The following is a 55,210-nucleotide window of genomic DNA, read 5'->3' as shown; positions in this document are numbered from 1 at the left end:
TGACCACGCCGGCGATCGCGTCGGAGCCATATTGCGCCGAGGCGCCGTCGCGCAGCACTTCGATCCGCCTGATCGCCAGCGACGGGATGCCGGCCAGGTCGGGCGCCTGCGCGCCGCGCGTGCCGAGCAGGGCGGAGCGATGATAGCGTTTACCGTTGATCAGCACGAGCGTCTGGTCGGCCGAAAGACCGCGCAGCGACGCGGGGCGCACGAACGCCTGGCCATCGGCGGCGGGCAGGCGCTGAACGTTGAAGGATGGCAGCAACTGCGCCAGCGTGTCGGACAGATCGCCCGAGACGCTCGACTGCACCGCCGCGGCCGACAGCACATCGACCGGCGCCATCGTATCGAACTGAGTCCGCGACCGGTCGCGCGTGCCCGTCACGACGATATCCCCGCCCGGCTCCGGCGCATCGACCGCCGTTTCCGACAGGGACACTGGCCCGGATTGAGCTTGCGTCTGGGCAAAAGCAGGCGCGCAGGCGTATTGCAGCGCGATGATCGCGCTACCGGTCGTGAACTTCATGAAACCCTCCCGCCTGGCCGGACGGATGGCCAGGTCGAGGCGGCTGTTAGGCACTCTATTGTTCAGTGCCGTGACGTTTGGGGTTCAGATTTGTTACATCATACGAACATTTGAGAGCGGCCGGACCGTATCGCCCTCCACACCATGAAGAAGTTCGGGTCAGCGGCGATGGGCTTTGCGGTCAGAGCGCCGGCAGCGCCTTGCGCAGGGTCTGCAACGCCTGCGTGTCCTGACCATGCTGGCGGCCGAGGCGGATATAGGTTTCCAGCATCAGTCGTGTCTGCGCGCCGACCTTTGAGAAGTGATAGTGCAGGTACGGCTCCAGTGGCAGCGGGAGCAGACGCTCGGCCAGCGGCAGGAGCAGCCGCCAGATCCAGGGCCGGAGCAGCGGACGGAACCGGCCGGTTCGCGCGCCGGTCGCCTGTTGCGCGACCGCCAGCGCTTCGCGCACGGCGGCCAGGCCCATGCGCAGGGCTTCGCTGGCGGGCAGCGAGGCTAGGCGCCATTGGTTGACCTCCAGCGCGGCGATCAGCGGCTGCATCAGCGCGGTCGCCCCGGCTGCCACGGTCGCGACGTTCGCCACGGCGCTGGCGGACATACCGCCTGCCTTCAGCGCCTCGACCACATCGCGCACGCGCTGCGGCGATCCGGAAAACGGCGTCCGGGCGAACGGCGGCAGATAATAGGCGATGCCGTCCGGGCCCTCCGTGCCCGGGAGCGGCGACTGATAGCTGATGAGAGTGATAAGGCCCCGGACCACCTGTTCCGGTGCGCCGACGCGTCCGCGCACATAGTCGGCGTCCTCCAGGTCCGGCTGGAGGCACACCAATGTGGCCGTCCCGACCGCCGCGAGCAACTGTGCGGCGAGCTCGCCGCGGAGGGCATCGGAAGACATGGTGAGCCACACCTGATCCCAGCGCGCGCGTGCCACCTCGGCGGTGTCAGTGACGACCTGCAGCCCGCTCCACTCCTGGCGCTGCGTGGCGCGGCGGCCGAGCTGGTGCAATTTGAAGCCGGCTGAGACCGCGTCAGCGTATTGTGCCTTGACGAAGAAATGCACCTCATGCCCCGCACGGTGCAGGTGCCAACCGTAAACCGCCCCGACCGCGCCCGCTCCGACCACGAGTATCTTCATGTTCATCTCCTTCAGGAGCGGGTATTCGGCAGACGCTGTATCCGAGATCGGGCGCCTGGTGGCAGATGTGACGCAAGTTGGTCGTACCGGAAGCGATGCGCCATCCAGGGATTACGGAGTGAACCAGTTCTACGCGGGATATCAAGATGACTCTGCGCGGCCCATGCCGGGCTACCGTGAATCGATCGCCCGAAGGCAAAATCACTCTAAGTCATTTGAGAAATGGTGCTGCCGGTGAGGATTGAACTCACGACCTCAGCCTTACCAAGGATGCGCTCTACCACTGAGCTACGGCAGCAATCCGCTCTTGCGAGCGGAGCGCGCCTAAGAGACGAGGGCGGCAGGATTGTCAAGGCGAAGGCGTCGATATGAGCGATAAGGACGAAAAGGCCGCCCGATTGGCGGCGGCGCTGCGCGAAAATCTGAAGCGGCGCAAGGCGCAGGCGCGGGGTACGGAGGTCCCGGCGCCGCGTGAGGAGAAGAGCGAGCCCGACGCCTGACCGGGCTTGACGCCTGATTCAACCCGCGCGCGACGCGTGGCAGGGTGGCGCCGGACAGAATGCCATCCGGTTTCGCGTCCGCGCTCTTTCTCATGTTGAATAAGTTTTGGCGTTCCGACCCCTGTTCCGGGCGAAGCCACCCCTGTTCCGGGCGAAGCCACCCCTGTTCCGCGCTGTTCCCACCCCTGTTCTTCATAACAGCGGTGGCGGGGGACAAGTCGTTGAACAAGCGTCGAAAATAGCTGGTGAAAATCCAACTTAACAGGGGTCGTTTCTTTTTTCTTCGAATAACAGCGGAAAATAGCCGTGCGACTCGGGCCGAACAGGTCGCGACCGGCCTAACCGATCGGTGCGCATTTCTCCTCGAGCCACTCCAGTTCGTCGCCGTTCATCTGAGGCCCTAGGATCTCGAGCACCCTTGCGTGATAGCTGTTGAGCCAGCCGCGCTCGGCTGAGGTCAGCATCTCGGGTACGATCAGCGAGCGTTCGATCGGGCAGAAGGTCAATGTCTCGAACCCGAGCATCGGCGCATCGCCGCCGGCGATCTCGCGCTCCTCGACCAGGATGAGATTCTCGATCCGGATGCCGTACTCGCCGGCCTTGTAGAAACCCGGCTCGTTCGAGATGATCATGCCGGCGCGCAAAGGCTCGCTCGGGCCGCCGCCGGGATAATTGGGCTGGGCGATCCGCTGCGGGCCTTCATGCACCGACAGATAGGCGCCCACGCCATGGCCAGTGCCATGCGCATAATCGAGCCCCGCCTCCCAGAGTGGCCGCCGCGCGAAACCATCGAGTTGGCCGCCATTGGTGCCGGGCGGGAAGATCGCGGTGGCAAGGCCGATATGGCCCTTGAGCACACGAGTGAAGCGGTCGCGCATTTCCTCGCCCAATTCCGGGCTCAACTGGCCGATCGGCAGCACGCGCGTCACATCGGTGGTGCCGTCGGCATATTGCCCGCCCGAATCGACCAGATAGAGCTGGCCGGGCTCAAGCGGGACGTTCGAGTCGGGGGTCGAATGATAATGCGGGCTCGCGCCATGCGCGCCGGTCGCGGAAATGGTGTCGAACGACGTGTCCTTGAGCACGCCGGTCGCTTCGCGGAATTCCTGCAGCCTGGCGACGCAGCTCAGCTCGGTCAGGCCGCCCTTGGGCGCCTCCGCCTCGACCCAGCGCAGGAAGCGCGCCAGCGCCGCGCCGTCGCGCGCCGAGGCCGCACGGTGGCCGGCAATCTCGACCGGATTCTTCATCGCCTTGGCCAGCACCACCGGGTCGCGCAGCGCCAGCACTTTCGCCCCGCCCTGTTCGAGCCGGTCGAAGATCGCCGCGACCGCGCGTTCCGGATCGGCGGCGATACGCTTGCCGGCATAGCTGCCAAGCGCCGCCGGGAAGGCCGATCGCTCCTTCACGCGAATCGCGTTGCCGAGATGCTGGCGCACCGTCTCGTCGATCTTGTCCGACGCAACGAACAGGTCGGCGGTGCCGTCGGCATCGACGATCGCATAAGCGAGCGCGACCGGGGTATGCGCGACGTCCTGGCCGCGCACATTGAGCGTCCAGGCGATCGAATCGAGTGCGGTCAGTACCACCGCGTCGGCCTTACGCTCGGCCAGCCAGTCGGCGATCTCCGCGCGCTTGGTGGCGGATGACGCGCCGGCCTGTGCCTCATTCTGCACCGCCAGCCGCGCGTCCGACGGCGCGGGGCGGTCGGGCCACACGGCGTCGATCGGATTGGTATCGACCGCGACCAGCTCCGCACCGCGCGCGGCGAGCGCCTTCTTCGCCTCGGCGACCCAGGCGCTGGTGTGCAGCCAGGGATCATAGCCGATCCGCCCGCCCTTGGCGGCATGTTCGCCGAGCCAGCCGGCGACGCTGGTCGCGGGCACCGATACGAACTGCCAATGATCGCCATCGACTTGCTGGCGGACCTGCAGCGTGTAGCGTCCGTCCGTGAAGATCGCCGCCTGTTCGGGCAGGACGACGGCGCTGCCCGCCGACCCCTGGAACCCGGTCAGCCAGGCGAGCCGCTGCGCATAGGCGCCGACATATTCGGACATGTGCTCGTCGGTCAGCGGCACGACGAAGCCGTCGAGGCGGTCGCGCTTCAATTGTTCGCGAAGGGCGGAAAGGCGGTCGGCGTAGCTGGACATGGGGGAGATCCGGGACGAAGCGTTGGTGATCGACCATCCTTAAACCGCTCGACGCGGCTTGGCGACTGCTGCTGCCGTACCGGGCTTTCGGCTCAGCCGCCGCCACACCCGCCGCATCCGCCGCCGCCACAGCCGCCCCCGCTGCTGCTGCCATCACCGCCGCCGCCTGACCCGCTATCGCTGCCCGACTGGCTGCGCATGGTGTGGAAGTCCGACCAGCTCGACCCGATCAGCACGGTCGTCCCAAACAGAGCGACCGCGAGGTCGGTTTCCTGCGGCATGGGTGCGCGGCGCAGGCGATCGGCCTGGTTGCGCATGCGGCTCAGGACCGCACGACCGCCCTGCGTCAGCCGGTCGATGCTGACCCAGCGGATCACCGCAAGGACCAGGGTGATCACCAGCAGGATCGACAGATAGCCGACCGGCTTGTCACGCATTGTGCCCACTTCCCATTTGGTGGCGCCAAAGGCGAGCAGCATCAGATAGGGTAGGGTCTGCCAGAAGCGCATCTGCAGCATGGTCGCCGGGTCCATCAGCAACCCGCCGTCGATCAGCTTGCGCTCGACCGGTGCGGCATGTCTGTCGATGGTTATGGCAATCGTCGGCCAGCGGAGGGGGGTGGGAAGCGCGAGCACCGCGCGTTCGAGCGCATTCGGTCCGCTTGGGAAGCCGCCGATCGCAAAGCCATGCTTGTCCGGCACGCTGAGCAGCCCCTTGTGCAGCAACCGGGTGACGACCGTGTCCGCCAGGCGCAGCTTGCCGCCGGCGAGCAGGGCGAGCTGATCCGGATCGTTGATCATGCCGTCGCGCCCTTCGGGCTTCAGCCAGCGCGGGATGATCCGCCCGGCGGCGACCACCAGGAAAAGCAGGATGATATAGAGGAGCAGGAATTCGCGTCCGGGCAGGTCGAAAGGTCCGAGCGACATCACGTCTTCTCCTTCACGTCAGGGACAGCCACAAGATCGAAAGCGCCAGCAGGGCGAGCGCGCCGACGGCGAAGAGCGTCGGCCGGCGCGGCAGGATGAAGGCCTCGGCCGGATCGACGCGGCGCATTTGCGGGTCGCGAAAGAAGCGGCGGCGCGCATCGGGCCAGATGTCGGCCGGCGGCGCCTGGCCGAACCAGCGTTCATAGGCGGCGAGCGTCGCGGCATATTGGTCGAAGAAGCGGTGCTGCTCATCCGCGCCGCCGGCGGTCGGGCCATGATGGAGTGGCCGCCCGATGACGGTCGGGCAGAAGCGCTCCCAATAATCGCGCGTGTAGGTGAGGTGCAGGTGCCATGCCTGGTCGACCGCATCGGATGGGGTCACATCATGGTCCGCGACCGTCGCAAGAAAGACGAAGCGGCGATACTCTTCGATCACCCGCTTGGTGAAATCGGCGCGCCAGCCATTTTCGCGCGCCAGGCGCTGCTCGAAGGAGAGCGAAGCGGTTTCGGAGCCAATGATGTAATGGGAGAGCTTCGACCAGACGGGGTGGTCAAGAACCGCAACGGGCAGACACGGGGTCTCGCTCATCTATTATTCCTACTAACCCGATATGAGTTTTTTGTCAAGGAAAGGCCGCGATCCGGCCCGCGGAAAAAGGGCCCCATCTCGCGTGATCGACCGCGTCGGGCCAGTTCCGCCCTGGGCCTTGGGTGCGGCTCAGTACCAGCGTGATGTGCATGTCAGGCGCGAGGCGGCGGATTCGCGTCGAAGATCGCGATCCCGTCCGGAAGGGTGAGCCACGGGTGGCTTTCCTTCATCCAGACCGCTTGCTCCGGCAGTGGAAAGCCCGGATCGGCAAACGCGCCGGCGGCGACCCCAATCAGATGCGGCATCCGCGCCGGTTCCCAGAACAGATTCGAGCCGCACTGAGGACAGAAATGGAATGCGACCGTAGAGCCACTGGCGGACTGGCGTTCGAAGCTGTGCGTCGTCCCATGCTCGATCGTGATCTGGTCGCGCGCGTAGAAGACGGCGACGCTGAACAGGCTGCCGGTCCGGCGTTGGCACTGCACACAGTGGCACATTGAAATCTTTCGCGGCTCACCCGCGCAGGTCAGGTCGAGCTGACCGCAATGGCAGCTGGCAGTGCGGGAGATCATGCGTCCGATCCACTCATCGTGAAGCTCACGATCAACTTCTATGCCTTTGGTCGCGGGGGGCAACTCGGGCGGGCGCGATTCAACCGCGACAGGCTATGGCGCAATCCGCATCGCAGGCTTCGACAAGCCCGGCCACCACGCTAAAGGGCTGGAATGACAATCCCCACGCCCCCCGTCGCTCAGACCCGCTCCTACAGCTTCACCACCCACGGCGTCACCATCGACGACCCTTATGCCTGGCTCAAGGATCCGGGCTATCCCGAGGTCACCGACAAGGATGTGCTCGCCTATCTCGAGGCGGAGAACGCCTATTTCGAAAGCATGATGGCGCCGCACAAGGCGCTGACCGACCGGCTCTATGAAGAGATGAAGGGACGCATCAAGGAAGACGATGCATCGGTCCCGCAAAAGGATGGCGACTGGCTCTACTGGACGGCGTTCGAAACCGGCGGCCAGTATCGCAAATGGTGGCGCAAGCCGGTGACGGGTGGTGAGGATGTGCTGATCCTCGACGAGCCGGCACTGGCCGAGGGCAAGGAATATTTCCGGCTCGGCGCTTTCTCGGTCAGCGAGGACGGGCATTATCTCGCTTATGCGATCGACGATAATGGCTCGGAGCGGTTCGAGGTTCGGGTCAAGGACCTGACCACCGGCGATCATCTGCCCGACGTCATTCCCGGCATGTTGTCGGAAATCGTCTGGACGACCGATTCGACCGGCTTTCTCTACGGCCTCGCCAATGAACAATGGCGCACTGACAATGTCCGCTATCACCGGCTCGGCACGCCGATCGCTGACGATGTGGAGCTGTTCAAGGAAGCCGATGAGGGCTTTCGTGTCGGCGTGTCGGAGACCAGCTCGCGCAAATGGATCGTCCTCGCCAGCGGCGATCATGTGACGAGCGAAATCTGGCTGCTGCCTGCCAACGAACCGCTCGCCACGCCCTTGCTGGTGTCGGCGCGCAAAGTCGGCCGTGAATATGATGTCGATGAGCATGACGGCACGCTCTTCATCCACACCAACGACACCGACCCGAATTTCCGCCTGTGCACCGCCAGCATCGACGCGCCGGGCGACTGGAGCGAGCTGATCGGCCCGTCGCGGCATTTCTACATGACCGGTGTGGAGTGTTTCCGCGACTTCTTCATTGTCGACGGGCGCGAAGATGGCCTCGATCAGATCGAGATCCATCGCTATGACGGCGGCCTGCCGAAGCGGATCGCCTTTCCGGAGGCGAGCTATGACGCGGGCCTCGGCAACAATCCCGAATATGACATGCAGGTGCTGCGCGTCGGCTATGAATCGATGGTCACCCCGGGGACCGAGTACGACTATGACGTCGCAACCGGGACGCTGACCACGCTCAAGGTGCAGGAAATCCCGAGCGGCTATGACGCGGGCAAATACGCTACCGAGCGGCTCAAGATCGTCGCGCGCGACGGCACCGAAGTGCCGGTGTCGATCGTTTATCCCAAGGACTTTCCGCGCGACGGCTCGGCGCCGCTCTTCCTCTATGCTTACGGCGCATACGGCTATGCCATCCCGCCGGGCTTCTCGACCGGGCGGCTGTCGCTGCTCGATCGTGGCTTCGCCTATGCCATCGCGCATATCCGCGGCGGCGACGATCTCGGCCAGCAATGGTATCTTGACGGCAAGCTGGACAAGCGCGCCAACACCTTCAACGATTTTGTCGATGTCGCACAGGGGTTGATCGCGGATGGCTGGACCAGCGCCGGCAAGATCGCCATCGCCGGCCGCTCGGCCGGTGGCGAGCTGATGGGCGCAGTGGTCAATAGCGATCCCGGACTATGGGGCGCAGTGATTGCCGATGTGCCGTTCGTCGATGTGCTCAACACCATGCTCGACGCCGATCTGCCGCTGACCCCGGGCGAATGGCCCGAATGGGGCAACCCGATCGAGGACAAGGCGGCGTTCGACCTGATCCGCGGCTATTCACCCTATGACCAGGTCACGGCCCAGGATTATCCGCCGATGTTCATCTCGGGCGGCCTCAATGACCCGCGCGTGACTTATTGGGAACCGGCGAAATGGGCCGCGAAGCTGCGCGAGATGAAGACCGACGACAATGTCCTGCTGCTCAAGACCAATATGGGCGCCGGCCATGGCGGCAAGTCCGGCCGGTTCGACAGCCTGCGCGAAGCCGCCGAGGAGCATGCCTTTGTGCTGTGGCAGCTGGGGGTTGAAGCCTGATCCATGGCCTTCACGCTCACCATTACCGCCACGCCCGACGACATCGATGAGCTCGGTCACGTCAACAATGCGGTATGGGTGAAGTGGATTCAGGACATTGCCGTCGCGCACTGGACGACGATCGCCTCGGCCGAGCAGCAGGCGGCCTATATCTGGGTCGTGACCCGGCACGAGATCGATTACCGCGGCAATGTCGGCGCCGGGGAGACGGTGGCCGGCGAAACTTGGGTGCCGGAGCCGCCACGCGGTGCGCGCTTCGACCGGCATGTCCGCTTCACCGGGCCTGACGGCAAGGTGAAGGTCGAGGCGGTGTCGACCTGGGCGCTGCTCGACCGCGCGACCGGTCGGCTGCAGCGCGTCCGGCCGGAACTGGCCGCGCCGTTCCTTTCTTGATCCTCCCCGGCACGGGGAGGGGGACCGCGCGCTTCTTCAGCGCGTGGTGGAGGGGGTGTGTCAAACAGCGTTACGTTGCCGGCCCACCCCCTCCACCAGCTGCGCTGGTCCCCCTCCCCGTGCCGGGGAGGAGCTAAGTCAGCCGCTATTGCGCAACGCCGTCGCGATCGCGTTGATCGACAGCAATATGCCCTCGCCGATCCGCTCATCGGTCTCGCCCGCGCGGCGACGCTTGATCAGCTCGATCTGCAGCAGGTTGAGCGGCTCGATATAGGGCAGACGCAGGCGGATCGACTGGTCGAGCGCAGGATGCTTGGCGAGCAGCCGCGACTGGCCGGTGATCTCCAGCAGCCCGTCACGCGCCTTGTCCCAGCCCGACCGGATCGCACCGAACACGCCGTCGCGCAGCGTTTCGTCCTCGACCAGCGCGGCATAGCGTTCGGCAATGCGCATGTCGGACTTGGCCAGCACCATCTCCATATTGGCCAGGCTCGCGGCGAAGAATGGCCAGCCTTCGGCCATGTCCGCCAGCAGCGCCTTGTCGGGAAAGGCGGTGATGGCATGGCCGACGCCGTACCAACCGGGCAGCATGACTCGCGCCTGCGCCCAGCTGAACACCCACGGGATCGCGCGCAGATCCTCGATCGCGTCGGACTGTTTGCGGCTCGCCGGGCGGCTGCCGATCTTCAGGCCGGAAATCTCGACGATTGGCGTCATCTGGCGGAAAAAGGTGCGGAAGCCATCGGTGCCATAGACCAGGTCGCGATACGCCTTGAACGCCGTGCCCGAGATGGTGTCCATCGCCGCCCCGAACCGTGCCGTATCGGCGGGCGAGAGCTGTTCGGGCTCAAGGCTGGCGAGCAGCGTGGCCGAGGCCATCGCCTCGAGATTGGTCGCCGCGCTCTCGCGCGTGCCGTATTTGCCGGCGATCACTTCGCCTTGCTCGGTGATGCGGATGCGGCCCTGCACCGTACCGGGCGGCTGAGCGCGGATCGCGGCGAAGGACGACCCGCCGCCGCGCCCGACCGCGCCGCCGCGGCCGTGGAACAGCTGCATCGCCACGCCCGCCTGCTCGAACACCGGATTGAGCGCGGTCGACGCCTTGCTCAGGCTCCAGGTCGAGGTGAGATAGCCGCCGTCCTTGTTCGAATCCGAATAGCCGATCATCACTTCCTGATGACCACGCGCGCGCGCGATGGCGGCAATCTCGGGCAGGCCGAGCCAGTCGGTCATGATCCCCGGCGCCGCCTCCAGATCGCCGATCGTCTCGAACAGTGGCACTGCCATGATCGCGGCGGTCGGCGACGAGCCCGGGCGATAGAGGCCGAATTCCTTGAGCATCAAGTTGATCTCGAGCAGGTCGGACACCGACTGCGCCATCGAGACGATATAGTTGGTGATGCATCCCGGGCCGTATCTGCCATGCGCCTCGGCCGCGGCGCGGACGATGGCCAGCTCGCCGGTCGTTTCCTCCGAATAATCGGCAAAGCTGCTGGTCAGCGGACGCGCGTTGGACAATTCGGCGCGCAACAGCTTGACCCGTGCCGCTTCGTCGAGCGCGAGATAATCCGCCTCGACGCCGGCAACCTTGAGCAGCTCAGCGACGACGCGTTCGTGCACCGCACTGTTCTGGCGCAGGTCGAGCGTGGCGAGATGGAAGCCGAAGGTCTCGATCGCGCGGATCAGCCGGCCAAGCGCCCCGCCTGACGACAATGCGCCACCGCCGTCCGCCGCCAGCGCATGGGCGATCGCGACGAGATCCGCGCGGAACGCCCTGGGGTCGGGGTAGGCCTCGCCTTTGAGCAGCGATGGGCGCGGCGCTGGCTTGCCAGTCAGCGCCAGATGCGTCGCGGTCAGGCGCGCGTAAATACCCGACAGCGCACGGCGATATGGTTCGTCGGCGCGGCTCTGCGCACTATCGCCGCTTGCATCGGCCAGGCGCAGCACTTCGGCATCGGTGTCGGCGATATCGGTCGAGATCGACAATTCCGCGCCGAGTGCATTCACCGCGTCGAGATAATGGCCAAGCACCGCTTCGCTTGCCTTGGCCAAGGCGGCGCGCAGGCTGTCGGCGGTGACGAAGGGATTGCCGTCACGGTCGCCGCCGATCCAGCTGCCGGGACGCAGGAAGCTCGGCGTGCGTTCGCCCAGCGCCCGGTCCCATTTCTGGTAGAGCGCGGGCAGGGTCGGCAGGAAGACATCGCGCAGATAGCTGAGCGCGGTCTCGACCTCATCAGTGACGTAAAGCCGCTCGCGGCGCAGCACCCGGGTCTGCCACAGCAAGGCGATCTGGCGCAGGATCGCCTCATCGACCTGGTCGCCCTCGATCGTCGCGTCGATCCCGCGATCCTTCAGCGCCATCAGCTCGGCGATGCGGTTGCGATGGTCGATCATGCTCTTGCGCCGTACCTCGGTCGGGTGTGCGGTGAGCACAGGGACGACCAGTGCGCGGTCGAGCAGCGCCATCACTGCCTTATGGTCGATGCCTTCATCGGCAAGCCGCTTGAGCGCGGATTCCAGGTCCGCTCCCGCTTCCGCCGCAACACCCTGGCGATCCTCGGCGAGGTTGGCGAGCATCGAAAAGAGCATGAAGCCGCGCACGAAATCGAGCGTCTCGTCGAGGCTCAGCCGGTCAAGCCCGAGATCGGTTTCACCCGCCCCCTCGACCCCGCGATGCCGATCGACCGAGGCGGCGCGGATATACTCCGTGCGCAGGAACAGCTTTTCGCCGCCATAGGCGCGAATCACGTCGCCAAGCAGCTTGCCGAGGAAGCGGATATCGGGATTGTTGGTGATTGGAGGGAGTTCGGTCATGAGTTTTGTGCTGCGCTGCGGCAAGCCTCAGGTCAACCGTTTCGGCACCAAAATAACGCGAATTTCAGCGTTCGAGTAATTTTGCTGCGTCGCGCTCGGGTGTGGTCAGCGTTCCGTCGTGATTGACATCGGCCCGGTCGAAGCGGGCCAGTTGCGCGGTCTTGTATTCGTCGCGCGTGATCGTGCCGTCCTTGTTGGTATCGAGAGGTCTGGTCCGGGCAAGCCGTTCCGACGGGACCTCGCTCAGTTCGATCGTGCCATTCTTATCGCGATCGAGCCTGTCGAAACGTCGGTCCGCACCGGTGACAAGGTCGGTGCGCAGGACATTGACGGGCGGTTTGAACCCGGCGGCGTTCCTGTCCTCGTCCTCCTGCCTGGAACAGGCGGTCAGCAGCATCGGCGCCAGGGCGGACAGGACGATCATGTTGCGCATATGGGACAAGCTCCTGAGGCCCGCGAAACGGCGGAGCCGGTCAATCAGTTCCGGCTGCCATCGAAGCGCAGCATATTGCCAAACGGGTCAGTCAAGGTCGCCTCGTCGCTATCCACACCGGGCCGCGCAAAGCGCGCCTGTTTGGCACGCAACTCCTCGAACAGCGCGCGGGAGTTCTCGACCTTGATCCACGCCGCCGTTCCCGGCGTGCCGTCGCCATAATGCTCCGACAGATGCAGCACCATGCCGCCGCGCGAGACCTGCATATAGAGCGGCAGGTCGGCAGCGAAGCGATGCTCCCAATCGACCGTGCAGCCGAGAAAGTCGCGATAGAATTCGAGCGCCTTGTCCTTGTCATAGATACGCAGGATCGGGATCGCCCCCTGCAGGATTGGCGCGTCGCTCATGCCTCCAGCTCGACGTCCCAATAGAGCCAGTCATGCCAGGTATCGTGAAGATAATTGGGCGGAAAACGCCGGCCATGTTCCTGCATCTGCCAGCTGGTCGGACGGATCGCGGCGATGTGCAGCGGCATATTGGCCTGTTTTGGCGTGCGCCCGCCCTTTTTCAGGTTGCACGGCGCGCAGGCGGTCGCAACATTCTCCCAAGTTGTCCGCCCGCCCTGCGCACGCGGAATGATATGGTCGAACGTCAGGTCATGGCCGCTGCCGCAATATTGGCAGGCGAATTTGTCGCGCAGGAAGACGTTGAACCGTGTGAAGGCGGGAAAGGCGCTTGGCCGGACATAGGATTTGAGCGCGATGACCGAGGGCAGCTTGAGCCGCGCGGTCGGGCTGCGGACCTCGCGCTCATATTGCGCGACGATGTCGACCCGGTCGAGGAACACCGCCTTGATCGCGGTCTGCCATGGCCAGACCGAGAGCGGATAATAGCTGAGCGGCGTGTAATCGGCGTTCAGCACCAGCGCCGGGCAACTGTCGGGGTGCCGGATCAGATCGGGATGATACATACGCAACCCCCCTTGCTTCCTGAGGGCGCAATCGCCGATCAGGATGACGCCATGATGACAGTACGCAATGCAGCACGGGGCGCGACTCGTGGTCAAGGGCCGGTTTGATGCCAGGCGCGGTGATTACGCGTTTCGCGCCGAGCCCGACCGGAGCGTTGCATCTGGGCCACGCTTTTTCCGCGATCCAGGCGCATGACCGTGCGCGGAAGGAAGGCGGCACCTTCCTGCTCAGGATCGAGGATATCGACGGAACGCGCTCACGGCCGGAGCATGTGCAGGGTATTTTCGACGACCTCGCCATTCTCGGCCTGGCCTGGGATGGCCCGGTATTGTTTCAGTCGGCGCGGCTTGCGGCGTACGAACAGGCATTGTCGCGGTTGCGCGAGAGGGATCTGCTCTATCCCTGTTTCTGCACGCGCGCCGATATCGCGGCCAGTGGCGCCGCGCCGCACGGGGCCGCCGGCGCAATCTATCCCGGTACATGCCGCTCGCTCGACCCGGCGATCCGGCAGACGCGGCTGGCGACCGAGCCGCATGCCTGGCGGATCGACATGGCCCGGGCGGTCGCCGCGATCGGCGGTGCCGAAGAACTGGTATGGCATGACGAGATTGCCGGGGTCGTGTCGGCCGATCCGCTGGCGCATGGCGATGTGGTGCTGGCGCGCAAGGATGCGCCGGCAAGCTATCACCTCGCGGTGACGGTCGACGATGCCGCGCAGGGCGTGACGCATGTCGTGCGCGGCGTGGATCTGTTCGAGGCGACACATGTGCACCGCGTGCTGCAGGCGCTGCTCGACCTGCCGGTGCCGCTCTATCGCCATCATAGGCTGCTGACCGACGTGGCGGGCAACCGGCTCGCCAAGCGCACCGGCGCCCCCACCCTGGCGAGCCTGTACGCGGCCGGGCAGGACGGCCCGGCACTCGCCGACATGCTGCGCCGTGGGCAGGCGCCGCCGGGCTTTGCGCTGCCCCGGGATTAAGCCGCGTCGATCGCCGGCGGCATATATTTCTGCCAGACCTTGCTGAACTTCCGCACGCATGCCGGGTTGGGCGCGGGATGTGTGACATCGCGGGCAAAAACAAAGGATCGAAACCGATGCGTCATTGCCGACCTGTCTGCGTGACCTTGTTGCCGGTCTTCCTCGCATTTGCCGCGCCGGCGACAGCGGCACCCTGGTGGTATGTCGGGCGCGGTATCGATCGTGTGGTGTTCATCGATGCCCGCTCGATCGAGCGGGACGGGAATAATGTCACCTATTGGGCGAAGACCCTCATCCGCCAACCGGGCGACCCGGTGGCGATGACGCTCAATTTCATGCAGGCCGATTGCACCGCGCGGAAGCTCGGTTGGGCCGGCCTGCAGAGCTATGGCCGTGACGAGGCAGTGATCGACGCCTCAACGCGCAAGGCAAAGCTGGAGGATGTGCGGGCGGACACGCTGGAAAATGTCGAGCTGGGCTTTGTTTGCATGGGCGCAAAAGACCGTGAGGCGAGCGGCTTTTTCCCCCTCGCCATCGATGATGCGAGCTTTACCGACGCGCTGCTGGCCCAGGCCGACCTGAGCCTGTCGCCACGAGAGCTGCACGACCGGATGGCGGCTGATCCCGGCGTGGTGATGATCCGCTCCACCGCACCGGATTCGTCGACCTTCGGCCAGATCCAGACCGTAAAGCTCGGCCAGCCACTGGTGCCGCCGCGCGATTATTCCAAGGGTGCAGTGATTCCCGACCCGGCCGATTATCCATCGATTGAGGTCGGCAGAATCTACGATATCGTCTATGGCGGTATCAAGAACGGCGAAATCCGGTTCGAGGTACGCGGCTATTCGATTGACGACCTGATCCATCCAGGGTCGGGTCAGGTCGAAACTGCCGATCTCAGGCAGAAAAAGGCCCATGTTCGGGACCTTGTCATCACCATCAAGCAAGTGCTGCCCGATCGGATCACCTATAGCGTGGCGATCGAAAAAGCGGTGCCGGTGACACCCGATTGCCCGGTTGGCGATTGCAGCGAAACAGAAGTGACGACCGAACCCGTCACGGCCGACGCCGCCGATACGCCGCGGTGACGCGTGCCATTGGCTTTGCGCCGTCAAAGGCCTAAATAGGGCATATGAGCACTTTCCTCGCAATCCTCCTCATCGCCGCGATGATCGCGGTTGTGGTCGTCTTCATCCGCGGCCTGGTCATCTTCATGATGAATGCCAGCGCAGAGGCGAAGGGCGGCACGAGCGGGCCGAGCGCGGCGGCGCTGAAGTCGAACAAGATGATGCAGTACCGTATCTTCTTTCAGGCGGTGGCGATCATCATCGTCGTCCTGATCCTGATGCTGGCCGGACGCAGCTGAACCGCCGGACCCGCACCGGTGGTCAAGCTCAATAAGATCTACACGCGCACCGGCGATGACGGCACGACCGGCCTGGTCGATGGGTCGCGCGTTGCCAAGACCGATCCGCGCATGGCCGCGATCGGCGATGTCGATGAGGCAAACAGTGCGATCGGCGTGGCGATCGCGGCGCTCGAGCAGGACGATACCGCCGCCGCGCTGACGCGGATCCAGAACGACCTATTCGATCTCGGCGCCGACCTCGCCACACCGGGCGAGGATTTCGCGCCGTCCGAGATGACCCTGCGCATCATCGCAGGCCAGGTCGCACGACTCGAGCGCGAAATCGATGCGATGAACAGCGGCATGCCCCCACTGACCAGCTTCATCCTGCCGGGTGGAACCGCCGCCGCCGCTGCGATCCATGTCGCGCGCGCCACCGTGCGCCGGGCCGAGCGGACGGCGGTAGCCGCAGCGCACGCCGTGCCGCTCAATCCCTTAACGCTCTCATATCTCAACCGTTTGTCCGATTATCTGTTCGTCGCCGCGCGCTTTGTGAACCAAAATGCCGGTGGCGACGTTCTGTGGGTTCCAGGCGCTTCTCGATAACCCTGCTCCAGATCAATTGATTCACCCGTGCATTCTGGATATGGAGAACAGAATGCGAACGAAAACGCTCCTTGCTCCTTCGCTGCCGGCCCTGGCCGGACGGTTTGCGCGAGTCCGTGCGCTAACCGAGGCGCTGGTCAAACCGCTCTCCGATGCCGATGCGACGGTCCAATCGATGTCCGACGCGTCGCCCGCCAAATGGCATCTGGCGCATACCAGCTGGTTCCTCGAAACCTTCATCCTGCGTGATTTCGTTGCCGGCTATGCGCTGCACGACGAACGCTTCCCGTTCCTGTTCAACAGCTATTACGAGGCCGAGGGGCGGCGTCATGCGCGCTCGCGTCGTGGCATGGTGACGCGGCCGACGCTCGACGAAGTGCTGGCCTATCGCCATCATGTCGATGCTGCGCTGCTGGCGGCGCTCCCTGGCCTGCCGGCGGCGGCGATCGAATTGGTGATCCTCGGCTGCCATCATGAGGAGCAGCATCAGGAACTGCTCATCACCGATATGCTGCACCTGATGTCGGAAAACCCGCTCGAGCCGGCGATCTGGCCGGCCGCGCGCAAGGTGCCGGTGGCAATGCCCGCCCCGATCGGCTGGATCGAGGGCAAGGCTGGTATCGTCGAGATCGGCCATGAGGGAGAGGGCTTCGCGTTCGATTGCGAAGTGCCGCGTCACCAGGCGCTGCTCGTGCCGCATGCGATTGCCGATCGTACTGTCACCAATGGTGAATGGGCCGCGTTCATCGCTGATGGCGGCTATGCCGATCCGCGTCACTGGCTGTCCGATGGCTGGGCCTGGGTGAAGGCCGAGGCGATCGCCGCGCCGCTCTATTGGGAACAGGGCGACAATGGCTGGACGCGCTTCGGACTTGACGGTCGCCGAGCGATCGATCCCGCAGCGCCCGTCACCCATATCAGCTTCTATGAGGCCGATGCCTATGCCAGCTGGGCCGGCGCGCGCTTGCCGACCGAGGTTGAATGGGAAGCGGCGGCGAGCGGACATGATTCAGCCGGCGGCAACCAACTGGACGGTCCCGGCCCGGTTGAACCGCGGCCGTCGGCCGGCGGACCGGCCTTTTTCGGCGACGTCTGGCAATGGACTGGCAGCGCCTATCGCCCCTATCCCGGCTTTGCCGCCGCGGAAGGTGCGGTCGGCGAGTATAATGGCAAGTTCATGTCGGGGCAGTGTGTGCTGCGCGGCGGATCCTGCGCCACGCCGCGGGGCCATGCGCGGGCGAGCTACCGCAATTTCTTCTACCCGCACCAGCGTTGGCAATTCACCGGCGTCCGCCTGGCCAAGGATATCTGACATGCTCAAGCGCGAGATCGAGGATGGCGACGTCACCCTGGCCGACCCGGCGTTCCGTGCCGATGTGCTGCGTGGCTTTGCGATGCAGCCGCGCGCGATTCCGGCGCGCTGGTTCTACGACCGGCGCGGCTCGGAATTGTTCGAGGCGATCACCGACCTGCCCGAATATTATCCGACCCGGACCGAGACCGCGATCCTGCGCGACATAACGCCGCAGGTCGCAGCGCTCGCGGGCGAGGGCCGCGCGGTGGTCGAATTCGGCTCCGGCTCCTCGACCAAGACGCCGATCCTGCTCAGCGCGGTGGCGCCCGCCGCCTATGTGCCGATCGATATTTCGGGCGATTTCCTGCGCGACTCTTCCGCGGGGCTTGCATCTGCCTTTCCCGGCCTGCCCGTGTTGCCGGTCGAGGCGGATTTCCTCCACCCGATCGCACTGCCGGCGCAGGTCGCCGGTCTGCCCAAGCTCGGTTTCTTTCCCGGCTCGACCATCGGCAACATGATCCCGCACGCTTCGGTCGACCTGCTGCGGGCAATGAAACAGTCGCTCGGCGAGGGGGCGATGCTGTTGATCGGCATGGACCGGGTGAAGGATGCGGACACGCTGGTCGCGGCCTATGACGACGCGGCCGGCGTGACGGCGGGGTTCAACCTGAACCTGCTCGAACGCATCAACCGCGAGCTTGGCGCGACCATCCCGGTCGACCGTTTCCGCCACCGCGCGCTGTGGAACGACGATCGCGCGCGGATCGAAATGCATCTTGAGGCGCAGGACGATCTCGACTTCACGATCGAGGGGCGGCCTTTCTCGATTGGTGCGGGCGAAACGATCCACACCGAGAACAGCCACAAATACGGTCCGCGCGATGCCCGCATCCTGTTGCGCAGTGGTGGCTGGACGCCAATCGCCGAATGGACCGATCCCGCCGGGCTGTTCGCGGTGATCCTGGCCGAAGCGCAGCCGCCGCGCCTCGCGCCGTGACGAAAATCAGGCCAATAGGAATTAGGCCAATAGGAATTAAGCCAATGGGAATTAGGGGCGCGTCACGCGCGCCCGCCAGGTGGTGATGAAATTGGGATTGCCGCGGCAGTCGTCCATTTCAGATTGTGCGCTGAGGCGGAATTTCGTGCCGTCCCACACAAAGCTTTGCGCGGTCCCGCAATCGGCCAGGCCGCGCGCCTTGGCGTAACTGGTCAGCGTCCCCGCCTTGTATTTGGCATTGAGCACCAACGGCACGATCGATGCTTCGCCCGAACCGGGTGGCGCATCGAAGCGTGCGGGGCGGGGCTTGCCATTGTCGATGACGAACACCGCCGAGGAGACATTATAGACTGCCGCGACGCACTGGACCAGAACCAGCGCCATGCCCGCGCCGAGGGCAAAGGCGTCCGCCTTGCCTGGAATTGTGGGATCGACATTGCATTTCGCCGAGCGGGCGAGCGCGGCGATCTGCGGTGCCGTCGGGCGCGCCGCCTGGCCGGCCGGCCGCATCGCGACGATGATCGGCAGGATTGGCGCGGCAGGCACTGCGCTTGCCGGCTTCGCGCCCCTGGCGACCAGCGCAGTGACGCCGCCGTCCCGGCCCTGCGCGGTGTCGATATGGCGCAGTGCGGCGGCAAGGCCGTTCGGCGACAGTGTCGCGATGCGATTGCCCCCGGCATCGGTCACGACCAGCGTCTTGCTGTTGCCGAGCAGCGCGGCGACTGCCATCGCTCCCGCCCCGTCGAGCGTCGCACCGCGAGCCATGGGCCGGAATGCGCTGCCGACCGATTTGCCGTCGACCGACAGGCCCGCCGGGACCGCAGCGTCACCGATCGCGGAGAGAATGATGCGCAGCCCGCCTTCCGGTCCGGCATCGCGGATCAGGTTCAGCGTCGCATCGGGCGTCGCGCCGCCGATCGGCGCGAGCGACGCGATGCTGCAGCTATTGCCGTTGTCGCAGGCAGTCGCCCAATCCTTGAAACTCTTGAGCTCACCCGGGCGTGGCGTGAGAGGGGCTGGAAGCGGGGTGGCGGCCAGCGCGAGCACGGCGAACGTCAGCATCGAACCTCTCCCATCATCCGGCGGCTATGGGATAGGTGAGTGAAATTGAACAATGCCAAAACGAACGGCCGCGGCAAAAAGACGATATGACGGGTGTTCCGCGCGACGGGGTATTCAGGGCCTCACCGGTGTCGCCCGCCACACCGCGAGCCAGTTGACCGACCCCTGGCATTCATCCATCCGCCGTGCCTCGATGAGGCGGAACATCTCGCCGTCCCAGGCATAGTCCTCGCTTGTCCCGCAATCGCCGATGCCGCGCTGCTTGCCATAGCTTTGCAGCCGGGCGGTCTTTGCATCCCATGCGGCGTTGATCAGGGTCGATGTGCCCATCGCTTCGATCCCGCCGGGTTGAAAGTCGAACCGGGCAAGCGCCGGCTTGCCGCCCGACACGATCACCGCGACGGTGGAAAAATTATACGCGCCGCTGCCGCATGGCATCAGCACCAGCGTCTTGCCGCCGGCCAGCGCGTCGCCCTTGATCGGGTCACTGACCTGAGTGTCCTCCGCGTCGCAGCCCGACAGGTCGACCATCTGCTTGAGCAAGGCCGGCGTGATCGCCGCCGCTTTTCCCGATGCCGGGAGCGAGCGGATACGCGGTAGCGGCAGGGCGGCGGGTACTGCGTTGGCCGGCTTGCTGCCTTTGGCCACGGTCGCGGTGACGCCGCCGGCGCGGCCCTGATCGGCGTCGATGAAGCGCAAGGCAGCGGACGATCCGGCGAGCGATGCATGCGCGAACTCAGTGCCGGCGGCATTGGTCAGGCTGAGCCTTTTGCCGTTGGCCAGCGCTGCGACGATCGCGGCCACCTTGGCACCGGTCAGCGTCAGAGAATCCTTGGCGATCGTGCCGCCAGCGATGGCCCTGCCGTCGATGCGGATCGTCGCTGCGCCGTCATGATTGCCGTTGGTCGAGATATCGAACACGAAACCGCCATCCGGCCCCGCCGCGCGCGCGATCGAGAAATAGCCGCCGCTATCAGTGCCATCGACCATTTCCTGGGTCGGGATGAGCGAGGTCATCTCGCATGCATGGACATTGTCGCACGCGACCGCCCAGTCGCCAAAGGTCTTGATCGAACCGGGCCGGGGTGCGGCGGGCTCGGCCCCCGCGGCAAACAAAAGCAGCGAAAGGATCATGCTGGCGTCCTAGCTCAACGCCGTCCAAGTCGATAGGAGCGATGCGACATGAAGCTGGACGGAGCGAAGCGATGCAATCGATAGGCGTGATCGGGGCAGGGCAGATGGGTGCGGGGATCGCGCAGGTATCGGCGCAGGCAGGCTATCACGTGCTGCTCACCGATGTGTCGAAGGACCGTGCGGACGCGGGGAAGCTCGGCATCGCCAAGGCGCTCGACCGGCTGGTGTCGAAGGAGAAGATCGACGGTGCCGCGCGCGACCAGGCGCTGGCGCGGATCGAGACCGTAGAGGGCGTGCAGGGCATGTCGTCCTGCGGCCTGGTGATCGAGGCGGCGACCGAGCGCGAGGAGATCAAGCGCAGCATCTTCGCCGAGATCGGCAAAGTGCTCGGGCATCAGGCGGTGCTCGCGTCGAACACCTCATCGATCCCGATCACGCGCCTCGCGCAATCTTCGCCCGACCCGAAGCGCTTCATCGGCGTGCATTTCTTCAATCCCGTCCCGGTGATGGGCCTGATCGAGGTCATTCGCGGGCTCGCCACAGCGGACAGCACCGTCGCGCTGATCGAGACCTATGCCAAGGCGCTGGGCAAGCAGGTGGTGCGCGCCAATGATGCGCCGGGCTTCATCGTCAACCGCGTGCTGATGCCGATGCTCAACGAAGCGTGCTTTGCGCTCGGTGAGGGCGTCGCGACGATCCGCGACATCGACCTCGCCTGCCAGCTTGGCCTCAATCATCCGATGGGCCCGCTGACATTGGCTGACTTCATTGGCCTCGACACCTGCCTGGAAATCACCCGCGTGCTGTTCGAGGGCACCGGCGATCCCAAGTTTCGCCCGGCACCGGTGCTGGTCAAATATGTCGAGGCCGGCTGGTACGGCCGCAAGACCGGGCGTGGCTTCTACGATTATTCCGGCGATGAGCCCGTGCCGACGCGCTGAGATTTCACCTGGTCGGAAAGGAATAGCCGGTGGCCCATCCCCTGCTTTTCGCGCTTGCGCTGCTTGGCGCGGGGGCGCCGTCCGAGGCACTGATTGACGCGAGCGACCCCAGCGTCTTCGAGCAGCAATTGCGCGACATGGGCTATGCGCCCACCAAATTCGACGTCACAGGCGAAACCGCGATGACCAGGATTCAGCTTGGCCAAGGCCACACGCTCAGCATCATCCTCGGCGGATGCGCCAACGGAAAGGGATGCTTGTACGTCACGCTAGTGGGGGCATTCTACAATGTGACGAAGCCTCCGGCCGACTGGGTTGCCCGGATGAATGTCGATTACGACCTGATCAAGGTCTGGGTCAACGATATGGGCCAGCTGACCTATTCGGCGGGAGGCGTCATGACTGGTGCTTCCCGCTCCACGCTGCGCAACTGGATCGACCTGGTCCATCAGTCGAGCCGCCATCTTGGCGGGCGGGCGCTGGACGACAAACTCTCCACGCCAGAGAAACCGCCGCTCAAGCGCTAAGCGCTTCGAGCCATTTCTGGTGCCAATGCTCCATCCGGCGCGGGAAGAGCAGGCGGCCGGCGCGGGCGACAAGGCCGTGCTGGGTTTCCTCGGTCAGGATGGTGCAGCCGCCGTCGTCACGCGCGGTGATCAGCCAGGCGTGATAGGCGCGTACGCCGGGGGATTCGGCGAGCCAGGCGATGCGTGTTTCGGGTTCGAACTCGGTCACTCGCGTCTTCAGCGCGACGCCGAACGTGTTCCAGGTGAAACGCGCATCCGCGAAGAGGTCGGCGCCGCCGCCCTCGATCTTCACTTTGCTGGCATTGACGTAGAAGGTCGGCCAGTCGGCGGCGCGGATCAGGCGCCGCCAGACGATTGCCGGATCGGTCGCGGCCTCGATGCGGTTGACGACATGGACCGGGCTGTCCGTCGGCGCGAAACCGTCCGGCCAGCGGATCGTCACCTGGCGGCGACTTTGCCGGGTTGCTGGAAGGAGACCAGCGCGGCGACCAGCGCCTCGTCGTCGCCCGGCGCGATCGGCGCTTTGTAAACCGTGCGCATCTTCTCGACTGTCGCCTGCCATTTCTCCGGCGCCAGATGCGGTTGGGTGGTGATCATCTCGACCGAATGGCACGCGGTGCAGTTGCGCGTGACCAGCTCGCCCGCCGGCCCCTCGGGCAAGCTGGCGGTCGCATCGGGCAAGGCAATCGATGCCGAGGTGAGCGTGATGCCGCCGGCCGAGACCGAGGGACCCTTGGCAACTGCCGCCGGCGTAGCGACCGGATCGACCCGGGCAATCAGGAAATTCCATGCCGCCGTCAGGATCGCAAAGGCGAGCAATGAAGCCATGGCGACCTTGAAACCGATCGATTGCATCACGCGACCCTGACCGCGATCGATTCGATCGCGCTGCGCATGAAGCCGCTCGGATTCCAGATCGGGTCGGCGACCTGAGTCTCGCCATTGCTGTTGGTGCAGCGTACCGCGAGGCGATAGCCGCCAGGCTTCAGCGCGGGAATCGTCGCGTTCCACAACCGGAAGCTGTATTTGCCTTCATCGGCGCCGAGCGGGGCGGCATGCCAGCTCGCCCCGCCATCCATCGACAAGTCGACCCGCGCCACACCTGACGCACCGCCCATCGCGAGGCCGCGCACGAAGAAAGGCGAATGCGCGATCACGCTCGCCCCGTCCGCCATGTTGGTGATGAACGCCCGCGGTACCATGTGGTTGATCGGTACCGTCGCGAAATCCTTCGCACCCGGCGCGACACTGGCGCGGGGCGCGGTCGGGATGCGGTACGCCTTGTCCATCCAGTATCCGGTATCGGGCGCGGTCAGCACCTCGATCCGGTCGAGCGCCTTGATCCAATAGGTCGAATACCAGCCGGGCACAACCAGCCGGATTGGAAAGCCGTTGAGCATCGGCAATTGGTCGCCGTTCATCTGGAACGCGATCATCACCTCGCCGTCGCGCGCATGGTCGAGCGCGAGCGACTTCTCGAATGCAGGCGCGCCGGGCGGCGGCTTGTCGAGCCCGCCGAGCCGAACCGCGACTGCGCCCGGTGCGACACCGGCGCGGTCGAGCACGTCCTTCAATCGCACGCCGGACCATTTCGCATTGCCGATCGCGCCATTGCTCCACTGCGCGCCGGGCACGCGGGGGGAGAAATGGCCACGCGAATTGCCTGAGCATTGATTGATCGCGGCGATCTCGACCCGCGGCATGGCAAGCAGGTCGGCAAGCGACAAGGCGAGGGGCTGGCGTACCGCCCCGCCGACCTTGAGGCGAAAGCGCGTGACATCGACCGAGGTCGGAATGTCGTCATAATGCCAGCGCACGAAGAACCGGTCATTGGGCGTGAAGACATTGCCGTCGAACGCCTCCAGCGGCGTTTCGAGCAAGGGCGCGCGGCCGCGCTGCAGAATCATGCTGCCCTTGCCGGGAAAGGCAGTGGTCAGCGGACGGCTGCCATTGCCGCCGGGCAGGCCGAGATCGGCCAGGGGCCCCGTCAGAATCTTCTGGGCCCAGACCGGCGCGGTCGCCAGGCCGGCACCGCTGAGCCCGATCAGGCCAAGCGCGCGGCGGCGATTCAGCTCAGCCATTGGTGCGCAGCGACATCTGCTTCGCCAGGGGCGCAAAGCGCGCGACCTGCCGGCCGACCATGCAGAGTTGCTCGACCACGGCGGGCTCGCTCGCGCCGCCTTCCTCATCGAACTTGGTCAGCTGGCTGTTGATCGCGGCGGCAAAGGGCGTCGGCCAGCCGCGCAGCGCATGCACGATCGAGCGCAAGGCGGCGATCGTGCTGCCCGTCGCCTGCCAGCCATAGGCAGTGGCGATCAGGCCGACCGGCATGTCGGCGAGATAGGGGCGTTCCACATCGCGCGCGGTTTCCTCGAGCAAGTCGAGCGCATTCTTGACCACGCCCGAAATGCTGCCGTGATAACCCGGGCTGGCGATGATCAGTGCCGACGCCTGGCGGATCGTTTCGACAAACTCGATCTCGTCTGGCGTGCGGGTCGTGGCGCGCGGGTCATACAGCGGCAGCCGCGCCATGTCGGCGCCGCCGAACATGCGGGTACGGAACCCTCCCTCGCGTCCGGCCGCGTCGAGCGCGATGCGCAGCGCACGCTCGGTCGAGGAGATGCCGCCGATCGTCCCGCCGATTCCGACGACGAGAGGAGCATCGGCACGGGCATCGGCATCAGCCATTCGGGAAACCTTTTAGAGCGGTGCGTGATCGATCCGCGGCAAGACGTGGCGCGCAAACAAATCCGCTTCGGCCGCATGGGGATAGCCCGACAGGATGAATGCCTCAATGCCCATGTCGCGATAGGCGTTGAGCTTGGCCAGCACCTGGTCGGGATCGCCAACGATCGCGGCGCCGCAGCCGGACCGCGCGCGGCCGACGCCAGTCCACAAATTGGGTTCGGCATAGCCGTCGTCCGCGGCATTCTCACGTAAAGCCGCCTGGGCGGCGACGCCGGTCGACGTGGAATCGAGCGATTTGGCGCGGATCGCCGCCCCTTCCGCAGCATCGAGCTTCGACAGCAGCCGTTCGGCAGCGATGCGCGCCTCGGCCTCGGTTTCGCGCACGATGACATGCGCGCGGTAGCCGAACCGCAAGGCGCGGCCATATTGTGCCGCGCGGTCCTTCATATCGGCGATGATCGCGGCGACGGTTTCCTGCTTGTCGGGCCACATCAGGAACACGTCGCAGCCCCGGGCGGCGGCGTCGCGCGCATCCTCGGACAAGCCGCCAAAATAGAGCAAAGGCGCCTTGCCCGACACGGTGCCGATGCTTGGCGGGGCGAGCTTCAACTTCCAGAACTCGCCGTCATGGTCGAGCGGCTCGCCATTGAGCAGCGTCTTCAGGATCTGCATCGCCTCGACCGTGCGGGCATAGCGCGGCGCCGAGGCCATCGTCTCGCCGGGCATGTCGGAGGAGATGATGTTGACCTTCAGCCTGCCGCCCGACATCCGGTCGATCGTCGCGATCTGGCGCGCGAGTTGCGGCGGCCAGGTTTCGCCGATGCGCACCGCCATCAGCAGGTTGATCCGGCTCGTCGCAGTGGCGATCGCCGCAGCGAAGGCGGTGGTGTCGATGCCCAGCGCATAGCCCGACGGCAGCAGGATATTGTCGAACCCGCCGGTTTCCGCCTGCACCACGATATCGCGGCAATGCTCCCAGCTCGACCGGAGCTTGGCATCGGGCACGCCGAGAAATTCATAATCATCGTCGCACAGGGCCGAGAACCAGCTGATCTCGCACGCGCCCCTGCGCGTCGCATCGGTCGTCATGGCAGTCTTTCTCCCCGTGACGCGATCAGCACGTCGTACCAAGCCTTGCGCGTCCAGCGCGGCTTGAAGGCATCGCCGATCATGGCGATGCGATCGGCATTCTGCGTGCCGACGATCGGAATCGCGCGCGCCGGGTGCGCCATCACCCAACTATAGGCGGCGGCGGCGCGATCGACCCCGGCCTCGGCCGCGACCGTATCGAGCGCGGCAGCGACAGCGCGGCTGCGCTTGTCTTGCGGATCGCCGATTCGGCCGCCGCCAAGCGGCGACCAGGCGAGGATGGCGATGTCGCGCTCCATCGCCAGGTCGAGCAGGCCGCCGGTGATCGGCTCAAGCTCAAGCGGCGAAAATTCCGGCTGATGGCTGGCCAGCGGTATGGTCAGCAAGCTGGCCAGCGCCACGGTCTGCGCAACGGTATAATTGGACACGCCGATCGCCCGGACTTTGCCCGATGCGACCATATCCTCCAGCGCGCGCGCTACTTCCTGCGGATGCGCCAGAATGTCGGGGCGATGGATCTGGTAGAGATCGACCTGCTCGACCCGCAGCCGCTTGAGCGACGCGTCGAGCGCCTCCGAAAGATAAGCGGCGCTGGAATTATACGGCACCGGCGGGGTGATGCCGCCCTTGGTCGCCAGCACCATGCGTTCGCGCAGGCCCGGCGAGGCGGCGAAGATCTGTCCGAGCAACGCCTCGGCATCGCCGAACCCGTTTGTGCCGTTGAAGCCATAGATATCGGCGGTGTCGAACAAGGTGACCCCGGCCGAAAACGCCGCGTCGATCAGCCCGCGTCCCTCCTTTGCGGTGGAGTGGCCGAAGCGCCACATCCCCCAGGCAATCGGGCTGACCATCAATCCGCTCTTGCCGAGCGGGCGGGAATCGGGTGTAAGCATGATTTCAGACATCGTTGTCATATAGGATCGATCCTCGTGGTAGAGCAAGTGCGTTATGGTCTGGTGGGCGCCGGTATGATGGGCGTCGAGCACATCAACAACCTCGCGATCACGCCTGGCGCGGTGGTGACGGCGCTGGCCGATCCGACCCGGCAATCGCTCGACTGGGCGAAGAACGCGCTGCAAGATCGCGCTGACGGCGTGGCGCTGTTCGACGATGCCGCGGCGCTGGCGGCGAGCGGGATGTGCGACGCGGTGATCGTCGCCAGCCCCAATCACACCCATCGCGAGGTGCTGGTGCCGCTGTTCGATGCCGGCCTGCACCTCCTGTGCGAAAAGCCGGTCGCCACTCGAATCGAGGATGCGCGCTGGATCGTCGATCGCGCGGCGCAGAGCGGCAAGGTGTTCTGGACCGCGATGGAATATCGCTTCATGCCGCCGGCCGCCGAGTTCATCGCCGAGGTGAAGGGCGGGCGGATCGGCCGGTTGCAGATGCTCTCGATCCGTGAACATCGCTTTCCCTTCTTGCCCAAGGTCGGCGACTGGAATCGCTTCAGCCGCAACACCGGCGGAACGATGGTCGAAAAATGCTGCCATTTCTTCGATCTGATGCGGCTGATCACCGGCGCGGAGGCAGTGCGGGTCTATTGTTCGGGCGCGATGGACGTGAACCATCTCGATGAGGATTATGCCGGCGAGCGGCCCGACATCATCGACAACAGTTATACGACGGTCGATTTCGACAATGGCGTGCGTGCCATGCTCGATCTGTCGATGTTCGCCGATGGCGCGGAGAATCAGGAGGAGATCGCGGCGGTCGGCGACCAGGCGCGGCTCGAGGTGCTGATCCCCGACGGGGCGATCATCTATTCACCGCGCGTCGGCTTCATGAATCCGAAGCGGGCCGAACGCCGCCTGGTCGCGGTCGACGAAGCCGCGCTCAACGCCGGCAGCCATCACGGCTCGACCTTTTACCAGCATCAGAAATTCAATGCCGCGGTGCGCGGTGCGGCCCCGGTCGAGGTCAGCGCGCATGATGGGATGATGGCGGTCGCGATCGGCGCGGCGGCCGAAATAAGCGCCCGCGAGCACCGCGTGGTGGAGATGAGCGAACTGGGTTTCTGACCCAAGCCGAACTTTACGACCGCCTAGTCTGATTACGCTGTCAGAACGGGCCAATAACGATAATACCCACCAATCGAATGGGAATTGAGGGAGGAATTATGAAGCGAGCTTTCCATCTGTCTGGCGCGGCGCTTCTCGCGTTGATCGCCGCGACGCCCGCGTTCGCGCAGGATACCGCCGCCGCAGAAGAGACCGCCACGGCCGACACCGTGGATGCGGGCGACATCATCGTCACCGCGCAGAAGCGTTCGGAGAATCTGCAAAAGGTCCCGGCCGCGATCAGCGTGGTGAGTGGCGAGCAGTTCGAGGCGCGCGGCGGCGTCAACGTCCAGTCGCTGCAGCAGCTTGTTCCCAGCCTCAATTTCAAGGAAAGCGCGACGACGATCGATTCGTCGCTGTTCCTGCGCGGCGTCGGTACGATCAACTTTTCGATCGCCGCCGAACCGAGCGTCGGCTTCGTCGTCGACGGCGTGACCTATGCGCGCTCCGGCGAGGCATTCGGCGACCTCTACGATGTCGAGCGGATCGAGGTATTGCGCGGGCCGCAGGGCACCCTGTTCGGCAAGAATTCCTCGGCAGGCGTGGTCAATATCGTCACCAAAAGACCGGGCGACCGTTTCGGCGGCTATGTCGAGGCGCAGGCGACCACCGACGACGAATATAAGCTCAAGGCAGCGATCGACATCCCGCTCGGCAAAGGGATCAGCAGCCGGTTCACCGGCACCTATGCCAATTTCGACGGCACGGTGCGTAACGTCACGCTCAACCGCACGGTCAATGGCTATGAGCGCTACGGCATACGCGGCATGATCGTCGCCGAGGCGACCGACGCGCTGACCTTCACCCTGATCGGCGACTGGCGCCGCACCAATGCCGATTGCTGCGCCGAGGTGATCGGTACGGTTCCCGGCAACGGGCTGGCCGGATCGCTCAGCGGCATCAAGTTGGACAAGGAAAAGACCCGTGAGATCCGTCAGAACACGTTGACCGAGACGCGCGAGACGAGCTGGGGTGCCTCGCTTCAGGCCGATCTCGATGTCGGGTCGGCCGGTACGCTGACCTCGATCACCGCCTATCGCGACTACAAGAATTACGGCATCCGCGACGGCGATTTCATCGACAAGGTCTATAATATCCCTGGCGGCAACCAGCTTGACGATTTCGGGCCGCAGCCCTCGACCACCTTCACTCAGGAAGTCCGCCTCGCTTCGCCTGGTAACCAGACGGTCGAGTATGTCCTGGGTGGATTCTACTACAAGGCGAAGCAGGAGCGAACCTTCGAGCGCGACGACATCGTCTGCTCGGCGACCACTTTGCCGCCGGTTTCAGGGCTCTTTCCTTGTGCGCCCGGCTCCTCGACGCTGGCCTTCCCCAGCGCGGTGGGGAATTTCGGATCGACGATCGAGAATGTGGCGGCGTACGGCAACGTCACCGTGCGCGCGACCGATTGGTTGCGGCTGATCGTGGGTGGACGCTTCACCCATGACAATATCAGCGCCTTCAATGTTCGTTCAGCCGCAACCGGCATCGGACCGGGCCTGGTCGGGGCGGCAGCAAATTATCGGCTGAAGACCAGCCAGAGCGATTTCTCCGGCAAGCTCGGCGTCCAGGCGGACATCACCAATAGGCTGATGGCCTATGCGACCTTCAGCCAGGGCTATAAGGGCCCGGCGTTCAATGTCTTCTTCAACCAGAACGACAATCAGCTCGCGCCAATCGCGGCGGAGACGTCGAACGCCTATGAACTCGGCACCAAGTTCAAGACCGCCGATGGCAGCTTCACGCTCAACACCGCGGTTTTCTACGCCAAGTACGACCATTTCCAGGCTAATAATTTCGTCTTTCTGAATGGGTCGGTCGTCACCCAGTTGACCGACGCTGGCTCTGTGTCGACCAAGGGCGTGGAAATCGAATCCGTGATCCGGCCGGTGCGTAATTTCACCATCAGCGCCGGCATCGCCTATACCGATGCGCAAATCGACAGGTTCAATATCCCACCCAACGCGTCGCCCACGCAGACCGACCGCCGCGGTGAACAATTGCCGCTTGCGCCGACCTGGAAGGGCAATATCGGCGCGACCTGGAAGATTGAGACGGGCGGCTTCGCCAATGTCGAGATCGGCAGCAACATCTCGCTGACCAGTGACCAGGTCTCGTCGCTCCAGGCCGGTGTGACCCCGGCCGATCTCGCCGTGCGCCGTGCGATTACCATCGACGGTTATGCGCTGGTCGACGCCAATATCGCGCTGGTTGATCCCAAGGGGGTGTGGCGAGTCAATTTCATCGGCCGCAACCTGACTGACAAGAGCTATGCCTCGCTGATCACTACCGGCGGTCCTGGTGGCAGCTATCGCTATCTGCTGCCGCGTGACGTCGATCGCTATTTCGGCGTCGCGGTGCGGTTCAACTATTAAGGGAGGGCTGGGCGATGAACTATCAGGATCAGGCGCGCCAGTTCGCCGAACAGGGCTATGCCGTGTTCAAGGGCGCACTGGCCGGTGAGGCGCTCGCTCTGCTGCGCGGCGAATGCGATGCGTTCGTCGCGCGGGAGGATGCGCGGATGGATGCGGCGGGTGTCGATACGATCGGCATCAGCCACCGTGGCAAGCGCTATTTCGCCAATGAATGCCAACGCGTCTCTCCCGCGATCCGGCGGATGCTGTTCAGCGACACAATGGCCGATGTGTGCCGGGCGACGATCGGCGACACCGCCTATTTCTTCTTCGACCAGTTCGTCGTGAAGGGGCCGGAGGGCGGCCTGCCATTCTCATGGCATCAGGATTCGGGCTATGTCGTCGGCAATGGCGGCCCGGCGGATCACGCACCCTATGTCACCTGCTGGTGCCCGCTCGACGACGCCACGATCGAGAATGGCACGGTGCGACTGATGCCGGGCAGCCACCGGAACGGCATCGTACCGCATGAGCGCCAGGCGGGGAGCAACGACCTGGTCGGCGCACCAGCCGAAACCGAGGGGCTGATCGTCGAGGCCAAGGCTGGCGATATCGTCGCTTTCTCCAGCTTGTTGCTCCACGCGACCGGCGCCAACCGTACCGATCGCGCGCGGCGCGTGTTCCTGGCGCAATATACGCCCGAGGCGATGCTCAATCCCGGCACGAAGCAACTGCGCCGCAACGCCATCGCGTTGTTGCAGAATGGCGAGCAGGTGACTTTTGCGTAGCATGACGGCGCCAGCCCGATGATCCTGTCGCCGGCGCGCCGCAACGTGATCTTCGCGCTGGCGATTACCGCGACCTTGCTCAATCTGGTCGATCGCCAGATCATCGCCGTGCTCAAGCCGGACATTGCCCGCGACATGGGCTGGAGCGACAATGATTATGGCACGCTCGCTGCCTGGTTTCAGGGATCGGCGGCGGTGGCGTTCCTGTTCACTGGCTTTGCGGTCGACAAGCTCGGGGTGAAATGGGCCAACCCGATCGGCGTTGCGCTGTGGAGTCTCGCGGCGATGGCGCATGCTTTTGCGCGGGGCTTTACCAGCTTCATCTTCTGCCGCATCGCGCTTGGCGCGACCGAAGCGATGGGCACGCCGGCCGCGATCAAGACCATCGCGGTGATCTTCCCGCCGACGATGCGTTCGTTCGGCTATGGCCTGGTCAATACCGTGGGCAGTCTCGGCGCGATCGCCACGCCGCTGTTGATCCCGACGGTCGCCTTGTTGTGGGGCTGGCGCGCGGCGTTCCTCATCGGCGGCGGCCTTGGCCTGGTCTGGGCCGGTGTGTGGCTGCTTGCGGTAAAGGGTGTGCAGTTCGACGGTGACGGCGCGCCGACCCGCAGCAACGCCACCGCGACCGGCACGATCGCGCGGAGCATCTTTGTCGAGCGGCGCACCTGGGCGATCGCCATCGCCAAATTCCTGTCCGATGCGACCTGGTGGCTGATGTTGTTCTGGATGCCCGATTTCTTCCATCGCAGCTTCGGGTTGACCGGCATTGCGCTCGGCACGCCGCTGGCGATCGCCTATACGTGCAGCGCGATCGGCTCGCTGATTGCCGGCACGGTCGCGTCGCGGCTGATCCGCCAGGGCTATAGTGTGGAGAAGGTACGCAAAGGCTCGTTGCTGGTCGCGGCGCTATTCGCTTTGCCTTTGCCCTTTGCCGACACGGTGAACAGCTATGCGCTCGCGGTGGCGCTGATCGGCTTGGTGATGGCCGCGCACCAGGCTTTCTCGGTCAATCTGTTTGCGCTGATCGCCGATGTCTCGCGCCCGGAAAAGATCGGGCGGGTAACCAGCTTCGGAGCGTTCAGCGGCAATATCGGCGGCATGGTGATCGCCAAGGTCGCGGGGCTGACGCTCGCCGCCGGGCTCGGCTATCTGCCGCTGTTTGTGTTCGCTGCGGGCTCGTATCTGCTGGCGGTGATCGCGATCCAGATTCTGCTGCCGCGGCTGCCGCTCGACGGGATGGGAATAGCGGCACGGGTCGCACCGCATTGACAGTGTATTTCGGGGCGGCACTGGCCTAGCCTCATCGGAAGCGAATAAGGGCGAGCATGGCGACGAGACAAGCAAGACCCCTGCCGATGGCGGCGGATCTCTATGGCGATATCGAGCCGTCGCCCAAATCGAACTGGCGGGGCTATTTTCCCGGCCTCGCGATCGTGGCGGCGGGGACGCTCGCGGCCGCCTTTCTGTCGGATCATTATGGCGCGCCGCTGACCCTGATGGCGCTGCTCATCGGGCTCGCGCTCAATTTCCTCAGCGCGGATACGCGCCTCACCCCGGGGCTCGCCTTTGCCTCGCGCTCGCTGCTGCGCTGGGGCATTGTGCTGGTCGGGGTGCGCATCACCTTCGGGCAGATCGTCGCGCTTGGGCCGGTCGCTTTGCTGTGCGTGCTGGCGATCGTCGCGCTGACCATCGGCGCCGGCATCCTCGCCGCGCGGCGCTTCGGCTTCGATACCGCCTTCGGCACGCTCGCCGGGGGTGCGGTGGCGATCTGCGGGGCGTCGGCGGCGATGGCGCTGGCCACGACGCTGGGCGAAAAGCGCACCAGCCAGGCGCAGCTGACCATGGTGCTGGTCGGTATCTCCGCGCTGAGCGCACTGGCGATGGTGCTCTACCCGATCGCAGCGCACGCGCTGGCGATGAGCGACCTCAAGGCCGGCTTCATGCTCGGCGCGGCGATCCATGACGTCGCCCAGGCGCTGGGTGCGGGCTATTCCTATTCCAAGGATGCCGGCGACATCGCCGCGATCGTCAAGCTGACTCGCGTCGCCATGCTCGCGCCAGTGCTGGCGATCGTCGCTTTGTTCCTGCGCGGCGATACGTCGCGCGCGAAGGGGCCGGGCATTCCGTGGTTCGTGGTCGGTTTCTTCGTGCTTGCCGGGATCAATTCGTTTGGCGTGATCCCGGCGGTGGCGGCGAAAGGCGCGGAACAGATCGCCGCCGGCCTGCTCGCCGCCGCCGTGACCGCGACCGCGATCCGTTCGCCCTTGTCGCAATTGCTTGAGGCTGGGCCAAAGCCGCTGTTCGTGATTCTGGCGGCCACGTTGGTCGCGTTCCTGCTCGCGCTCGGGGCGGCGCTGGTTCTGGTGGGATAGCCTATTCGCGATTGCGGGTATCGAAGCGCGCCTCGCCGATATCGCCTTCGTACCGCGAAGCGAAATGAACAACGAGCCCTGCGACGGCGATCGTCAGCGCCACGACGATGGCGGGCGCGATGAAATCAACCCAGGCATGGGCGTTGGCGCCCAAATAGAGCGCAGCGGCAATGCCGGTCGCAACCACGACATTGCTGCCGCTACGGGCGGGCGAAGGCGGTAAAACGGGTGGAGCCGTTTTGCGTGCCCGCCACTGCAGACCCAGTGACACGGCGCCCAACAAGGCCAGGACGGCGAACGCGTAGAGTCGAAGATTACGAATCTCCGATGCATCGGGCAGGCCGATCCGGTCCAGATACAGCAGAATAAGAAAGGCGCCGGCGACAAGTGTCGAAAGCCAGCTGATGAATTTCGCCATGGCAGAGCTCATCGATATTTTCCATTCCGTATGCTCAGCTTTTCGTCCCAGCCATAAACGGCCCGGTCGAATCCCGCACCACCAGCTCGAACCCGATCTCGCGGCGCTCCACCGGCACATCCTCGCCCGCAAGCAACAGATCCGCCGCCTGATAGGCCATTTGCCGGGTCGGCTGGCGGATCGTGGTCAAAGGCGGCCAGACGAAGCCGGCCAGCGCAGTATCGTCGAAACCCGCGACCGACAATTGCCGCGGCACGCTGATCCCCCGCCGGTGCGCGACGGTCAGGGCACCGGCCGCCATATCGTCGCTCGACGCGAAGATCGCGCTCGGCGGCATGTCCAACGACAGCAATATGTCGGCGGCGGCGGCGCCCGAGGCGAAGTCGTAGCTGCCCTCGACCGTCAGTGCCGGGTCGAATGCGATGCCCGCCGCCTGCAGCGCCTTGAGATAGCCGTGCCGCCGTTGCGTGCTGGTGGCATAGCTCGGATGGCCTGCGATAAAGCCGATGCGGCGATGGCCAAGCCCGATCAGATGCGCGGTCATCTCCTGCGCTGCGCGCTCATTGTCGATGAAGGTCGATGAGGTCAGGTCGACATCGCCGCCCGGCGAAATGCGCACGAAGCGCACGCCGCGCTGCGCGAGCAGGTCGAGCACCGCCGGATAATCGGTCACCGGCGGGGTCAGGATTAATCCATCCACATTGGTTGCATCGACCAGGCTCTCGACATCATCGAGCAGGGTGGCGGAGTTGCGGTCATAGGGCTGCGCGATCATCCGCACTCCGTCGATCACGCAGCGATCACGAATTCCGGACTGCATTTCATAGACATAATAAGGGCTTGGATTGTCGCAGATCAGCGCGATCTGGAAACTGCGGCGCCCGGCGAGCGAGCGGGCGGCGGTGCTGGGGCGGAAATTGAGCAGCGCGACCGCCTCTTGCACCCGTGCGCGTGTCTCCACACCGACATAACGCTCATTATTGAGGACGCGCGATACCGTCTTGATCGAGACCCCCGCTTCGCGGGATACGTCCTTGATGGTCGCACGCACTTTGTCGCTCCGCAGTTTCGCTTCGCCATCGGGTGTGCCCGACCGGGCTGCTCACGTCCATCCCCGGCCAATCGCTTGCAGTCACTGTTCTATCGATGTAATACAGTCCTCCGCCAAGCTGGCGGGCTGACTCGGAAACGATCGAACCAGATGCGCCCCTATCCCTTCGATCCGGCCACTGCGCCGTCCGGCAATCGTCCCGCCGGCACGCCCGCTCGCGGGGACCGGTCGCCGCTCGAACTGTCCGACGGCCTGCCGCCGCCGGACGGCTATGGCGGCCAGGATCCCAATAGCGAGGGCTATAGTTCGAACCTGCCGGTGCCGTACCGGCGCTCGCGCTGGCGCTGGCCGCTGCGCATCCTGGGCGGCGGGATCATCCTGTTCGTACTGGCGGTGATCTGGCTCGCGATCACGGCGCCCTTGTCCAAGTCGCTCGAGCCGCTGACCCCGCCAAGCATCACCCTGCTGGCCGAGGACGGCACGCCGATCGCACGGCGCGGGGCGATCATCGGTACCCCGGTCGATGCGTCGAAACTGCCCGCCAACGTCACCAACGCATTCCTCGCGATCGAGGACCGGCGCTTCAAATCACATTGGGGCGTCGATCCGCGCGGCATCGCGCGCGCCTTCTGGCACAATATGACCAGCAGCGGGCGCAGCCAGGGCGGCAGCACGATCACGCAGCAGCTCGCCAAGAACGCGTTCCTCGATTCGGACCGCACCGCGGCGCGCAAGATCCGCGAAGTGATGATCGCCTTCTGGCTCGAGGCATGGCTGTCGAAGAACGAGATCCTCTCGCGCTATCTCTCGAACGTCTATTTCGGCGACAATGTCTATGGCCTGCGCTCTGCCGCGAAACATTATTTCAGCCGCGATCCGGAGGACCTGTCGATCGCCCAGGCGGCAATGCTCGCCGGGCTGGTCAAGGCGCCGTCGCGCCTCGCCCCGACGGTCAATCTGAAGGGCGCGCGCGACCGGCAAAAGCTGGTGGTGGGGGCGATGGTCGATGGCGGTTTCCTCGACAAGGCAGTGGCCGCCGACGTGTCGCCGGCACGGCTGGCGATGAGCACCACCAAGCAATTGCCCGACGGTACCTATTTCGCCGACTGGGTCCTGCCCGAGGCGCGCGACCGCGCCGGCGAGATCGCGACCGAGACCACGGTCAAGACGACGCTCGACCGGCGGCTGCAAAAGGCCGCGGAACGCGCGGTGCGCAGCGCCGGCCTGAAACAGGCGCAGGTCGCTTTGGTCGCGATGCGCCCCGATGGCCGGGTCGTCGCGATGGTCGGCGGCAAATCCTATGCCGACAGCCCGTTCAACCGCGCGGTGCAGGCGCGGCGCCAGCCCGGTTCGGCGTTCAAATTGTTCGTCTACCTCGCCGCGATGCGCAGCGGCCTGACGCCGGATTCTAAGATCGAGGATGAGCCGATCACCATCGCCGACTGGTCGCCGAAGAACAGCGATGGCCGGTACGAGGGCGAGATCACGCTGCGCCGCGCCTTTGCCAAGTCGAGCAATGTCGCCGCCGCACGGCTGATCCAGCAGGTCGGGGTGAAGACTGTCATCCGCGCCGCGCGCGATCTGGGCATTTCGACCCCGATCGCCAATGAAGCGACGATCGCGCTCGGCACCTCGACCGTGTCGTTGCTCGAACTGACCTCGGCCTATGCCGCGGTCGCGGCGCAAAGCTATCCGGTCCGCGCCTCCGGGCTTGAGCCGAGCGGCGAGCGCAGCTGGCTGCAGAGCCTGACTCAGGGCGGGCGTCCGCTCACCGGCGCGGTGCACGACCATATGCTCGACCTGCTCTCCGCTTCGGCCGAGACCGGCACCGGGCGCCAGGCGGCGCTGTCGGTCAAGACCTATGGCAAGACCGGCACGACGCAGGATAATCGCGATGCGCTGTTCATCGGCTTTGCCGGTGACCTGGTGGTCGGGGTGTGGGTCGGCAATGACGACAACAAGCCTAATGCCGGCCTGTCGGGCGGCGGCATCCCGGCGCGGGTCTGGCGCGACTTCATGATGCGCGCGCTGAACGTCGGCCCGGCCGTGGCGCCGGTCACCGAAACCGCGGATAACGAGATGGAGGTCGATCTCGGCAACCAGCTCGGGCTGGACGGGATCGAAGCCCCGATCGAGGAGGCGATCGACGGGCTTGGCCTCAACCTGCGCGTTGGCCCCGATGGCAGCATCGAGCTCAACCGCTCGAACCGCGATCGCAGCGACCGCCCGCGCCGCGAGGACCGCGCGCCGCGGGGTGACGAGCCGCCACCCGACGAACCGCCGCTCGATCCGCGCTAGGATAATAGTCGGATCGACTGGAATCGCCCAACCACCGTTCGGGCTGAGCCTGTCGAAGCCCAATCGCTACCCATGCTCCCCTTCGACTGCCCGCAAGGCAGGCGCTCAGGACAGGCTTTGACAGGCTCAGGGCGAACGGCGGGGTGGGTCAACCTAATTCGGAACGGCCCTATCGGCACGGTTGACGGGACCCGGGCGGCGCAGCAAGGCTCCGTCCATGCGCTTCTTCTCCGACAATGCCGCCCCGGTTCACCCCGCTGTCTTTGCGGCGCTCGAACAGGCCAATACGCTTGATACCGCCTATGACGGCGATGGCTGGAGCCGCCAGCTCGACCAACGCTTCTCCGACCTGTTCGAGGCGAAGGTGCGCGCATTGTGGGTGCCGACCGGCACCTCGGCCAATTGTCTCGCGCTCGCCGCACTCTGCCCGCCGCACGGCGCGGTGGTGTGTCATCATGATGCGCATATCCAGAATGACGAAGGCGGCGCGCCGGGCTTCTACACGCATGGCGCAAAGCTGCTGCTCGGCAAGGGCGACGGCGCGAAACTGACTCCGGCCAGCATCGCCGCGGTGCTCGATCCGATCCGCAACGACGTCCATCAGGTCCAGGCGCATGCGATCTCGATCACCAATGCGACCGAATATGGTTGCGTCTATACCCCCAACGAAGTGGCGGCGATCGGCCATCTCGCGCGCGAACGCCGGCTCGGGCTGCACATGGACGGCGCGCGCTTCGCCAATGCGGTGGCGCATCTCGGCTGCACCCCGGCCGACCTGACCTGGCGCGCCGGAGTCGATGCGCTGAGCTTCGGCTTCGTCAAGAATGGTGGGATGAGCGCCGAGGCACTGATCTTCTTCAGGCCTGACCTGGCCCCCGAACTGTTCGACGCGACGCTCTATCGCCGCAAGCGCGCCGGGCTGCTGCTGTCAAAGGGCCGCTATCTCGCGGCGCAGATTCATGCGTTGCTCGACCATGACCTGTGGCTCGACAATGCGCGGGCGTCGAATGCCGGGGCAAGGATGCTGGCCGAGGCGGCGGGCGACCGGCTGGTCTATCCGGTCGAGGCGAACGAGGTGTTCCTGCGCGTCACCGCCGCGGAGGCCGAGAAATTGCGCGCCAAGGGCTTTGATTTCTACGACTGGGGCGTTGGCGAGGCACGGCTGGTGACCTCCTGGGATCACCAGCCCGACGCGATCCGCCCGCTCGCCGAGGCGATTGCCGCGCTTTAACACGATCGATCAATGGCCCGCATGATCGCCAGCGAAGAAGAGGTTCACGCCGAGCCGCCGAGCCGCAGAGATGGCCGCCAGCGGTAACCCAGCGGTAACAATGCGTCGAAAACAATATCCGCAAGATCTCCGCGGCTCGGCGTAAACCATCTTACGTGATCGTCACAGTGGCTCAGGACGAACGGCTGGCGTTCGCCCTGAGCACTATTCCTTACAGACTGAAGCGCAACGTCGCGCGGATATCGCGCCCGGCAAGCGGGGCGAAGTCCTTCAGGAAGCTCGCATGGCGGCGCGCATCGACATCGAAGATGTTGTTGGCGCTGATGTCGAGCGTGGTCTTGTTGTCGGCGCCGAACGGCTTGAACGAAATCGCCGCATTGACCATCGTATAGCCCTTGGTCGGGGTCTCGAATGCGGTCACGCGGTTCTGGTCGAACACATGCTCGGCCTCGAGCCGGCCAGTGATGCGGTCCGATTGCGCCTCGATCCCGCCGAGCACGCGCGGTGCCGGGATGCGCGGGATCGGGCCCTGGTCGACGATATTGGCATGGACATAATCGCCCAGCGCATCGACGTTGATCTTATAGTCGCCGATCCGCGTCAGCAGCACTGAGCCCTGCGCCTCGAAGCCATAATAGCGCGCATCGGCCTGGCTGAACTGGAAGCAGGGGAATTCGACCTCGCGGCCGCTCGGCGCGGCGGCGGCTTCGCACACCGCCTGATCGACCTGGTTCTCCGAGATATAGTTGGAGAATTTATTGTAATAGGCCGACGCGTCGAAGCTGTAGCCCTCGCCATGCGCGTGCAGCGTGGCTTCAAGCCCCCAGCTCTTTTCGATCCGGAAATCGGCGCTGCCCAGCTCATAGGCCTGGGTCCCGGCATGGCCGCCATTGGCGAATAATTCCTCCGCCGACGGCGCGCGCTCGGTATGCGACAGGTTGAGCCCGACGCGAATCCCGTCGCTCAGGCCATAGGACGCGCCGATCGAGCCCGACAGCGCCTCGAAATGGCGGCTGCCGCGGAAGAAGCGCAAATCGTCGACCGGCGTGCGCGACGCGACATCGGTCAATTCGTAGCGCAGCCCGCCCTCGGCCTTGAATGCGCCGAGATCGAGCTGCTGCAGCGTGAAGAAGCCGGTCTGGTTGGTCTCGTTCTTGGGCAGAAACGCCTCGTCGCCCTTCACGTCGAAGATGCGGTTGAAGAACTGCACGCCCGATGCGCCCTTCCAGCCGCCATGATCGGCCTGAATCACCTCAAGCCGGCCTTCCAGGCCCTTGTTGTAGAAGGCTGTGCCGACCGAGCCGTCTTCTTCCAGCTCGAAATGGCGATAGCTTGCCTGGCCGGCGCGAATCTTGATCTTGTCGAGGAAGCCGCCGCCGGTCTCGACTTCGCCGCGCAGGTCGACGCGGTTCTGCACCACCGACAAACGCGGCGCTTCCTGCCCTTCGCCCGGCAAGGTCGCATAGCGGATCGGTACGCCGTAAAGGCTGTCATAATGGCTGTAGGAAATGCCGAGATTGCCGGTGTCGGTGATGATCGTCGCGCCGGCGCCGGCGGTCCAGGTCTCGCTCGACGAATTGGGCAGCTTGCCCTTGATCGCGGCATTGGCGGCATAATCGATCGGCTCGGGATCGGCCGGGTCGACCGGCAACAGGCTGGTCGCGAGCGCTTCGCGGCGGCGCTCGGGCGTCAGGGCATAGCCGCCGATGCGCAGGTCGCCGCTCTTCGAATAGGAGCCGTCGGCATGGAGCACGAGATGCTGGCCGACCGCGACATCGCCCGCGCCGCCGATCGTGCGCTCATCGGCTGCCGAACCATAAGTGGCGGTGCCGCTGAACCGATAGCCTTTTTCCGGCACGCTGCGCGGAATGCGCGTGTCGATGACGTTGACCACGCCGCCGACCGCAGAGGAGCCGAACAGCAGCGCCGATGGGCCGCGCAGCACTTCGATGCGCTCGGCGAGCAGCGGATCGATGATCACGGCATGGTCGACCGAGGTGTTGGACACGTCGATCGATCCGATCCCGTCGGTCAGCACGCGGATGCGCTCACCCTGGAAACCGCGCAGGATCGGGCGCGAGGCGCTCGGGCCGAAGGACGTCGCCGAAACACCGGGCAGCTTGGCCAGCGTTTCGCCGATCGTCGGCTTCAGGCTGCGCGTCAGCTCGTCGCCGGACAGGACCGATGTGCCCGACAGGACATCCGCTTCGCTCTGCTCGAACGGCGCAGTGATGATGATGTCGCGGCTGTCGTCGTTCTTCGCTTGTGCGGGCGCATCGGTGGCGGTGTCGGCAGTGTCCTGGGCAAGCGCCGGTTGAGCGAAGGCAAAAACGAGCGCGGGGACGGAAGCGGTGCTGGCGAGCAGGAGGCGGCGAATCATGAGGACCCTTTCTTATTTGTGCGGCGCCTTAAATGTAATGGTATAAAGTCACAAGATGCTTCGTCGTTGCCTTGGCACGCTCTGGCTAGGATAGGGGGCAGATCGTCGTTCAAGGAGAAACCGATGCCCCGCCTGCGCTCGTTGCTGTTCGTTCCCGGCGACCGTCCCGACCGGATGGAGAAGGCATTGGGACTCGGCGCCGATGTGCTGATCCTCGATCTGGAGGATTCGGTCAGCCCCGCGGCCAAGCCGGCGGCGCGAGAGGCGGTGGCCGAATTTCTGTGCCGGCCGCGCACCGCGACGCTCTATGTCCGGGTCAATCCGCTCGACTCGGGGCTGATCGACGATGACCTGGCTGCGGTGCTGCCTGCCGGTCCTGATGGCTTGCTTTTACCCAAGGCCGAGGGCGCGGCGTCGCTCGCGGCGCTCGATGCGCGGCTATCCGAGTTTGCCGCGCCCGATGCGCAGCGGGCGGGCGAGGTCGCGATCCTGCCGATCGCCACCGAGACACCGGCGGCGATCTTTTCGCTGGGCAGCTATGGCGGCGTCACCTCACGGCTCGCCGGGCTGACCTGGGGGGCGGAGGATCTGCCCGCCGCGATTGGTGCTGCGACCTCGCGAGAGGCCGATGGCAGCTATACCGCGCCCTATCAGCTCGCCCGCTCGCTCACCTTGTTCGGCGCGCATGCGGCGGGCGTGCCGGCGATCGAGACGGTCTATCCCGATTTCCGCGATCTCGACGGTCTGGCCGCCTATGCCGCGCGCGCGCGGCGCGACGGCTTTACCGGCATGATGGCGATCCATCCGTCACAGGTGCCGGTGATCAACGCCGCCTTCACGCCGAGCGAGGCGGAAATCGACCATGCCCGTCAGGTCGTTGCCCTATTCGAGGCAAACCCGGGCGCCGGCGCCTTGGCGCTCGACGGCAAGATGGTCGATGCGCCGCATCTGAAGTCGGCGAAGCGGCTACTGGCCGGGGTGTAATACCGAAACTCCGGCGCGCCTGAGCCGCGCCCAGGCGCCGATCGCCCACCAGCCGATCGCCCACAGCGTCCCGAACGCCCAGCCGCCGAGCACGTCGCTTGGCCAGTGCACGCCGAGATAGACCCGGCTCATGCCGATCGCGGTGACCAGCAACGCCGCGACGATCAGGATATAGCGGCGCGATCCGCCGCCCGGCGCGATCTGCATGATCAATGTCGCGATGGTCAGATAGGTGATCGCGCTGTTGGCGGCATGGCCGCTCGGGAAGCTCGCCGAGGAGACCTGGACGAGATGGTCGGTCAGGTCGGGCCGTGGCCGACCGACCAGCGACTTGACGATGCCGACCGCGATCGACCCGCTGATCGTGCCGCCCAGCACCAGCGCCAAGGTCAGCCATAGCCGCCTGACCGCAAGGAACCCGGCGGTGATCAGCACCACCAGCACCAGCACGGTCTCGCCGCCCAGCGCGGTCACATCGATCGCTGCCTGCTTCATCCAGAACGGGCCGACCGGCACGCCATGCGCCCCACCATGTCGCGCGGCGAGCAGGATCGCCGAATCGAAGGCGAAACGATGGCCGCGATCGATAAACAGGCCAATCAGCGTGACGATCAGCGCCGCCAGCGCGACCGCACCGCCCGCGGCGAGCAGCCAGGGCGGATGCCGTACGCCACCGGGAATCTCACCCGCGGCATCCGCGCCTTCGGCATGGAGTGGGTCTTCAGCGATCATGGAGGGGATCATGGCTGGTCTTGCGGCGATGGTCGAGGGAGGCCCGGCGACCATGATGCGGCATCGCCCGAACAATTTGGGATCGTGCGGGTCTGAGTGGAATAATTCTTCTCAAATCGATTTGGTTCAAATGCAACAGGCCAAATTCCACTGGCCGATTCAGGAAATGAAAACGCGATAACGCTGCTCATCGGAATATTTTTCCGGCGCTTCCAGAAGAGCTTTTCCTTGCGTCGGGACATGAATACGCTTCCCACCTACGCCGCGACAGGTTTCGCCCGTGCTGCTCGCTATGCATCCAAACTCCCTCTTGTCGAGGGCAACATAATGGCCTGATCCGGACGCCTCCTCACACCGCAGATGGCTGTCATCGATATGATTATCCAAGATGCAGGAGCGTGCGCGATTCGCCCTGGCAAAGAGTGTGACAGGCTCCTCTCCCAGGTTAACTCTGCGGCCACCTGGCTGAAGGCAGATGAAGCCGTATTTCAGCGATAAATCCAGTGAACATCCATAGGAAACAGGATCAGTCCGCCGATAGGCTCCCGTTCCTCTCGACTTTTCGCACAAAAACTCGAGGGCGTCGCTTAGCGAGCGGGAAATGCACCGTGTGCTCACCTCAGTAAAATAGCTCGCGTCGGACACTGCAGAGGCAAGTGCCGGCGCCGATCCTTCCGTTGTGGTCGGCGTCGCTGTCTTTGGTTCAGGAGAATTCTCGCCATCGTTGCCGGGAATCTTCTGCTGAGTCGGCATGTCAGCGGAATTCGGCATCTTGTTCGACCCTGTCGACAAAGCCGGCACCACACTCTGACGAGCGATAACCAGTTGCTCGTAGGTGAACCATGTTGCGGCAATCGCCACGATCAGGGCCAGAATAGTCCAAAACCGCGTTTCTTGCGTCAACGGGCAGCCTCCGGGAACGGATACCCGCAAAAACATATACGGCGTGATCGCGGGTTGCCAGGTCTTCGAGGTTGGAGAAGCAAAGACGCTGGTGACGATGCGCCGATACATTCCGGCCGAGGTCTGCCTGATCGTGCGGATGGCGGCCGCCTCTTGGCCCATGAGGATGGATACGATTCAGCGAATGCTAAGCGGCGATGGTGGGCCCGTCGGGATTCGAACCCGAGACCTACAGATTAAAAGTCCGTTGCTCTACCAACTGAGCTACGGGCCCCCACACATGCCGGGCAAGTGACGCGCGTTAGGGGCGCGACGCGCGCTGGTCAACCGCGCGCAGGCGGTAAGCGAGCTGCCGCACGCTCAGCCCGGTGACTGGATCGCGCCAGTCGGCGGCGACGCGGGCAAGCGGATCGAGCACGAAGCCGCGCGCGCGAAAGCCGATATGCGGGACGGTCAGGCCCGCTCCGCCCCAGCTGCCGCCCGACCACAGGATGATATCGAGATCGATCACCCGCGCGCCCCAGCGCCGCCCGCGCCGTCGCCCGAAATCGCGCTCGATCGCCTTCAGCCGCGCGAGCAGTGCGGGCGGATCATCCTTCGTCTCGACCAGGATGACGGTGTTGGCGAAGCGCCGGATCGACGGGCCGATCGGTGCGCTTGCGATGATCGGCGCAACCGCCACCACGCCAGTCAGGGCGCCGATCGCGGCGATCACCTCGGCTTCGGGACGGCCGTGGCGGCCCGGGCGGTTCGACCCGATGGAAATGGCATAAGTTGAGATCGGCACGGCAACCTGCGTATCGCGTTTCGATGAACTTCGCACCCAGCCCGATTCCGCAGACCGAAGCGCCGCATGATTGCCCGCGCTGCCCGCGCCTCGTCGCCTTTCGCGACGAGCTGCGCGTCGAGCATCCCGACTGGTGGAATGCGCCGGTCAATGCGTTCGGCGATCCCCAGGCCTGGCTGGCGATCGTCGGGCTCGCGCCCGGCAAGCACGGCGCCAACCGCACCGGACGGCCCTTTACCGGCGATCAGTCCGGGCCATTGCTGTACGATACGCTGGCCAAGTTCGGGCTGGCCAGCGGTACCTATGAGGCCAGGCCCGACGATTCGCTCCGGCTCGACGGCGCGATCATCATCAACGCGGTCAAATGCCTGCCGCCGCAGAACAAGCCGACGCCTGAGGAGACCCGAAACTGCCGCCCGTTCCTGGCCGGCCAGGCCGCGGCATTGCCCAAAGCGCGCGTCTACATCGCGCTCGGCCAGATCGCGCATCAGTCGGCGGTGAAGATCCTGGGCGGCAAGCTGCCCAAATGCCGCTTCGCGCATCTCGCCGAGCACCGCGTCCCCGACGGGCGCATCCTGATCGATAGCTATCATTGCTCGCGCTACAACCAGAATACCGGCCGGCTGACGGCGGAGATGTTCGAGGCAGTGTTCACGCGGGCGCTTGAGCTGCGGCCGGCATGAAGAAAATCCTTTTCGTGTGCAGCCAGAACCGGCTGCGCAGCCCGACCGCGGAACAGGTTTTCGCGTCGCGCCCCGATATGGAGGTCGACTCGGCCGGTACCAATCACGACGCCGACACCCCGCTCACCGCCGAACTGGTCGAATGGGCGGATATGATCTTCGTCATGGAGAGGACGCACCGCAACAAGCTGCAGAAACGCTTTCGTCCGGCTCTGAAACAGGCCGCATCATCTGCCTCGATATTCCCGACGATTATGACTTCATGCAGCCGGAGCTTGTGCGGCTGCTGAAGGTGAAGATGGCGCGCTATTTCCCGGATGTGCCGGCGCCGGATTGATGTCCCGCCTCGATTCAACCGGGCGGCGGCTTATGGCAGCGTTGAACCAGGCAATGCGTTCCGCGCGCCACCTGGCTCTTTCTCATGGTTGGTAAATTAGGCTGGCTGTTACGGCAGGTAACAGCGTGTGTCGCTGGCTGTTCGCTGGCTGTTCGCTGGCTGTTATGCTGGCTGATACCTGGCTGTTATTCGATAACAGCCAGCATGTCGCAAGTCTTTGGAAACAGGTGAAAATCGGAACGGAAAATCCAACTTAACAGCCAGCAAAAAATATTGTCGGCAATAACAGCCAGGAACAGCCAGCGAACCGGTCCGCCTAGATGTCCTGCACCAGCCGCCCGTAAAGCTCGGGCCGCCGGTCGCGGAAGAAGCCGAACGCGGCGCGGTGGCGCTTGACCCGGTCGAGATCGATCGTCGCGGTGATCACGCCGGTTTCCTCCCGGCCCAGCTCGGCGAGAATGTCGCCGCGTTCATCGGCGATGAAGCTCGTGCCGTAGAATGTCTGGCCATGCTCCACGCCGATGCGGTTGGCGGCAACGATCGGCACGACGTTCGACACGGCATGGCCGACCATCGCGCGGCGCCACAGTCGTGCGGTGTCGAGCGATGTGTCGTGCGGCTCGCTGCCGATCGCGGTCGGATAGAACAGGATCTCCGCGCCCATCAGCATCATCGCGCGCGCGGTTTCGGGATACCATTGGTCCCAGCAGATCCCGACGCCCAAGGTCGCGGAGGGGCCCGGCCAGACCTTGAAGCCGGTATTGCCGGGGCGGAAATAGAATTTCTCCTCGTAACCGGGACCGTCGGGGATATGGCTCTTGCGATAGACGCCCATCACCTGGCCGTCGGGGCCGATCATCGCCAGGCTGTTATAATGGTGCGGACCGTCCGCCTCGAAGAAGCTGGTCGGGATATGGACCTTGAGCTCGGCCGCGAGCTTTTGCATCGCCAGCACTGCCTTATGCTCGGCGGTGGGCTTGGCATTGGCGAACAGGCCCTCATCCTCGACGCGGCAGAAATATTCGCCCTCGAACAATTCGGGCGGCAGGATCACTTGCGCACCCTTCGCCGCGGCCTCGCGCACGAGGTCGGAGACATGGGCGATGTTCGCGTCCATATCATCGGTAAAGGCGAGCTGAAGTGCGGCGACGGTGATTTCGGTCATGGGAGCGTACTTAGCGGTTCGGCGTTGGGTTTCAAATCGAGGGACAGAATATGGATCGGTTTTTCGAAGCGGTGGCGCAGAAAGTGGCAAGCTGGGCGGGCCGCCCGCCCGCGTTCATGCTGGCGTTCCTGGTGGTTGCTGTGTGGGGCATTACCGGGCCGGTGTTCCATTATTCCGACACCTGGCAGCTGGTGATCAACACCGGCACCACGATCGTCACCTTCCTGATGGTGTTCCTGATCCAGAATGCGCAGAATCGCGATGCCAGCGCGATTCAGGCCAAGCTCGATGAACTGATTCGCGCCAATGCCGAGGCGCGCACCGACTTTATCGGCATCGAGCATCTGACCGAAAAGGAACTGGAGAAGATCAAGGCCATGCTTGAGCGCGAATGCGGTGACGATGCGACGCATCATGAATCGATCGAACGCATGCTGGCGCGGCTATGACCGAGGGGAGCTGTCATTGCGGGACGGTGCGCTTCACCGTGCCGGCGCCGCCGGTCGAGGTGACCGAGTGCCATTGCTCAATCTGTACCAAGCTCGGCTCGCTCTGCTGCTATTATCCGCCTGATCAGTTCGCCATCACTCAGGGCGAAGCGGAATTGTCGATCTATCAATGGGGCGACCGGCTGCTCGATTTCCGCTTCTGCTCACGGTGCAGCGCGATGATCGGCTGGCGCATCCATCCGGGGCTGGAGGAGGAATGCTATCCCGGTGGCGCCGGCGCCAAGGTCGGGGTCAATGCGCGACTGATCGACGGGATCGACGCACGGGCCCTGCCGCGCCGGGTCATCGCCGGCCCCAGTTGACTGATCAGGCTGGGATCTGCTGGCTGATACAGTGGAAACTGCCGCCGCCGGTCAGGATATGGTCGGCGCGCAGGCCGACCGTCTCGCGGTCCGGGAACAGCGCACCGATCGCCACCACCGCCGCCGCGTCGTTGGGCGCGCCATATTGCGGCACCACCACCGTCGCATTGCCGATATAGAAATTCATATAGCTGGCCGGCACGATCTCGTCGTCGCGCAGCACCCGGCCGGGCGAGGGGATCGGCACGATCTCCACCTCATGCCGTGCCGCGGCGCGCGCGGCGTGCTGATAGACCAGCCAGTTGGGGTCATTGTCGGCCGCGACCGGGATGGCGAGCTTGCCCGGTGCCACGAAGCGCGCGAGATTGTCGATATGCCCGTCGGTATGGTCGTGCATCAGCCCTTCGCCGAGCCAGATCACCTGCGAAAAGCCGAGATCCTCGAGCAATCGCGCCTCGATCTCGCTCCGCGACAGGCCGGGATTGCGGTTATGGTTGAGCAGGCATTGCTCGGTCGTCACGACCAGGCCGGTGCCATCGCTGTCGATCGCGCCGCCCTCCAGGATCCAGTCGCAGCGCTCGGCACGGATGTTGCGCCGCGCGGCCAGCCGCGCGCCGATATCGTCATCGCCGGGCAGGTCGTACTTGCCGCCCCAGCCGTTGAAGCCGAAATCGCGCGCGCTGTGATCGCTGAGGAGGATCGCCGCGGTGTCACGCAGCCAGATATCGCCGAACGGTTCGACCACGACCTCGGCGATGTCCCCGGCCATGGCCTGGGCGGTTTCCCCCGCCTCGGCATCGGCGGCGACCAGGATAACGCGCTCGCCCCGCCCCTCGGCATGGACGGCGCGGGCAAAGGCGGTGACCTCCGCGCGCGCCGGTTCCAGGTCGTCGAGCCACAGTTCAGGATGGCTCGGAAAGCCGATCCACACGGCCTTGTGACGGGCCCATTCGGCGGGCTGGGTAATGCGTTTCGGCATCGGCTATCCCTTACTTCGCGCCGGCCCGGCTCTGGTCGCGAATGCTGCGGAATTCGGCGCTTGGGTACCAGTTGGGCCAGCGATCGCTGTCGGCCAGGCTATGGCCGAGCGCGTAATAGATGCGCAGGTCGGACAGGGCGCCGTTCCAGTCCCATTTGGCGTCATATTCGTCCTGCGGCTTGTGATAGCGGTTGATGATATAATCCTCGGTCGCCGCCTTGCCCGCTGCGGTGCCGCCGACCACCAGATCCTCGCCGCTCTCGCCATAAAGCATCGGTACGCCGAGCTTGGCGAAGCTGAAATGGTCGGAACGGTAATAGGAGCCGCGTTCCGGATTGGCTTCGAGCGTGATGACCCGGCCTTCGGCGGCGACCATTGGCTTGACCAGATCCTCAAGCTCCGACTTGCCCGCGCCGACCAGCACGAAGTTCTTTGCCTTACCGATCACGTTGAGCCCGTCCATATTGACCCCACCGACCGTCTGGGCGAGCGGGAAGATCGGGTTCTCGGCATAGAATTTCGACCCGAGCAGCCCTGATTCCTCGCCAGTCACGGCCAGGAACACCTGGCTGCGCTTGGCCGGCCCTGCCTTCACCGCCGCCTCGGCCAGCGCGACCAGGCCGGCGGTGCCGGAGGCATTGTCGACCGCGCCGTTGCAGATATCGTCGCCCTTGATCGCATCGCAGCGGCCGAGGTGATCCCAATGCGCCGAATAGAGCACCACTTCGTCCGGCTTGGTCGTGCCCGGCAGGATGCCGACGACATTCTTCGACGCCTGGCGGCGGATCGTATTGGTGAAGCTAACCGATGCCTTCACGCCGAGCGGTACGGCCTTGAACCCCTTGATCGCCGCTGCCTTCGACAGGGTGGCGAGATCCTGGCCGGCACTGGCGAACAACGCTTCGGCGACGGGTTTCTGGATCCAGCCGATCGCCTCGCTCTGGTCGAGATGGTCGCCCGGCGTATCCTGTTCGAGCTGCGGCCCGGTCCAGCTCGACTGCACCACGCCCCAGCCATAGGCGGCGGGTTCGGTATCATGGACGATGATCGCCGCGGCGGCGCCCTTTCGCGCGGCTTCCTCGAATTTGTAGGTCCAGCGGCCATAATAGGTCATCGCCCGGCCGCCGAAATCGCCGTCGAGCGTCATCGTGCGCCAGTCGGGGTCATTGACCAGGATGACCACGGTCTTCCCCTTCACGTCCACGCCGGCATAGTCGTTCCAGCCGCGCTCGGGCGCGTTGATGCCGTATCCGACAAAGACCATGTCGCTGTCCTTGATCGCGACCTTAGGCGTGACGCGGTAAGTGCCGATCACCAGGTCGGTGCGATAGGCGGCCGATATCGGGGTCTTGCCACCGGTGATGGTCAGCGGGCTCACGTCACTCGCGGTGATCTCGACCAGCGGTACGTCCTGGTACCAGCTGCCCTTGTTGGCGGGCTTGAGCCCCGCCTTCTTGAAGCGCTCGACGATATAGCCGGTGGTCTTGTCCTCGGCCGGGGTCGCCGGTGCGCGGCCCTCAAAGGCGTCGGAAGCCAGGGTCTGCGTCACGTCCTTCAGCGTCTCGACCGATATGGCCGGCGCCGGTGCGTCTTTGGCGAGCGCGGGGGCGGCGATCAGCATGCCTGACAGGGCCAGCGACGAAACCAGCAGGGGTGACAGGCAGGCGGAAACGCGCATGGTCATGCTCTCCGGAATATGATGAGGTTGGTCCGGGCGCGTTCTGACAGTCCGGGCGGTGCCGCGCAAGACGATCGGGTTCGGCCGCGATGGTTATTGCTCGCCCGATGCCCGCTGCTAAGCTGAATGAGTTACGTGGGGAAACGGGGGCTTTTACGACATGGTTCGCTATTTACTGGCTACGGTTGCGGCCGTTGCCCTGACACCTTCGGCCTATGCGGCGAATGAGGTTGCGGCGAAATTCGGTGTCCGTGAGGGCGTGCAGCAGATGAGCCTTTCGCCAGACGGCACGAAGGTGGCGATCATCTCGCCGGTCAAGGGCCGGGGCGCGGCTTTGTTGATCGGGGATCTCGTCAAGGGTGGGCAGCCCAAGCCGATCCTGCATTCGACCGGCGATCCGGATCGGCTGACGGATTGCCACTGGGCGAGCGACACAAGGCTGATCTGCCGGGTGCATATGGTCATTCCCGGGACCCAGACCGTGAAGGCCCTGAATTTCACCCGCGTGGTCGCGATCAACAGCGATGGCAGCGGCATACGCCAATTGACCGTGGACACTAATGGCCGGTCGCTTGGTATCGTCCAGGACGGCGGCGTCGTGATTGACTGGCTGGCGGACGGCACCAGCGGCAAGGTGCTCATGACCCGAGTGTTCGTGCCGGAGGAATCGACCGGAACGCGGCTTAGCCAGACCAAGGAGGGGCTGGGCGTCGAACAGGTCGATCCGGTGAAGAACGAACACCGGATCATCGTCCAGCCAAACCGGGCGGCGGCCGAATATATCACCGATGGGCACGGTACGGTGCGCGTGATGGGCATGCAGTCGAGCAATAGTTCGGGATATGACAAGGACCATATCGATTATCGCTACCGCCTGGCGGGGAGCGATGGTTGGAAGCCGCTCGGAACGCTTAAGTTGAACGCCGGATCGGATAGCGGTTTCAATCCCTATGCCGTCGACCGTGACCTCAACGTGGTTTACGGCTTTGACGGCAAGGACGGCCGTCGCGCGCTGTTCAGCATCAGCCTGGACGGCACATTGAAGCGTGACCTGGTACTCGCGCGGCCGGATGTCGATGTCGATGGCTTGATCCGGGTCGGTCGCCAGAACCGGGTGGTCGGAGCGACATTCGTCACGGATCGCCGCGAAAGCGAATTCTTCGATCCGGAGTTGCGCAAGCTGCGCGTGTCGCTCGGCAAGGCGCTGCCGGGAAAGCCGCTGGTGACCTTCATTGATGCCAGCGCCGACGAACGCACGCTGCTGCTCGTTGCGGGCGGCGACACCAATGCCGGCCATTATTATGTCTATCACAAGGATAAACGGGCGCTTGAAGATGTGATGCCGGCACGGCCGGAGCTGGAGAAGGTGACGCTGGCAGCAGTCAAGCCAATCACGTTTCCCGCCGCCGACGGCACGTCGATCCCAGGTTATCTCACCTTGCCGCCGGGGAGCGATGGGAAGAATATCCCGGCGATCGTCATGCCGCATGGCGGTCCGGGCGCGCGTGATGAATGGGGCTTTGACTGGCTGGCGCAATATTTCGCCGCGCGGGGGTTTGCGGTGCTGCAGCCCAATTTCCGGGGATCGACCGGCTATGGCGATGCCTGGTTCCAGAAAAACGGCTTCCAATCCTGGCGCACGGCGATCGGGGACGTGAATGACGCCGGACGCTGGCTGAGCGCGCAGGGGATAGCGGCGCCGGGCAAGCTGGCGATCGTCGGATGGTCCTATGGTGGCTATGCCGCACTGCAGTCGGCAGTACTCGACTCCAGCCTGTTCAAGGCGATTGTTGCGATCGCGCCGGTCACAGATCTCGAAGCGCTACGCCTCGAAGCGCATGATTTTACCAACTTCGCCCTGGTCGATGCCTTTATCGGCAAAGGTCCGCATGTGTCGCAAGGGTCGCCGGCACGGAACGCCGGGCGCATCAAGGCGCCGGTCCTGCTGTTTCACGGTGACCTCGACACCAATGTCGGCATCCGTCAGTCGAGACTGATGGTCGAAAAGCTCAAGGATGCCGGTGGCAAGGTCGAATTGGTCGAGTTTCACGGCCTGGATCATCAGCTCGACGACGATATCGCGCGCACCGCGATGCTCGACAAAGCCGATCTCTTCCTGCGCCAGTCGCTCGGGCTGTAAACGAAAAAGGGCGGCCCTGACAGGACCGCCCTTTTCGACCTCGTCGGAACCAGATCTTAGCGCGAGTAGAACTCGACGACCAGGTTCGGCTCCATCTTCACCGGATAGGGCACTTCGTCGAGCGTCGGCACGCGGGTGAAGGTCACCTTCGCATTGCCGTCGGGCGCGACGTAGTCGGGAATGTCGCGCTCAGCGAGACCCTGTGCTTCCATCACCAGCGCCATTTCCTGCGCCTTGGAACCAAGCGTGATTTCCATGCCCGGAAAGCAGCGGCGCGATGCGATGTTGCACTTCACGCCGTTGACGCGGATGTGGCCATGCGAGACGAGCTGACGTGCAGCGAACACGGTCGGTGCGAACTTGGCGCGATACACGATCATGTCGAGACGCTGCTCGAGCAGGCCGATCAGGTTCTGGCCGGTATCGCCCTTCATCCGGGCGGCTTCATGATAGCAGGCGCGGAACTGCTTCTCGGTCACGTCGCCATAATAGCCCTTGAGCTTTTGCTTGGCGCGCAGCTGAATGCCGAAATCCGAAACCTTGCCCTTGCGGCGCTGACCGTGCTGGCCGGGGCCATATTCGCGCTTGTTGACAGGCGACTTGGGACGGCCCCAGATATTCTCGCCCATCCGGCGATCGAGCTTGTACTTTGCGCTTGAACGCTTCGACATGTGTAATTCCTTGCAAGTGCCAACAACAAGACCGGCGTCGCTGTGAGGCTAAGCTGATCGATACCCGGTCATCGCTCTGGCCGATCATGGATCGGGTCAGGGCCACCGCTTCACCGGGGTGCGGGGCCTTTTGCGAAGGCGGGCGGTTAGCGGGCGTGCGCGCGAGAGTCAAGTTGAGGAGTCACGCTGGACAGGCGTGCGTCGGCTCGCCAAGAGCGTGCGCATGAACGATACCATCCTTGCCGGCGCTGATTGCACGACGATGATCGAGGTGCGCCGCGGCGTCGATCAGGTCGATCGCGAACTGATCGCCCTGCTCGTTCGGCGGTTCGCCTATATGGACGCAGCCGCGCGGATCAAGCCGGAGCGCAGTGCAGTACGCGACGAAGCTCGCAAGGCACAGGTCATCGCCAATGCTCAAGCACAGGCCGAGGCGGCCGGGTTGCCCGGAGCGGCAATCGCCGCATTATGGGACAGGCTGGTCGAGACGTCGATCGCGTATGAGATGGACGCGTTCGATCGACGCTGACCCGGACAACCGTCCGGCTGATCCTATTGGCGCGGCGGCTTTGCCCGCTTCGCGCCCGCCAAGGCGCTCAACACACCGCGAAAGGTCCTGACTTCCTGGCTCGACCAGCCGGGCTTGGTCAGCAGGGTGCGCAGCGTACGCTTCGTCACCGGGGTGCGGTCGGGGGGGTAGAAGAAATGCGCCGCCTCGAGCATCGCATCGAGCTGCTGGATCATGCCCTCCAGCTCTTCATGCGGTGCGGGCTCGGGCAGCTCGGTTTCCGGGGGTGACGCAAGCACTGTCCCCTTCGACCATTCATAGGCGACCAGGATCACGGCCTGGGCGAGGTTGAGCGAGCCGAATTCGGCATTGATCGGCACGGTGATGATGGTGCGGGCGAGCGCGACATCGTCGGTTTCCAGGCCCGACCGTTCCGGCCCGAACAGGATCGCCGAGCGGCCCGGCGCGGCGTGGATATCGGTCGCGGCGCGCTCCGGCGTGACCACGGGCTTGGTCACGCCGCGCTTGCGCACCGTGGTGGCATAGACCTGGGCGCAATCCGCCACCGCGTCGGCGACGCTGTCGAACACCCGGGCCTGTTCGAGCACGATATCGGCGCCGCTGGCCGCGGGGCCGGCCGACGGGTTGGGCCAGCCGTCGCGCGGGGTGACGAGACGCATCTCGGTCAGCCCGAAATTGAGCATCGCGCGCGCTGCCTTGCCGATATTCTCGCCCAGTTGAGGGCGGACCAGAACGATGACGGGGGGCGGGGCCAGGTTGGCGTTCACCCCTTGCCCACCTCGCTCACATTGCCGGCGAATTCCTCGAAATCGCGCGCTTCGCGGAAATCCTTATAGACGCTGGCAAAGCGGATATAGGCGACCGAATCCAGGCCCTTCAGCCCCTCCATCACCATCTCGCCGATGCGCTGCGAATGGACTTCATTCTCGCCCTGGGTTTCCAGCTGCCGCTGGATACCCGAGACGAGCTTTTCGATCCGCAGCGCGTCGATCGGCCGCTTGCGCGCCGCGATCGAGACCGAGCGCAGCAGCTTTTCGCGGTCGAACGGTTCGCGCTTGTCCTCGCTTTTCAGCACATAAAGTTCGCGCAGCTGAATGCGTTCGAAGGTGGTGAAGCGCGCCGCGCATCCTTCGCACTGGCGCCGGCGGCGGATCGCCGCGCCGTCTTCGGTCGGACGGCTGTCCTTTACCTGGCTGTCTTCATGTCCGCAAAAAGGGCAACGCAAAAAATCAGTCCTTCGTCAGTTTCTGGAACGCCGCAACGCCGGCACCGACCATAGCGCCCGCCAGCGGGCCGATCAGTGGTACCGGCAGAGCGACGACCGCGCCGATCGCCGCGCCCTTGGCCATGCTGGCACCGAGCGTGCCGGGCTGGGCATGGCGTGCCCGCGCGTCGGCGGCGAAGGCGCGCGCGGCACGAATATCGTCATCGATCGCGCCGTCCGACACATGTGCCGGGTCCGGCCTGACCGATGGCGCAGTCTCCGCGACGGTCATGCCGCATTGCGCGCAGAAGCGCGCGGTCTTGGCGATGGTCGTGTTGCACGCCCGGCACTTCATATGGTCACATGCCCTCTGGATAGATCGGGAAGCGCGCGCACAATGCCTGCACGCGCTCGCGGACATTGGCTTCTACCTGTGCGTCGCCGGCTTCGCCATTCTTGCGCAAGCCGTCGAGCACGTCGGCGACCATATGGCCGATCTCGCGGAACTCGGCCGGGCCGAAGCCGCGCGTGGTGCCGGCGGGCGATCCGACGCGGATGCCGCTGGTCTTGGTTGGCGGCAGCGGATCGTTGGGAATGCCGTTCTTGTTGCAGGTGATGCCGGCACGCTCCAGCGCTTCGTCGGCGTCCTTGCCGGTCACGCCCAGTGGTGACAGGTCGATCAGCGCGAGATGCGTGTCGGTGCCGCCCGACACGACCTCTGCGCCGCGCTCCTTCAGCGTCGCGGCAAGGATCTTGGCATTCTCGATGATCGC

56 protein-coding genes, 2 tRNA genes and 2 pseudogenes (1 of these 60 cut by a window edge) are annotated in these 55,210 nt (G+C 64.9%); 26 read left to right on the top strand and 34 right to left on the bottom strand.

Annotated elements, in window-relative coordinates:
* The 3 genes from ACRECS_RS01445 to ACRECS_RS01435 form a co-directional block, all read right to left on the bottom strand.
* Positions 1 to 526: the beginning of a TonB-dependent receptor plug domain-containing protein gene (locus ACRECS_RS01445; protein WP_431581172.1), read on the bottom strand. The gene continues 1,874 nt to the left of window position 1, outside the view; only the first 526 of its 2,400 coding nucleotides appear in the window; its start codon is at positions 524 to 526; its stop codon lies off the left edge, out of view.
* A gap of 181 nt (positions 527 to 707) precedes the next feature.
* On the bottom strand, positions 708 to 1,661 hold the full coding sequence (locus ACRECS_RS01440) for a ketopantoate reductase family protein (protein ID WP_431581171.1): 954 nt from the start codon (positions 1,659 to 1,661) through the stop codon (positions 708 to 710).
* Positions 1,662 to 1,884: 223 nt separating this feature from the next.
* A tRNA-Thr gene (locus ACRECS_RS01435) sits at positions 1,885 to 1,959 on the bottom strand.
* Positions 1,960 to 2,029: 70 nt separating this feature from the next.
* On the opposite strand from ACRECS_RS01435, the gene ACRECS_RS01430 reads away from it, so the two are divergent.
* Positions 2,030 to 2,161 (top strand): hypothetical protein, encoded by a 132-nt coding sequence (locus tag ACRECS_RS01430; protein ID WP_431581170.1) that lies wholly within the window; start codon positions 2,030 to 2,032, stop codon positions 2,159 to 2,161.
* A gap of 338 nt (positions 2,162 to 2,499) precedes the next feature.
* Here the strand turns inward: ACRECS_RS01430 and ACRECS_RS01425 are convergent, their stop codons facing one another.
* From ACRECS_RS01425 to ACRECS_RS01410, 4 genes are all read right to left on the bottom strand, one after another.
* A complete protein-coding gene (locus tag ACRECS_RS01425; protein ID WP_431581169.1) occupies positions 2,500 to 4,308 on the bottom strand; it encodes an aminopeptidase P family protein in 1,809 nt (602 codons plus the stop codon).
* A 92-nt stretch (positions 4,309 to 4,400) separates the two neighbouring features.
* Entirely contained in the window at positions 4,401 to 5,234 is an 834-nt protein-coding gene (locus ACRECS_RS01420; protein WP_431581168.1) for a TIGR04222 domain-containing membrane protein, read from the bottom strand.
* Between the two features lie 13 nt (positions 5,235 to 5,247).
* Entirely contained in the window at positions 5,248 to 5,823 is a 576-nt protein-coding gene (locus ACRECS_RS01415; RefSeq protein ID WP_431581167.1) for a glycine-rich domain-containing protein, read from the bottom strand.
* Between the two features lie 152 nt (positions 5,824 to 5,975).
* Positions 5,976 to 6,395 carry a GFA family protein gene (locus ACRECS_RS01410; RefSeq protein WP_431581166.1) on the bottom strand — a complete coding sequence of 140 codons (420 nt, stop codon included), beginning with the start codon at positions 6,393 to 6,395 and terminating at the stop codon, positions 5,976 to 5,978.
* A gap of 153 nt (positions 6,396 to 6,548) precedes the next feature.
* Between ACRECS_RS01410 and ACRECS_RS01405 the strand changes: the two genes are divergently transcribed.
* A complete protein-coding gene (locus ACRECS_RS01405; protein WP_431581165.1) occupies positions 6,549 to 8,606 on the top strand; it encodes a S9 family peptidase in 2,058 nt (685 codons plus the stop codon).
* Between the two features lie 3 nt (positions 8,607 to 8,609).
* Positions 8,610 to 8,999 (top strand): acyl-CoA thioesterase, encoded by a 390-nt coding sequence (locus ACRECS_RS01400; RefSeq protein WP_431581164.1) that lies wholly within the window; start codon positions 8,610 to 8,612, stop codon positions 8,997 to 8,999.
* 138 nt (positions 9,000 to 9,137) lie between these two features.
* Here the strand turns inward: ACRECS_RS01400 and ppc are convergent, their stop codons facing one another.
* The 4 genes from ppc to ACRECS_RS01380 form a co-directional block, all read right to left on the bottom strand.
* Complete coding sequence (gene ppc, locus ACRECS_RS01395) at positions 9,138 to 11,813, bottom strand: phosphoenolpyruvate carboxylase (RefSeq protein WP_431581163.1); 2,676 nt, start codon at positions 11,811 to 11,813, stop codon at positions 9,138 to 9,140.
* Positions 11,814 to 11,877: 64 nt separating this feature from the next.
* Entirely contained in the window at positions 11,878 to 12,246 is a 369-nt protein-coding gene (locus tag ACRECS_RS01390; protein ID WP_431581162.1) for a hypothetical protein, read from the bottom strand.
* A gap of 44 nt (positions 12,247 to 12,290) precedes the next feature.
* Positions 12,291 to 12,653 (bottom strand): glyoxalase superfamily protein, encoded by a 363-nt coding sequence (locus tag ACRECS_RS01385; RefSeq protein ID WP_431581161.1) that lies wholly within the window; start codon positions 12,651 to 12,653, stop codon positions 12,291 to 12,293.
* Positions 12,650 to 13,216, bottom strand: coding sequence for an HNH endonuclease (locus ACRECS_RS01380; protein WP_187761274.1), 567 nt, complete (start codon positions 13,214 to 13,216; stop codon positions 12,650 to 12,652). The genes ACRECS_RS01385 and ACRECS_RS01380 overlap by 4 nt, the downstream gene beginning before the upstream one ends.
* A gap of 107 nt (positions 13,217 to 13,323) precedes the next feature.
* Between ACRECS_RS01380 and gluQRS the strand changes: the two genes are divergently transcribed.
* The 6 genes from gluQRS (at position 13,324) to egtD (ending at position 18,441) form a co-directional block, all read left to right on the top strand.
* A complete protein-coding gene (gene gluQRS / locus ACRECS_RS01375) occupies positions 13,324 to 14,196 on the top strand; it encodes a tRNA glutamyl-Q(34) synthetase GluQRS (protein ID WP_431581160.1) in 873 nt (290 codons plus the stop codon).
* Between the two features lie 116 nt (positions 14,197 to 14,312).
* Positions 14,313 to 15,284: a surface-adhesin E family protein gene (locus tag ACRECS_RS01370; protein WP_431581159.1), complete on the top strand. Its 972-nt coding sequence runs from the start codon at positions 14,313 to 14,315 to the stop codon at positions 15,282 to 15,284.
* 44 nt (positions 15,285 to 15,328) lie between these two features.
* Positions 15,329 to 15,562 (top strand): twin transmembrane helix small protein, encoded by a 234-nt coding sequence (locus tag ACRECS_RS01365; RefSeq protein WP_431581158.1) that lies wholly within the window; start codon positions 15,329 to 15,331, stop codon positions 15,560 to 15,562.
* A gap of 18 nt (positions 15,563 to 15,580) precedes the next feature.
* On the top strand, positions 15,581 to 16,150 hold the full coding sequence (locus tag ACRECS_RS01360; RefSeq protein WP_431581157.1) for a cob(I)yrinic acid a,c-diamide adenosyltransferase: 570 nt from the start codon (positions 15,581 to 15,583) through the stop codon (positions 16,148 to 16,150).
* Positions 16,151 to 16,202: 52 nt separating this feature from the next.
* On the top strand, positions 16,203 to 17,462 hold the full coding sequence (gene egtB, locus ACRECS_RS01355) for an ergothioneine biosynthesis protein EgtB (RefSeq protein ID WP_431581156.1): 1,260 nt from the start codon (positions 16,203 to 16,205) through the stop codon (positions 17,460 to 17,462).
* Between the two features lies 1 nt (position 17,463).
* Positions 17,464 to 18,441: an L-histidine N(alpha)-methyltransferase gene (gene egtD / locus ACRECS_RS01350; RefSeq protein ID WP_431581155.1), complete on the top strand. Its 978-nt coding sequence runs from the start codon at positions 17,464 to 17,466 to the stop codon at positions 18,439 to 18,441.
* Between the two features lie 51 nt (positions 18,442 to 18,492).
* Here egtD and ACRECS_RS01345 read toward each other — a convergent pair whose 3' ends face one another.
* Positions 18,493 to 19,503 carry a DUF1176 domain-containing protein gene (locus ACRECS_RS01345; RefSeq protein WP_431581154.1) on the bottom strand — a complete coding sequence of 337 codons (1,011 nt, stop codon included), beginning with the start codon at positions 19,501 to 19,503 and terminating at the stop codon, positions 18,493 to 18,495.
* A 114-nt stretch (positions 19,504 to 19,617) separates the two neighbouring features.
* Complete coding sequence (locus ACRECS_RS01340) at positions 19,618 to 20,637, bottom strand: DUF1176 domain-containing protein (RefSeq protein WP_431581153.1); 1,020 nt, start codon at positions 20,635 to 20,637, stop codon at positions 19,618 to 19,620.
* 71 nt (positions 20,638 to 20,708) lie between these two features.
* Here ACRECS_RS01340 and ACRECS_RS01335 point away from each other — a divergent pair, with 71 nt between their 5' ends.
* Positions 20,709 to 21,578, top strand: coding sequence for a 3-hydroxybutyryl-CoA dehydrogenase (locus tag ACRECS_RS01335; RefSeq protein ID WP_431581152.1), 870 nt, complete (start codon positions 20,709 to 20,711; stop codon positions 21,576 to 21,578).
* Positions 21,579 to 21,607: 29 nt separating this feature from the next.
* Positions 21,608 to 22,105: a hypothetical protein gene (locus ACRECS_RS01330; protein WP_431581151.1), complete on the top strand. Its 498-nt coding sequence runs from the start codon at positions 21,608 to 21,610 to the stop codon at positions 22,103 to 22,105.
* Here ACRECS_RS01330 and ACRECS_RS01325 read toward each other — a convergent pair.
* Genes ACRECS_RS01325 through ACRECS_RS01300 form a run of 6 tightly spaced genes read right to left on the bottom strand, consistent with a single transcriptional unit; the run spans position 22,095 to position 26,787 of the window.
* Positions 22,095 to 22,547, bottom strand: a complete 453-nt coding sequence (locus ACRECS_RS01325; protein ID WP_431581150.1) for an SRPBCC family protein — start codon at positions 22,545 to 22,547, stop codon at positions 22,095 to 22,097. The genes ACRECS_RS01330 and ACRECS_RS01325 overlap by 11 nt on opposite strands.
* Entirely contained in the window at positions 22,544 to 22,960 is a 417-nt protein-coding gene (locus tag ACRECS_RS01320; protein ID WP_431581149.1) for a cytochrome C nitrite reductase, read from the bottom strand. Before ACRECS_RS01320 ends, ACRECS_RS01325 begins: the two co-directional genes overlap by 4 nt.
* Positions 22,960 to 24,186, bottom strand: coding sequence for a molybdopterin-dependent oxidoreductase (locus tag ACRECS_RS01315; protein ID WP_431581148.1), 1,227 nt, complete (start codon positions 24,184 to 24,186; stop codon positions 22,960 to 22,962). Before ACRECS_RS01315 ends, ACRECS_RS01320 begins: the two co-directional genes overlap by 1 nt.
* Complete coding sequence (locus tag ACRECS_RS01310; RefSeq protein ID WP_431581147.1) at positions 24,179 to 24,793, bottom strand: NADPH-dependent FMN reductase; 615 nt, start codon at positions 24,791 to 24,793, stop codon at positions 24,179 to 24,181. The genes ACRECS_RS01315 and ACRECS_RS01310 overlap by 8 nt, the downstream gene beginning before the upstream one ends.
* Positions 24,794 to 24,805: 12 nt before the next feature.
* Positions 24,806 to 25,882, bottom strand: a complete 1,077-nt coding sequence (locus ACRECS_RS01305) for an LLM class flavin-dependent oxidoreductase (protein ID WP_431581146.1) — start codon at positions 25,880 to 25,882, stop codon at positions 24,806 to 24,808.
* Positions 25,879 to 26,787: an aldo/keto reductase gene (locus ACRECS_RS01300; RefSeq protein WP_431581402.1), complete on the bottom strand. Its 909-nt coding sequence runs from the start codon at positions 26,785 to 26,787 to the stop codon at positions 25,879 to 25,881. Before ACRECS_RS01300 ends, ACRECS_RS01305 begins: the two co-directional genes overlap by 4 nt.
* A gap of 36 nt (positions 26,788 to 26,823) precedes the next feature.
* On the opposite strand from ACRECS_RS01300, the gene ACRECS_RS01295 reads away from it, so the two are divergent.
* From ACRECS_RS01295 to ACRECS_RS01275, 5 genes are all read left to right on the top strand, one after another.
* Positions 26,824 to 27,900 carry a Gfo/Idh/MocA family protein gene (locus ACRECS_RS01295; protein WP_431581401.1) on the top strand — a complete coding sequence of 359 codons (1,077 nt, stop codon included), beginning with the start codon at positions 26,824 to 26,826 and terminating at the stop codon, positions 27,898 to 27,900.
* Between the two features lie 98 nt (positions 27,901 to 27,998).
* Positions 27,999 to 30,314 carry a TonB-dependent receptor gene (locus tag ACRECS_RS01290; RefSeq protein ID WP_431581145.1) on the top strand — a complete coding sequence of 772 codons (2,316 nt, stop codon included), beginning with the start codon at positions 27,999 to 28,001 and terminating at the stop codon, positions 30,312 to 30,314.
* A gap of 14 nt (positions 30,315 to 30,328) precedes the next feature.
* On the top strand, positions 30,329 to 31,081 hold the full coding sequence (locus tag ACRECS_RS01285) for a phytanoyl-CoA dioxygenase family protein (RefSeq protein WP_431581144.1): 753 nt from the start codon (positions 30,329 to 30,331) through the stop codon (positions 31,079 to 31,081).
* A gap of 18 nt (positions 31,082 to 31,099) precedes the next feature.
* Positions 31,100 to 32,353 carry an MFS transporter gene (locus tag ACRECS_RS01280; protein WP_431581143.1) on the top strand — a complete coding sequence of 418 codons (1,254 nt, stop codon included), beginning with the start codon at positions 31,100 to 31,102 and terminating at the stop codon, positions 32,351 to 32,353.
* 56 nt (positions 32,354 to 32,409) lie between these two features.
* On the top strand, positions 32,410 to 33,456 hold the full coding sequence (locus tag ACRECS_RS01275) for a YeiH family protein (protein ID WP_431581142.1): 1,047 nt from the start codon (positions 32,410 to 32,412) through the stop codon (positions 33,454 to 33,456).
* Between the two features lies 1 nt (position 33,457).
* Here ACRECS_RS01275 and ACRECS_RS01270 read toward each other — a convergent pair whose 3' ends face one another.
* Both ACRECS_RS01270 and ACRECS_RS01265 read right to left on the bottom strand, forming a co-directional pair.
* Positions 33,458 to 33,874 (bottom strand): hypothetical protein, encoded by a 417-nt coding sequence (locus ACRECS_RS01270; RefSeq protein WP_431581141.1) that lies wholly within the window; start codon positions 33,872 to 33,874, stop codon positions 33,458 to 33,460.
* A gap of 34 nt (positions 33,875 to 33,908) precedes the next feature.
* Complete coding sequence (locus tag ACRECS_RS01265) at positions 33,909 to 34,925, bottom strand: LacI family DNA-binding transcriptional regulator (protein ID WP_431581140.1); 1,017 nt, start codon at positions 34,923 to 34,925, stop codon at positions 33,909 to 33,911.
* A gap of 150 nt (positions 34,926 to 35,075) precedes the next feature.
* Here ACRECS_RS01265 and ACRECS_RS01260 point away from each other — a divergent pair, with 150 nt between their 5' ends.
* Entirely contained in the window at positions 35,076 to 37,223 is a 2,148-nt protein-coding gene (locus ACRECS_RS01260; protein WP_431581139.1) for a transglycosylase domain-containing protein, read from the top strand.
* Between the two features lie 217 nt (positions 37,224 to 37,440).
* A complete protein-coding gene (locus tag ACRECS_RS01255; protein ID WP_431581138.1) occupies positions 37,441 to 38,454 on the top strand; it encodes a threonine aldolase family protein in 1,014 nt (337 codons plus the stop codon).
* Positions 38,455 to 38,665: 211 nt separating this feature from the next.
* Here ACRECS_RS01255 and ACRECS_RS01250 read toward each other — a convergent pair whose 3' ends face one another.
* Positions 38,666 to 40,834, bottom strand: a complete 2,169-nt coding sequence (locus tag ACRECS_RS01250; RefSeq protein ID WP_431581137.1) for a TonB-dependent receptor — start codon at positions 40,832 to 40,834, stop codon at positions 38,666 to 38,668.
* 123 nt (positions 40,835 to 40,957) lie between these two features.
* Here ACRECS_RS01250 and ACRECS_RS01245 point away from each other — a divergent pair, with 123 nt between their 5' ends.
* Positions 40,958 to 41,818, top strand: a complete 861-nt coding sequence (locus ACRECS_RS01245) for an HpcH/HpaI aldolase/citrate lyase family protein (RefSeq protein ID WP_431581136.1) — start codon at positions 40,958 to 40,960, stop codon at positions 41,816 to 41,818.
* Here the strand turns inward: ACRECS_RS01245 and ACRECS_RS01240 are convergent.
* From ACRECS_RS01240 to folK, 4 genes are all read right to left on the bottom strand, one after another.
* Positions 41,801 to 42,550, bottom strand: a complete 750-nt coding sequence (locus ACRECS_RS01240) for a phosphatase PAP2 family protein (protein ID WP_431581135.1) — start codon at positions 42,548 to 42,550, stop codon at positions 41,801 to 41,803. The two genes, ACRECS_RS01245 and ACRECS_RS01240, sit on opposite strands and share 18 nt — an antisense overlap.
* A 159-nt stretch (positions 42,551 to 42,709) precedes the next feature.
* Positions 42,710 to 43,564, bottom strand: a complete 855-nt coding sequence (locus tag ACRECS_RS01235; RefSeq protein ID WP_431581134.1) for a hypothetical protein — start codon at positions 43,562 to 43,564, stop codon at positions 42,710 to 42,712.
* An 87-nt stretch (positions 43,565 to 43,651) separates the two neighbouring features.
* Positions 43,652 to 43,727: transfer RNA gene (locus tag ACRECS_RS01230), tRNA-Lys, on the bottom strand.
* 27 nt (positions 43,728 to 43,754) lie between these two features.
* Positions 43,755 to 44,240, bottom strand: a complete 486-nt coding sequence (gene folK, locus ACRECS_RS01225) for a 2-amino-4-hydroxy-6-hydroxymethyldihydropteridine diphosphokinase (protein ID WP_431581133.1) — start codon at positions 44,238 to 44,240, stop codon at positions 43,755 to 43,757.
* Positions 44,241 to 44,263: 23 nt separating this feature from the next.
* Between folK and ACRECS_RS01220 the strand changes: the two genes are divergently transcribed.
* From ACRECS_RS01220 to ACRECS_RS01210, 3 genes and pseudogenes are all read left to right on the top strand, one after another.
* A complete protein-coding gene (locus ACRECS_RS01220) occupies positions 44,264 to 44,923 on the top strand; it encodes a uracil-DNA glycosylase (RefSeq protein WP_431581132.1) in 660 nt (219 codons plus the stop codon).
* Positions 44,920 to 44,982: pseudogene (locus ACRECS_RS01215) on the top strand (phosphotyrosine protein phosphatase); the annotation flags it as partial. The gene ACRECS_RS01220 and the pseudogene ACRECS_RS01215, both read left to right, overlap by 4 nt.
* Before the next feature lie 83 nt (positions 44,983 to 45,065).
* Complete coding sequence (locus ACRECS_RS01210) at positions 45,066 to 45,260, top strand: hypothetical protein (protein ID WP_431581415.1); 195 nt, start codon at positions 45,066 to 45,068, stop codon at positions 45,258 to 45,260.
* A gap of 316 nt (positions 45,261 to 45,576) precedes the next feature.
* On the opposite strand, the gene aguB is transcribed toward ACRECS_RS01210, so the two are convergent.
* Positions 45,577 to 46,425, bottom strand: a complete 849-nt coding sequence (aguB, locus tag ACRECS_RS01205; RefSeq protein ID WP_431581131.1) for an N-carbamoylputrescine amidase — start codon at positions 46,423 to 46,425, stop codon at positions 45,577 to 45,579.
* A gap of 50 nt (positions 46,426 to 46,475) precedes the next feature.
* Between aguB and ACRECS_RS01200 the strand changes: the two genes are divergently transcribed.
* Positions 46,476 to 46,874: a low affinity iron permease family protein gene (locus ACRECS_RS01200; protein WP_431581130.1), complete on the top strand. Its 399-nt coding sequence runs from the start codon at positions 46,476 to 46,478 to the stop codon at positions 46,872 to 46,874.
* Positions 46,871 to 47,236, top strand: coding sequence for a GFA family protein (locus tag ACRECS_RS01195; protein WP_431581129.1), 366 nt, complete (start codon positions 46,871 to 46,873; stop codon positions 47,234 to 47,236). The genes ACRECS_RS01200 and ACRECS_RS01195 overlap by 4 nt, the downstream gene beginning before the upstream one ends.
* A gap of 4 nt (positions 47,237 to 47,240) precedes the next feature.
* Here ACRECS_RS01195 and ACRECS_RS01190 read toward each other — a convergent pair whose 3' ends face one another.
* Together ACRECS_RS01190 and ACRECS_RS01185 are read right to left on the bottom strand one after the other, a co-directional pair.
* Positions 47,241 to 48,215 (bottom strand): agmatine deiminase family protein, encoded by a 975-nt coding sequence (locus ACRECS_RS01190; RefSeq protein WP_431581128.1) that lies wholly within the window; start codon positions 48,213 to 48,215, stop codon positions 47,241 to 47,243.
* A gap of 10 nt (positions 48,216 to 48,225) precedes the next feature.
* Positions 48,226 to 49,899 carry a M28 family metallopeptidase gene (locus tag ACRECS_RS01185; protein WP_431581127.1) on the bottom strand — a complete coding sequence of 558 codons (1,674 nt, stop codon included), beginning with the start codon at positions 49,897 to 49,899 and terminating at the stop codon, positions 48,226 to 48,228.
* A 154-nt stretch (positions 49,900 to 50,053) separates the two neighbouring features.
* On the opposite strand from ACRECS_RS01185, the gene ACRECS_RS01180 reads away from it, so the two are divergent.
* Positions 50,054 to 52,033: an alpha/beta hydrolase family protein gene (locus ACRECS_RS01180; RefSeq protein ID WP_431581126.1), complete on the top strand. Its 1,980-nt coding sequence runs from the start codon at positions 50,054 to 50,056 to the stop codon at positions 52,031 to 52,033.
* Between the two features lie 56 nt (positions 52,034 to 52,089).
* On the opposite strand, the gene rpsD is transcribed toward ACRECS_RS01180, so the two are convergent.
* On the bottom strand, positions 52,090 to 52,704 hold the full coding sequence (gene rpsD, locus ACRECS_RS01175; RefSeq protein WP_187761239.1) for a 30S ribosomal protein S4: 615 nt from the start codon (positions 52,702 to 52,704) through the stop codon (positions 52,090 to 52,092).
* A gap of 223 nt (positions 52,705 to 52,927) precedes the next feature.
* Between rpsD and ACRECS_RS01170 the strand changes: the two genes are divergently transcribed.
* A complete protein-coding gene (locus ACRECS_RS01170; protein ID WP_431581125.1) occupies positions 52,928 to 53,233 on the top strand; it encodes a chorismate mutase in 306 nt (101 codons plus the stop codon).
* 23 nt (positions 53,234 to 53,256) lie between these two features.
* Here ACRECS_RS01170 and ACRECS_RS01165 read toward each other — a convergent pair whose 3' ends face one another.
* The 4 genes and pseudogenes from ACRECS_RS01165 to glyA form a co-directional block, all read right to left on the bottom strand.
* Positions 53,257 to 54,000, bottom strand: coding sequence for an RNA methyltransferase (locus ACRECS_RS01165; protein WP_431581124.1), 744 nt, complete (start codon positions 53,998 to 54,000; stop codon positions 53,257 to 53,259).
* Positions 53,997 to 54,458, bottom strand: a complete 462-nt coding sequence (gene nrdR / locus ACRECS_RS01160) for a transcriptional regulator NrdR (RefSeq protein WP_187761235.1) — start codon at positions 54,456 to 54,458, stop codon at positions 53,997 to 53,999. The genes ACRECS_RS01165 and nrdR overlap by 4 nt, the downstream gene beginning before the upstream one ends.
* Before the next feature lie 4 nt (positions 54,459 to 54,462).
* Positions 54,463 to 54,792 carry a hypothetical protein gene (locus ACRECS_RS01155; protein ID WP_431581123.1) on the bottom strand — a complete coding sequence of 110 codons (330 nt, stop codon included), beginning with the start codon at positions 54,790 to 54,792 and terminating at the stop codon, positions 54,463 to 54,465.
* Positions 54,793 to 54,796: 4 nt separating this feature from the next.
* Positions 54,797 to 55,210, bottom strand: a pseudogene (gene glyA / locus ACRECS_RS01150) (serine hydroxymethyltransferase); the annotation flags it as partial.

Origin of the sequence: Sphingomonas sp., from assembly GCF_050725575.1 — a bacterium.
Lineage (GTDB): Bacteria > Pseudomonadota > Alphaproteobacteria > Sphingomonadales > Sphingomonadaceae > Sphingomonas.
Note: the sequence above shows the minus strand (reverse complement) of the source record. Positions and strands in the feature narration are given on the sequence as shown.

Coding starts and splice junctions, on each gene's coding strand:
- ACRECS_RS01440 (WP_431581171.1), bottom strand. CDS start 1,661: ATGAAGATACTCGTGGTCGGAGCGGGCGCGGTCGGGGCGGTTTACGGT.
- ACRECS_RS01430 (WP_431581170.1), top strand. CDS start 2,030: ATGAGCGATAAGGACGAAAAGGCCGCCCGATTGGCGGCGGCGCTGCGC.
- ACRECS_RS01425 (WP_431581169.1), bottom strand. CDS start 4,308: ATGTCCAGCTACGCCGACCGCCTTTCCGCCCTTCGCGAACAATTGAAG.
- ACRECS_RS01420 (WP_431581168.1), bottom strand. CDS start 5,234: ATGTCGCTCGGACCTTTCGACCTGCCCGGACGCGAATTCCTGCTCCTC.
- ACRECS_RS01415 (WP_431581167.1), bottom strand. CDS start 5,823: ATGAGCGAGACCCCGTGTCTGCCCGTTGCGGTTCTTGACCACCCCGTC.
- ACRECS_RS01410 (WP_431581166.1), bottom strand. CDS start 6,395: ATGATCTCCCGCACTGCCAGCTGCCATTGCGGTCAGCTCGACCTGACC.
- ACRECS_RS01405 (WP_431581165.1), top strand. CDS start 6,549: ATGACAATCCCCACGCCCCCCGTCGCTCAGACCCGCTCCTACAGCTTC.
- ACRECS_RS01400 (WP_431581164.1), top strand. CDS start 8,610: ATGGCCTTCACGCTCACCATTACCGCCACGCCCGACGACATCGATGAG.
- ppc (WP_431581163.1), bottom strand. CDS start 11,813: ATGACCGAACTCCCTCCAATCACCAACAATCCCGATATCCGCTTCCTC.
- ACRECS_RS01390 (WP_431581162.1), bottom strand. CDS start 12,246: ATGCGCAACATGATCGTCCTGTCCGCCCTGGCGCCGATGCTGCTGACC.
- ACRECS_RS01385 (WP_431581161.1), bottom strand. CDS start 12,653: ATGAGCGACGCGCCAATCCTGCAGGGGGCGATCCCGATCCTGCGTATC.
- ACRECS_RS01380 (WP_187761274.1), bottom strand. CDS start 13,216: ATGTATCATCCCGATCTGATCCGGCACCCCGACAGTTGCCCGGCGCTG.
- gluQRS (WP_431581160.1), top strand. CDS start 13,324: ATGCCAGGCGCGGTGATTACGCGTTTCGCGCCGAGCCCGACCGGAGCG.
- ACRECS_RS01370 (WP_431581159.1), top strand. CDS start 14,313: ATGCGTCATTGCCGACCTGTCTGCGTGACCTTGTTGCCGGTCTTCCTC.
- ACRECS_RS01365 (WP_431581158.1), top strand. CDS start 15,329: ATGAGCACTTTCCTCGCAATCCTCCTCATCGCCGCGATGATCGCGGTT.
- egtB (WP_431581156.1), top strand. CDS start 16,203: ATGCGAACGAAAACGCTCCTTGCTCCTTCGCTGCCGGCCCTGGCCGGA.
- egtD (WP_431581155.1), top strand. CDS start 17,464: ATGCTCAAGCGCGAGATCGAGGATGGCGACGTCACCCTGGCCGACCCG.
- ACRECS_RS01345 (WP_431581154.1), bottom strand. CDS start 19,503: ATGCTGACGTTCGCCGTGCTCGCGCTGGCCGCCACCCCGCTTCCAGCC.
- ACRECS_RS01340 (WP_431581153.1), bottom strand. CDS start 20,637: ATGATCCTTTCGCTGCTTTTGTTTGCCGCGGGGGCCGAGCCCGCCGCA.
- ACRECS_RS01335 (WP_431581152.1), top strand. CDS start 20,709: ATGCAATCGATAGGCGTGATCGGGGCAGGGCAGATGGGTGCGGGGATC.
- ACRECS_RS01320 (WP_431581149.1), bottom strand. CDS start 22,960: ATGCAATCGATCGGTTTCAAGGTCGCCATGGCTTCATTGCTCGCCTTT.
- ACRECS_RS01315 (WP_431581148.1), bottom strand. CDS start 24,186: ATGGCTGAGCTGAATCGCCGCCGCGCGCTTGGCCTGATCGGGCTCAGC.
- ACRECS_RS01310 (WP_431581147.1), bottom strand. CDS start 24,793: ATGGCTGATGCCGATGCCCGTGCCGATGCTCCTCTCGTCGTCGGAATC.
- ACRECS_RS01305 (WP_431581146.1), bottom strand. CDS start 25,882: ATGACGACCGATGCGACGCGCAGGGGCGCGTGCGAGATCAGCTGGTTC.
- ACRECS_RS01300 (WP_431581402.1), bottom strand. CDS start 26,787: ATGTCTGAAATCATGCTTACACCCGATTCCCGCCCGCTCGGCAAGAGC.
- ACRECS_RS01290 (WP_431581145.1), top strand. CDS start 27,999: ATGAAGCGAGCTTTCCATCTGTCTGGCGCGGCGCTTCTCGCGTTGATC.
- ACRECS_RS01285 (WP_431581144.1), top strand. CDS start 30,329: ATGAACTATCAGGATCAGGCGCGCCAGTTCGCCGAACAGGGCTATGCC.
- ACRECS_RS01280 (WP_431581143.1), top strand. CDS start 31,100: ATGATCCTGTCGCCGGCGCGCCGCAACGTGATCTTCGCGCTGGCGATT.
- ACRECS_RS01275 (WP_431581142.1), top strand. CDS start 32,410: ATGGCGACGAGACAAGCAAGACCCCTGCCGATGGCGGCGGATCTCTAT.
- ACRECS_RS01270 (WP_431581141.1), bottom strand. CDS start 33,874: ATGGCGAAATTCATCAGCTGGCTTTCGACACTTGTCGCCGGCGCCTTT.
- ACRECS_RS01260 (WP_431581139.1), top strand. CDS start 35,076: ATGCGCCCCTATCCCTTCGATCCGGCCACTGCGCCGTCCGGCAATCGT.
- ACRECS_RS01255 (WP_431581138.1), top strand. CDS start 37,441: ATGCGCTTCTTCTCCGACAATGCCGCCCCGGTTCACCCCGCTGTCTTT.
- ACRECS_RS01250 (WP_431581137.1), bottom strand. CDS start 40,834: ATGATTCGCCGCCTCCTGCTCGCCAGCACCGCTTCCGTCCCCGCGCTC.
- ACRECS_RS01245 (WP_431581136.1), top strand. CDS start 40,958: ATGCCCCGCCTGCGCTCGTTGCTGTTCGTTCCCGGCGACCGTCCCGAC.
- ACRECS_RS01240 (WP_431581135.1), bottom strand. CDS start 42,550: ATGATCGCTGAAGACCCACTCCATGCCGAAGGCGCGGATGCCGCGGGT.
- ACRECS_RS01235 (WP_431581134.1), bottom strand. CDS start 43,564: ATGTATCGGCGCATCGTCACCAGCGTCTTTGCTTCTCCAACCTCGAAG.
- ACRECS_RS01220 (WP_431581132.1), top strand. CDS start 44,264: ATGAACTTCGCACCCAGCCCGATTCCGCAGACCGAAGCGCCGCATGAT.
- ACRECS_RS01210 (WP_431581415.1), top strand. CDS start 45,066: ATGGGCGGATATGATCTTCGTCATGGAGAGGACGCACCGCAACAAGCT.
- aguB (WP_431581131.1), bottom strand. CDS start 46,425: ATGACCGAAATCACCGTCGCCGCACTTCAGCTCGCCTTTACCGATGAT.
- ACRECS_RS01200 (WP_431581130.1), top strand. CDS start 46,476: ATGGATCGGTTTTTCGAAGCGGTGGCGCAGAAAGTGGCAAGCTGGGCG.
- ACRECS_RS01195 (WP_431581129.1), top strand. CDS start 46,871: ATGACCGAGGGGAGCTGTCATTGCGGGACGGTGCGCTTCACCGTGCCG.
- ACRECS_RS01190 (WP_431581128.1), bottom strand. CDS start 48,215: ATGCCGAAACGCATTACCCAGCCCGCCGAATGGGCCCGTCACAAGGCC.
- ACRECS_RS01185 (WP_431581127.1), bottom strand. CDS start 49,899: ATGACCATGCGCGTTTCCGCCTGCCTGTCACCCCTGCTGGTTTCGTCG.
- ACRECS_RS01180 (WP_431581126.1), top strand. CDS start 50,054: ATGGTTCGCTATTTACTGGCTACGGTTGCGGCCGTTGCCCTGACACCT.
- rpsD (WP_187761239.1), bottom strand. CDS start 52,704: ATGTCGAAGCGTTCAAGCGCAAAGTACAAGCTCGATCGCCGGATGGGC.
- ACRECS_RS01170 (WP_431581125.1), top strand. CDS start 52,928: ATGAACGATACCATCCTTGCCGGCGCTGATTGCACGACGATGATCGAG.
- ACRECS_RS01155 (WP_431581123.1), bottom strand. CDS start 54,792: ATGAAGTGCCGGGCGTGCAACACGACCATCGCCAAGACCGCGCGCTTC.